The sequence below is a fragment of the Streptomyces sp. NPDC028308 genome (assembly GCF_055565855.1).
Genome location: NZ_JBVHTO010000017.1, coordinates 1 through 57,671, shown reverse-complemented (window position 1 = coordinate 57,671; position 57,671 = coordinate 1). Strand labels below are relative to the sequence as shown.

Below are 57,671 nucleotides of genomic sequence, written 5' to 3'. Positions count from 1 at the left end.
AGTGCCCTGCGGGGCCTGGTACGGGAGAAGGAGATCTCCTTCGACCTGCTGGTCGCAGCGATCGAGTCGGCCCTCCTCATCGCCTACCACCGCACCGACGGAAGCCGCCGCCACGCGCGCGTGGAGCTCGACCGGGAGAGCGGTCACGTGACCGTGTGGGCGAAGGAGGACCCGGCCGATCTGGAGGAGGGGCAGGAGGCACGCGAATTCGACGACACACCGTCGGGATTCGGCCGTATCGCCGCCACCACCGCCAAGCAGGTGATCCTGCAGCGACTGCGGGACGCCGAGGACGACGCGACCCTCGGCGAGTACGCCGGCCGGGAGGGCGACATCGTCACGGGCGTCGTCCAGCAGGGCCGCGACCCGAAGAACGTGATGGTCGACATCGGCAAGATGGAGGCCATCCTGCCGGTGCAGGAGCAGGTGCCCGGCGAGCAGTACCAGCACGGCACCCGCCTGCGCTCGTACGTCGTCCGGGTCGCCAAGGGCGTACGCGGCCCGTCGGTGACCCTGTCCCGTACGCACCCCGCCCTGGTGAAGAAGCTGTTCGCCCTGGAGGTGCCGGAGATCGCCGACGGTTCCGTCGAGATCGCCGCCATCGCCCGTGAGGCCGGTCACCGCACCAAGATCGCGGTGCGCTCCACGCGCTCCGGACTGAACGCCAAGGGCGCCTGCATCGGCCCCATGGGCGGCCGGGTGCGCAATGTCATGGCCGAGCTGAACGGCGAGAAGATCGACATCGTCGACTGGTCGGACGACCCGGCCGACATGGTGGCGAACGCGCTGTCCCCGGCCCGGGTGTCCAAGGTCGAGGTCGTGGACCTCGCCGCCCGCTCCGCGCGGGTGACGGTCCCGGACTACCAGCTCTCGCTGGCGATCGGCAAGGAGGGGCAGAACGCCCGCCTCGCCGCCCGGCTGACCGGCTGGCGCATCGACATCCGCCCGGACACCGAGCAGCAGCCGGACGAGAACCGGGACTGACGCGGGCACGCGCGGCCGGGAGCCGGGAATGGATCCCGGCCGTGTGACGCTTTGATCACGACAGTTTTACGCACGGCAACTGTTCGACACCTGCCCCAAAGGGGTGAGGTCCGTGCGGGGAGGTAGACTTAAGAGTGTCTGGCCGGACGCGAGCCCGTGCATGCCCTGAACGCACCTGTGTGGGGTGCCGGGAGCGAGCGGCCAAGACCGATCTGCTGCGCATCGTGGCGATCGAGGACGCATGCGTCCCTGATCTTCGCGGTACGCTGCCCGGCCGGGGTGCGTACATCCACCCCGCCGTGGTCTGTCTCGACCTGGCGGTCCGCCGCCGGGCGATCCCACGGGCGCTGCGTGCCCAGGGACCGCTCGACACAACGGCGCTGCGCCGAGTGGTCGAGGAGACGGTTGCCGAGCAGGCAACACCGTAAGACGTGTGTCGCACGGAACCCCGTGCGGCCCTGGTACCCCGCGAGTTGGAAGTAGGTCGAGATTGCGATGAGCACTCGATGAGCACGCGATGAGTACGCCCATGAAGTAGCGACGGTCCGGACGCAACCCGGACCTAAAAGGAGCGATGTGGCTAAGGTCCGGGTATACGAACTCGCCAAGGAGTTCGGGGTGGAGAGCAAGGCCGTCATGGCCAAGCTCCAGGAACTCGGTGAATTCGTCCGTTCGGCGTCCTCGACGATCGAGGCGCCCGTTGTACGCAAGCTGACCGATGCTTTCCAGCAGGGCAGCAACGGCGGCGGCAAGTCCGCCCCGCGCAAGTCTTCGCCGGCTCGTCCGGCAGCCCCCTCTCCGGCGCAGGCGGCCCGTCCGGCCGCCCCGCGCCCGCCGGCCCCCAAGCCGGCCGCGGCCGAGAAGCCGGCGGCGCCCGCCGCTCCGGCCGCTCCGGTCACCCCTGCGGCTTCGGGCCCCCGCCCGGGCCCCAAGCCGGCCCCGAAGCCCGCTCCGGCGGCTCCGGCTCCGGCGGCGCCCGAGTTCACGGCGCCTCCGTCGGCGCCCGCCGCTCCGGCGGCCTCGGCTCCCTCCACGCCCGCCGCGGGTGCCCGTCCGGGTGCTCCGCGTCCCGGCGGTCAGGCCCCGCGTCCCGGTGCCCGTCCCGCCGGCGGTCCCGGCCAGGGCGGCCAGGGCCGTGGTGACCGTCCCGAGCGCGGCGACCGCGGTGACCGTCAGGGCGCTGCGCGTCCCGGCGGCCAGGCCCCGCGTCCGGGCGCTCGTCCGGCCGGTCCCCGTCCGGGCAACAACCCCTTCACCTCTGGTGGCTCCACCGGCATGGCGCGCCCGCAGGCGCCCCGTCCGGGCGGCGCGCCGCGTCCCGGTGGCCCCGGTGCCCCGGGCGCCCCGCGTCCGCAGGGCGCCGGCCAGGGTGGTCCCCGTCCGCAGGGCGGTCCCGGCGGCGCTCCGCGTCCCCAGGGCCAGGGCGGTGCCCGTCCGAGCCCGGGCGGCATGCCCCGTCCGCAGGGCGGCGCTCCGCGTCCCGGCGGCGGCCCCGCCGGCAACCGTCCGAACCCCGGCATGATGCCGCAGCGTCCCGCTGCGGGTCCGCGTCCCGGCGGTGGCCCCGGCGGTGGCCGCGGTCCCGGCGGCGGCGGTCGTCCCGGCGGTGCCGGTGGCGGCGGTCGTCCGGGTGGCGGCGGCGGTTTCGCCGGTCGTCCCGGTGGCGGCGGCGGCGGTTTCGCGGGTCGTCCCGGTGGCCCCGGTGGCGGTGGCGGCGGTTTCGCCGGCCGTCCGGGTGGTCCCGGTGGCGGCGGCGGTGGCCGTCCCGGCTTCGGCGGTCGTCCGGGTGGTCCCGGTGGCCGTGGTGGCACGCAGGGTGCGTTCGGCCGTCCCGGCGGGCCCGCCCGTCGTGGCCGCAAGTCGAAGCGGCAGAGGCGCCAGGAGTACGAGGCCATGCAGGCCCCGTCGGTCGGCGGCGTCATGCTGCCTCGCGGCAACGGACAGTCCGTCCGCCTGTCGCGCGGTGCGTCCCTCACCGACTTCGCGGAGAAGATCAACGCCAACCCGGCGTCGCTCGTCGCCGTGATGATGAACCTCGGCGAGATGGTCACTGCCACGCAGTCCGTCTCCGACGAGACGCTGAAGCTCCTCGCGGACGAGATGAACTACGTCCTCGAGATCGTCAGCCCCGAGGAGGAGGACCGCGAGCTGCTCGAGTCCTTCGACATCGAGTTCGGCGAGGACGAGGGCGACGAGGAAGACCTCGTGGTCCGTCCGCCGGTCGTGACCGTCATGGGTCACGTCGACCACGGTAAGACCCGACTGCTGGACACCATCCGCAAGACGAACGTCGTCGCGGGCGAGGCCGGCGGTATCACGCAGCACATCGGTGCGTACCAGGTCGCCACCGAGGTCAACGGTGAAGAGCGCAAGATCACCTTCATCGACACCCCCGGTCACGAGGCGTTCACCGCCATGCGTGCCCGCGGTGCCAAGTCGACCGACATCGCGATCCTCGTGGTGGCGGCCAACGACGGTGTGATGCCCCAGACGATCGAGGCGCTGAACCACGCCAAGGCGGCCGACGTGCCGATCGTGGTCGCGGTCAACAAGATCGACGTCGAGGGTGCCGACCCGACCAAGGTGCGCGGTCAGCTCACCGAGTTCGGCCTGGTGGCCGAGGAGTACGGCGGCGACACGATGTTCGTCGACATCTCCGCCAAGCAGGGCCTCAACATCGAGAGCCTGCTGGAGGCCGTGGTCCTCACCGCGGACGCCTCGCTCGACCTGCGGGCCAACCCGGAGCAGGACGCGCAGGGCATCGCGATCGAGTCCCACCTCGACCGTGGCCGCGGTGCCGTCTCGACGGTCCTGGTCCAGCGCGGCACGCTGCGCATCGGCGACACCATGGTGGTCGGCGACGCGTACGGCCGTGTCCGGGCGATGCTCGACGACAACGGCAACAACGTCGAGGAAGCGGGTCCGTCGACCCCCGTCCTGGTCCTGGGTCTCACCAACGTCCCGGGCGCCGGCGACAACTTCCTCGTCGTCGACGAGGACCGCACGGCACGCCAGATCGCCGAGAAGCGCGCGGCGCGTGAGCGCAACGCCAACTTCGCCCGGCGCGGAGTCCGGTTCTCCCTGGAGAACCTGGACGAGGCGCTCAAGGCCGGCCTGGTGCAGGAACTCAACCTCATCATCAAGGGCGACGCGTCCGGTTCGGTGGAGGCTCTCGAGTCCTCGCTGCTCCAGCTCGACGTCGGCGACGAGGTCGACATCCGTGTCCTGCACCGCGGTGTGGGTGCGGTCACCGAGTCGGACATCAACCTGGCGACCGGCTCCGACGCCATCGTCATCGGCTTCAACGTCCGCGCCGCGGGCCGAGCGGCGCAGATGGCGGAGCGCGAGGGCGTCGACGTCCGGTACTACTCGGTGATCTACCAGGCCATCGAGGAGATCGAGGCGGCCCTGAAGGGCATGCTGAAGCCGGAGTACGAGGAGGTCGAGCTCGGCACGGCGGAGATCCGCGAGGTCTTCAAGTCGTCCAAGCTGGGCAACATCGCCGGTGTCCTGGTCCGCTCGGGCGAGGTCAAGCGCAACACCAAGGCGCGCCTCGTCCGCGACGGCAAGGTCATCGCGGAGAACCTCAACATCTCCGGGCTGCGTCGCTTCAAGGACGACGTCACCGAGATCCGCGAAGGCTTCGAGGGTGGTATCAACCTCGGAAACTTCAACGACATCAAGGTCGACGACGTCATCGCGACGTACGAGATGCGCGAGAAGCCGCGCTCGTAAGGCGGTTGTGTGAGCTGGCCGGCGGTGACAAGTCACCGCCGGCCAGCTTGCCGTTTGCCGGGGCCCCGCCCCGGAAACCCTGTCGAGGACCCCGGCCCTCCGATGTACGGTTCTGATGTCCCGCCACACACGTGGCCGGGCCATCTACCCCGTACCGGCGGGACATCCGGACACACATGTACGTGGGGACACTGTCCTTCGACCTGCTCCTCGGCGACGTCCACTCGCTGAAGGAGAAGCGCTCTCTCGTCCGGCCGATCGTCGCCGAACTCCAGCGGAAGTATCCGGTGAGCGTGGCGGAGACGGGCAACCAGGACCTCCACCGCAGGGCCGAGATCGGCCTGGCGGTGGTCTCCGGAGACACCGAGCACCTCACCGACGTACTGGACCGGTGCGAACGGCTCGTCGCGGCGCGACCGGAGGTGGATCTGCTGTCGGTACGGCGCAGACTCCACAAAGACGAAGACTGACGGAACAAGCAAGGCGAAGAAGGAGACGGACCAGTGGCCGACAACGCGCGGGCGAAGAGGCTGGCGGACCTCATCCGAGAGGTGGTGGCCCAGAAGCTGCAGCGCGGGATCAAGGACCCGCGGCTCGGTTCGCATGTGACCATCACGGACACCCGGGTCACCGGGGACCTCCGGGAGGCGACCGTCTTCTACACGGTGTACGGGGACGACGAGGAGCGGGCGGCCGCGGCCGCCGGCCTGGAGAGCGCCAAGGGCGTGCTCCGGTCCGCCGTGGGCGCGGCGGCCGGCGTGAAGTTCACGCCGACCCTGACCTTCGTGGCGGACGCCCTGCCGGACACCGCCAAGACCATCGAGGACCTCCTCGACAAGGCGCGCGCCTCCGACGCGAAGGTGCGCGAGGTCTCGGCGGGCGCCGCCTTCGCCGGTGACGCCGACCCGTACAAGAAGCCCGATGAGGACGACCGGGACGACGAGGACGACGCCGCCGAATGACGGAGAAGCACAGGACGCCCGACGGGCTTGTCGTCGTCGACAAGCCGTCGGGCTTCACCTCGCACGACGTGGTCGCCAAGATGCGCGGGATCGCCAGGACCCGGCGGGTCGGCCACGCCGGCACCCTCGACCCCATGGCGACCGGCGTGCTCGTCCTCGGCGTCGAGAAGGCGACCAAGCTGCTCGGTCACCTCGCGCTGACCGAGAAGGAGTACCTCGGCACGATCCGGCTCGGGCAGAACACGCTGACGGACGACGCGGAGGGCGACATCACGTCCTCGGCGGACGCCTCGGGTGTGAAGCGGGACGCCATCGACGCCGGGATCGCCAAGCTGAGCGGCGACATCATGCAGGTGCCGTCGAAGGTCAGCGCCATCAAGATCGACGGCGTGCGCTCGTACAAGCGGGCACGGGAGGGCGAGGACTTCGAGATCCCGGCCCGCCCGGTGACCATCTCCTCGTTCGCGGTGTACGACGTCCGGGACGCGGTCGCGGAGGACGGCACGCCCGTCCTCGACCTGATCGTGTCCGTCGTCTGCTCCTCGGGCACCTACATCCGGGCGCTCGCCCGGGACCTCGGCGCGGATCTCGGTGTGGGCGGCCATCTGACCGCCCTGCGCCGCACCCGCGTCGGCCCGTACAAGCTGGACACGGCGCGCACCCTCGACCAGCTCCAGCAGGAGCTGACCGTGATGCCGATCGCCGACGCCGCGGCCGCCGCGTTCCCGCGCTGGGACGTCGACGAACGCCGTGCCCGGCTGCTCCTGAACGGCGTCCGCCTGGACATGCCCGAGGAGTACGCGGGCGCCGGTGCCGTCGCCGTCTACGACGCGACGGGCCGCTTCCTGGCGCTGGTGGAGGCGCACAAGGGCAAGGCGAAGAGCCTGGCCGTGTTCGGCTGAGGCCACTTACGGGTTCATGGGCGGTGCCGTGTCGGATTCGACGGGCGCCGCCCTTTCGCCGTCGTGGGAGCCGTTCCGGCCGTGCGGGCGGGCCGGTCTTCCGTGCCGGATCACGTCGTGAACGTCGGCTCCCGCCGGGGACGGTCACTGCTTCGGCGGTGTCGCCAGCCCCTGCGGGCCTTCTGTGTGCCCCCGGTGTCCGTGGAGCGGCGGTCACGGGGTTGTCACTGATCGCCGCTCCACGGTCCCCCCTCGGTTCCCCCACCCAAGGGTCTATCCATCCCCTTCCGTCCATTCACCCCTTCGGGCGGGCGCTCGGAGTGAACCGAGGGAGCGGAAGGGGGCGCGTTCACCACGCGATCTGTTCCGCTGATCAACCCGTGCCTACCGTCGTGAACAGGCACACTCCGGGAGGTTCGACCATGGCGGGACGTGGCCCTCGGACCGGGGGCCGGCGGACACCGGGCGCCGCCCCCGAGGCGGTCCCGGACACGGCCCTGGTGCAGGTGCGCGACCTCGCGGGACGCCCGCGCGGCACGGGGTTCGCCGCCGACCACCACGGCACCGTCGTCACCAGTCACGAGGCTGTGGACGGCCTGGCCCGCCTGGTCCTGCACGCCCCCGGCGGCCGTACGTGCATCGTCGGCGCAGACGCCGTGACCGCTCTGCCCGGGACGGACCTCGCGCTCGTACGCACCGACGACCTCGGCCTGGACCCGCTCCCCGTCACCGCGCGGGACCGCGTCGAGACCGGCGCGTACGTCCGGATCGCCGCAGGCGGCTGGCGGGAGGCCCGCGTCCTCGGCACCACCCGGGCGACGTACGCGGCGACGGACCGCTTCCACCAGCTCGACGCAGCCCTGGAGCTGGCGATCGGGACGGCGGGCGCGGACGCGCTGCGGCTCGGCGGCGGCGCCGCCGGGGGACCGGTGCTCGACGCGGCGACCGGCGCCGTCGTCGCGGTCCTCGGCACCGCGCTGCGCACCGGACACCCGACGGCCGGCCTGGCCGTGCCCCTGCGTGCCACCGGACTGCCGCCCGTGCTCGCGGACCTGCTGGAGCGCAACGCCGCGACGGTGCCCGCGTACGGCGCCGACCTGAACCTGGCGGGAGTACTGGAACTCACGGCCACGTCCCTGGGGTCCGACGGGCCGGCGGGGGCGTTCGGCGCCGGGTGCGCCTCCTCCCCGCGCGGAGGTTCGGCGCACGCGCACGCAGAGGCGTGGGACGACTGCCCGTCCACGGCAGCGGGGGCCGGGGAGGACGCGGCCGAGCAGGCGCCGACGGGCTTCGGGACCGGGAGTTTCGCCGGGGTGCCCGAGTCGGCCGAGCGGCCCGACGTCATCGAGGAGTTCGCGGCGTTCGCGGCCGGTGAGGCGGCCGTCCTCGCACTCGTCGGGCGCCCGGGCAGCGGCCGTACGACGGAACTCACCGCCCTCGCCGCCCGCCGGACCGGGGGCCCCGAACCGGCGCCCACGTTGTGGCTGCGCGGCGCCGACCTGCTGGCGACGGACACCTCGGTGGCCGACGCGGCGACCCGGGCACTGGAACGGGCGGGACGGATCGTGGCGGCCCCGGAAACCGGGCTGCCGGACCGCGCGCTGTCCTTCGGAGGGAACGACGGGGACCTCGGGGACCTCGATCCCGGTCGGCCGGCTCGGCTCGCGCGGGCCGCCGGACGTCCCCTGCTGCTGATCCTCGACAGCCCCGAGGAGATGCCGCCCGAGCTGGCCCACCGGCTCCCCGAGTGGACGGCCGGGACCGCCGCGTGGCTCCGGGAGAGCGGCGCGCGGCTGGTCGTGGGGTGCCGCGAGGAGTACTGGGAGCAGGCGGGGGAGGAGTTCCCGCGCGAGCTGCTGCACGGCGCGGGTGCGGGCACGGGAGGCGACCGGGAGCCGCTGCGGGAGCGCGCGCCCCGAGCCGACGCCGGGGCGGGCGACGTGCCGCGGGCCGACGGGGACCGGCTGCCGCCCTGCGTGCGGCTCGGCGACCTGGGCGAGGAGGCGGCCCGGCGGGCCCGCGCGCGCCACGGGATCCCCGAGGGCCTCCTCCAGGACGCCGACGCACGCCACCCGCTGACCCTGCGGCTGCTGGCGGAGGTACGCGCCGCCCTGCCCGTCGCGCCGGACACGGTGCCGGAGCGGCCTCTAAGGCGGGACGAGGTCTTCGCCGCGTACCTGGACCTGATGTGCCTGCGCGTCGCGGTCCGGCTCGCCGCGGCCAACGGCCTGCGCGGCACGGACGTACGACGGCTCGTCGCGCGGGTCTCCGGGCAGGTGCACGAGGCCGCGCGTCGCTGCCTCGGCCCCGGACAGGGGGAGCTGGACCGGGCGGCCTTCGAGTCCGTCTTCCCCTGGGGACCGGCCCCCGCGAGCCGGCTCGGCGCCACCACGGGCTGGGCCTCCGCCGTCCTCACCGAGGGCCTCGTCGTGCCCGCGGGCACCGGCTACCGCTTCGCCCACGAGGAACTCGCCGACTGGATCCAGGGCACGCACCTCGACGTGGACGCGGCCCTGCACGCCCTCGTCCACCGGGCCCACGCCGTCCCGGCCGGCCCGGACGGCGACCCGGCCGGGCCCCGCCCCGCCGGGGCCGCCGCCCGCCGCAGGTCCCGTACCGCGCGCGCGGACGCCCGGCGCCACGCGCTCCCCGTGCCGCGCCACCGCATCGGCCCGGTCGTCCAGGCGCTGCTCCTCCTGGACGGACAGCACGCCCGCACGGAGCTCATCGGCCGCCTGGAGGACCTGGTCGACGCCGTGGACGCCCTGCTGCCCGCGGCGCCCGAGCCGCCCGGCGACCCCGTCTGGTGGGCCACCCACCTCCTTCGTGACGTCCTGACGCGCGTGCCCGACGCGAGCCCGTACTCCGGTGTGCTGCGGCAGCTCGCCGAGCGCATCGTGGCCTGGCGGGCCCAAGGGCGGCGCGTGCCGGGGGAGTTCGGGCCGTGGTTCTGGGAGGCGGTACGGCTGCCCGGCGCGGAGCGGTTCGAGTTGCTGAGGTGGCTGGTCGTCGCGGACGAGGCACCGCACCCGGCGGACCCGGGACGGGGGACGCCCGCACAACAGCCGTGGCGGGTCGACGGCGGCACCGCGGACGACCCGGCGGACGGGACCGCCGTGCCCGGGGAGCCCGGCGGTCCCGAGGCCGCCCGCCCTCGGACGCCCCGCTTTCTCGACACCGTGGCCCGCCTTCTCGCCGCCGATCCGACCGCCGTCCTGCCCCACCTCACCCGCTGGTTCGACGACGAGCGTCCGCTGCCCGCCACCCCGGACGCCACCGTGGCGACCGCGGCGCAGGCCCTGCTGTACGCCCATCGCCGGCGCGCCCTCGACGACCTGACCGAGGCGCTGGTGGCCTGCGCGCACCGGCGCGGGGACGAACTGCTCGCCGTCCTAGCCGAGGAGGAGCCGTCCGCCATGTGCCGGGCGGTAGACCGGTGGGCCCACGACGAGCGCCCGGCGAGGCACGTGGCGGCGATGACGTACGGGCTGCGGACCGCGCCGCACGCGCGCACCGAGGCCGACCGCGAGCTGCTGCGGTTCGCGGCGCTGTCCCTGCTCGCCCGCCCCGCCGACGGCGCCGCGCACGGTGCGGCGCTCGCGCTCCTCGTGGGCGACCCGCGGACCCGGGCCCGGCACCTGCCCCAGGCGCTCGAACGGTTCACCGCCGGTGATCCGCAGCTGCCCGCGAGCGCGCTCGTCGCCGCCCTCGACACCCACCCCGAGCCGGTGCTCGACGCCTTCGAGGCGCGTCTGCGGCGGCCCGGACCCGACGCGGGAGAGCTGCTGCGCCCCCTCACCGACGCCGCCACGCCCGCCCTCGCCCACCGCGTCGCCGCGCTCGTGCGCCGGGTCGCCGAGGTGTGCCCCGACGCCGCCGGGCACGTGGCCGACCGCGTCGACCGGCGTCTCGAACACGGCCCCGACGCCCGGGCCGTACTCCTCCCGCTGCTCACCGGGCTCCTCGACGGCGGCCCGCCCGCGCTGCGGGCGCGGCTCGTGTCCGTCCTCGTCGCCCCCGGCAGCCCCCGCTCGCGCCCGCTCCGGCACGAGCTCCTGGAACTGCTGCTCGCCGGCGAGCGGGACCTGACCGTCCTCGACGCCCTGCTGCGGGCCGCCGCGGCGGGAGCGGCGCGCGGCGACGAGGAACACGCCCGCGAGCTGGTCCGCCGCGCCGGGCTGCTGCTCGTCCGCACACCGGACGGCGCCACCCTGTTCGACTGCGGGCTGGTCGACCTGGCCCGTGGCGTGCCGGGGTTCGCGGCCCTGGTCGCGGGCTGGCTCACCGACGCCCCGCAGGACTGGTCGGCGGTCGTGGGACCCAGCGCCCGGCGCATGATCGAGAACCTGGCGGGGGTGCGGGTGCCCGCCTGAACCCGGTCCGTGAGGGTGCGCCCCGTCACAGCCTCCATGCCGATGCGATCCGACGCCCCGCGGCATGGCACCCTTAGACCTGCGTAGAGGCAACCACGGACACGGGTTCGACGAGTTTGCGACAAGGAGCAGTCACAGTGCAGCGCTGGCGTGGCTTGGAGGACATCCCCGAGGACTGGGGGCGCAGCGTCGTCACCATCGGTTCCTACGACGGGGTGCACCGCGGGCACCAGCTGATCATCCGGCATGCCGTGGACCGCGCCCGCGAGCTGGGCGTCCCCTCCGTCGTCGTCACCTTCGACCCGCACCCGAGCGAGGTCGTGCGCCCCGGCAGCCACCCCCCGCTGCTCGCCCCGCACCACCGGCGCGCCGAGCTGATGGCCGAGCTGGGGGTGGACGCCCTGCTGATCCTCCCCTTCACCACCGAGTTCTCGAAGCTGTCGCCCGCCGACTTCGTCGCCAAGGTCCTGGTCGACAAACTGCGCGCGAAGGCCGTCGTGGAAGGCCCGAACTTCCGCTTCGGCCACAAGGCCGCGGGCGACGTCGACTTCCTGCGCGAGCAGGGGCGGACGTACGACTTCGAGGTCGAGGTCGTCGACCTGTACGTGACCGGTGACGCCGGAGGCGGCGAGCCGTTCTCCTCCACCCTGACCCGCCGGCTTATCGCGGACGGCGACATCCAGGGCGCGCGGGAGATCCTCGGCCGTCCGCACCGCGTCGAGGGCGTCGTCGTGCGCGGTGCCCAGCGGGGCCGCGAACTCGGCTTCCCCACGGCCAACGTCGAGACGCTCCCGCACACGGCGATCCCCGCCGACGGCGTCTACGCGGGCTGGCTGCACGCCCAGGGCGAGATCATGCCCGCCGCGATCTCCGTCGGCACGAACCCGCAGTTCGACGGCACCGAGCGGACCGTCGAGGCGTACGCCATCGACCGGATCGGCCTGGACCTGTACGGCCTGCACGTCGCCGTCGACTTCCTCGCCTTCGTCCGCGGCCAGGCCAGGTTCGACTCCATCGACGAACTGCTGGTCGCCATCCGGGACGACGTGAAGCGGTCGCGTGAACTGATCGAGGCGTACGAGGGCGAGTAGCCCGCGCTCTCCCGAGACGCGTGCGGAGGGCCAGTGCCGAGCACCGGCCCTCCGTCGACTCTCCTACGACGTGACGCGCGCCCTGGCCCAGTGGCAGGCGACCTGCGCCTCGCCGCCCCCGCCGAGCACCTCCAGGTCCTCGCCGCGGCACGCGTCCGCCACCCCGGCCCGCGCGGCCTCACCGCTCGCCAGGATCTGGCAGCGCGCGTGGAAACGGCAGCCGGACGGGATGCGGGAGGGGTCCGGCGGCTCCCCGGTCAGCACGACCGGCTCACCCGGGGCTTCCGGCAGCACCGACAACAGGGCCTGCGTGTACGGATGCTGAGGTGCCGTCAGGACCTGCTCGACCGCGCCGGTCTCCACGATCCGGCCGAGGTACATCACGGCGACCCGGTCGGCGATGTTCCAGGCCAGTCCGAGGTCGTGCGTCACCACCAGTGCCGACAGGCCGAGTTCGGACCGCAGCCGCAGGAGCAGCGCGAGGATCTGGCCCCGCACGGACGCGTCCAGGGAGGCCACCGGCTCGTCGGCGACGATGAGTTCGGGTTCCAGGACCAGGGCGCCCGCGATCACGACACGCTGGCGCTGACCGCCGGACAGCTCGTGCGGATAGCGCAGGAAGAAGCGCTCGGGGGGCCGCAGCCCGGCCCGCGACAGTGCCTCCGCGACCGCCGCCCGCTCGTCGCCGCCGTACCGGTGGATGCGCAGTCCCTCCGCCACGGCGTCGTACACCGTGTGCCGGGGGTTGAGGGAGCCGCTCGGGTCCTGGAGGACCAGCTGGACCCGCTTGCGGTAGGTCTTCAGGGCGCGCGAGGAGTAGTCCAGCGGCTTCCCGCCGAAGGTGACCCGGCCGCCGGTGGGCGGGACGAGTCCGAGCAGGGAGCGGGCGAGCGTCGTCTTGCCGCAGCCCGACTCCCCGACCAGGGCCACGATCTCGCCGGGCCGGATGTCCAGGTCGACCCCGTCGACGGCCCGCGCCCGGGCCGCGCCGTGCCGCCCGGGAAAGGAGACGTGCAGCCCTTCGGCGCTCAACAGCGGTGCCGTGGCGGTGAGTTCGACGTCGACCTCGGGAGTGGTGGTCATGCGGTACTCCTCGCGTCGTCGTCAGCGACACCTGTGGAGGCGCCGGGGGCTCCGGGCTCCGGGCGTGTGGGGGTGACAGCTCGGTCGGGCGTTGAGGCGGTGGTCCGGTCGCCGGGGGTGGTGGGGGTGTCTGGCTTCGCGGGGGTGGGTCGGTCGCCGGTCGTGGTGGTGGGCCCGGGGGACGGGGGCGCGGTCTGTGTTCCGGGGGCGGTGGGGGTGTCCGGCTCCGGGGGAGTGGCGGTCCCCTGGTCGACGGGCGTGGGGTCGGGGGCCATGAGCGGGCTCGCCGGGGTGCCCCGGTCGGGGGCGGTCCCGACGTGCACGCAGGCCGCCCGGCGCCGCGGACCCGCCAACCGCAGCGGCTGGTCCTGGCCGGCGCAGCTGTCCAGCGCCTCCGCGCACCGCGGATGGAACGTGCAGCCGGTCGGCAGGTCGGCCGGGTCCGGCGGGTCGCCCGGCAGGCCGCGCGGCGCGAACCGGGACGCCGGGTCGCCGATCCGCGGGAACGCGGCCGACAGCGCCTTGCCGTACGGGTGCAGCGCGTCCTCGTAGACCTGCGCCGCGGGCCCCTCCTCGACCACGCGGCCCGCGTACATCACCGCGAGCCGGTCGCAGGTGTCCGCCAGCACCGCCAGGTCGTGGCTGATCATGACGAGCCCGAGGTCCTGATCGCTCACGAGCTGCTCGATCAGCCGCAGGATCTGCGCCTGGATCATCACGTCGAGAGCGGTGGTCGGTTCGTCGGCGACCACCAGCCGCGGGTCGCAGGCCAGCGCCATGGCGATCATGACGCGCTGGCGCTGGCCGCCGGACAGTTCGTGCGGATACGCGTCCGCGCGGGCGGCGGGCAGCCCCACCTGCTCCAACAGCTCCCCGGTCCTCTTCTTCGCCCCCGCGGGCGTGGCCTTGCGGTGCAGCAGGATCGGCTCGGCGATCTGGTCGCCGATGCGGTGCACCGCGTTGAGCGAGTGCATCGCGCCCTGGAACACGATCGAGGCGCCGGCCCAGCGGACCGCCCGCACCCGGCCCCACTTCATGGTCAGGACGTCCTCGCCGTCGAGCAGGATCTGCCCGCCGACACGGGTCCCGGCGGGCAGCAGCCGCAGCAGCGCGAGCGCGAGTGTGGACTTGCCGCAGCCGGACTCGCCGGCGATGCCGAGCTTCTGCCCCGCGTCGAGGGAGAGGTTCACCCCGCGTACGGCCGCCGCGCCGCCCGCGTAGGTCACCTCCAGGTCGCGCAGTTCAAGGAGACTCAACGGGCCACCCCCAGCCTGGGGTTGAGGACGGACTCCACGGCACGCCCGCACAGGGTGAAGGCGAGTGCCACGACGGCGATCGCCACCCCGGGAGGCACGAGGTACCACCAGTCGCCGGAGCTGACCGCGCCCGCCTCCCGCGCGTCCTGGAGCAGCCCGCCCCACGACACGACCGTCGGGTCCCCGAGGCCGAGGAAGGCGAGGGTGGCCTCCGCGAGGATCGCCGAGGAGATGATCAGGGTCGTCTGGGCCAGCACGAGCGGCATCACGTTGGGCAGCACGTGGCGGGACATGACGTGCCAGTGGCCGCCGCCGAGCGCCTTCGCGCGCTCGATGTACGGCCGCGACTCGACCGCCAGGGTCTGGGCGCGCACCAGCCGTGCCGTCGTCGGCCAGGTGGTCACCCCGATGGCCAGGATGATCGTGCCGAGCGAGCGGGACATGACCGTCGCGAGGGCGATGGCGAGGACCAGGGTCGGCATCACCAGGAACCAGTCGGTGATCCGCATGATCACCGTCGCGTACCAGCCGCGGAAGTGCCCGGCGGTGATGCCGATCAGCGCGCCGATGGCGACGGACAGGACGGCGGCGAGCAGCCCGACGAGCAGCGAGACCCGCGCCCCCCACACCAGCAGGCCCAGCAGGTTGCGCCCGAACTGGTCGGTGCCGAGGGGGAATTCGGCGCTCGGGCTCTCCATCGGCCGGCCCGGCGCGTCCGTGACGTTCTGCACGTCCGCGCCCACGGTCAGCGGGGCGGTCAGGGCGATCAGCGCGAACAGCGCGAGCGCGGCCAGTCCGGCGACGCCGGCCCGGTGGGTGCGGTACTGCCGCCAGAAGCGCGCGGCGGAGTGGCGGCGGCGCTGCCAGGCGAGGGCGCGCGGACCGGCCGTGGACGCGCGGGGGGCTGCCCCGGGCGTCAGCGGCCCGTCCGACTCGGTCGTGGTCATCGGCCCACCCGGGGGTCCAGGAGCGGATAGATCAGGTCGGCCAGCGTGTTCATCACGATCACCGCGGCCGCGAAGACGAAGAACAGCCCCTGCACCAGCGGCAGATCGGGCACGCTCAGGGCCTGGTAGAAGAGGCCGCCGAGACCGGGCCAGGAGAACACCGTCTCGACGAGGATGACGCCCGCGACCGTGCGGCCGAGGTTGACGAAGATCAGCGTCACCGTCGGCAGCAGCGCGTTGGGCACCGCGTGCCGGCGACGCACCAGGTCGTCCCGCAGGCCCTTGGCGCGGGCGGTGGTCAGGTAGTCGCTGCCCATCTCGTCCAGCAGTGCGGAGCGGGTGACGAGCAGCGTCTGCCCGTACTCGACGGCCACCAGGGTGACCACGGGCAGGATCAGATGGTGGGCGACGTCGAGGACGTAGGCGAAGCCCTCCTCGCCGCCGGACTCCATGCCACCGGTCGGGAAGAGACCGGGGACCGGTCCGATGCCCACCGAGAAGACGATGATGAGCAGCAGCCCGAGCCAGAACGACGGGATCGAGTAGAGGGTCAGCGCGAGACCGGTGTTGAGCCGGTCGCCCAGCCCGCCGTTGCGCCACGCGGAGCGCGTGCCGAGGAAGATGCCGAGCACGGTGTAGAGCACGAACGCCGTGCCGGTGAGCAGCAGCGTGTTCGGCAGCGCCTCGGTGATCTTGTCCATGACGGGCGCCCGGAACTGGTACGAGGTGCCCAGGTCGCCCGTCAGCGCCTTGCCGCAGTAGTCCGTGAACTGCTGCCACATCGGCAGGTCGAGCCCGAACTCGCGCCGGTAGGAAGCCAGTTGTTCGGCAGAGACCTGGCGGCCGCCCGTCATGAACTTGACCGGGTCGCCCGGGATCAGCCGGAAGAGGAAGAAGCTGGTGACGAGGACGGCGAGCAGCGAGACCGCGGCCCCGCCCAACTTGCCCGCCAGGTACCGCAGATACGCGGTCCTGGTGCGCGCTCTCGGGCCGCGGGCCGACGGCCCGGCCGCAGCCGGACCGCCGGTCTCCTCGACCAGCGCTGGTGTTGCCTCAGCGGTCATCAGTGGCTCTCACTACTCGCGGTCTTCGGCGGTGGAGCGTCGGCGCAGCGCGAAGAACAGGCCGGCACCCGCGAGGACGACGACGCCCGCGACGATGCCGATGATGACGCCCGTCGAGCTCGAATCGTCGGAGGACTCACCGGAGGAGGCGGCCGGAACCGCAGACCACCAGCTCCAGTAGCCGTCCTGGCCGTAGATGTTGCCCGCGGCCTCCGGCATCGTGGTGATCGACTTGATCTGGTCGGTGCGGTAGGCCTCGACCGCGTTCGGGTACGCCATCACGTTCATGTAGGCGGTGTCGTACAGCCGCGACTCCATCTGCTTGACCAGGTCCGCGCGCTTGGCCGTGTCGTACTCGGCGAGCTGGCGGGTGTACAGGTCGTCGTACTTCTTGTCGCAGATGAAGTTGTCGGTGGCGCCGGTGTCCTTGGGCGTGGCGGGCAGCGCCGCGCAGGTGTGGATGGACAGGACGAAGTCCGGGTCCGGGTTGACGGACCAGCCGTCGAACGCGAGGTCGTAGGTGCCCGCCAGCCACGGATCGGTCACGTTGTCCAGGCAGTTGAGCGTGACGCCGATGCCGAGCTTGCCGAACCACTCCTTGAGGTACTTGCCCACCGCCTTGTCGTTCGGGTCGGTGGCGTGGCACAGCACGCGGTAGTTGATCGGCTTGCCGTTCTTCTCGACGCGCTTGCCGTCGCCGTTCTTCTTGTAGCCGGCCTCGTCCAGGAGCCGGGCCGCCCTGGCCGGGTCGTACGCGAGCTTCTGATCCGCCGACGGCTTCCAGTAGTACGTCGAGAAGCGCGGCGGGATGTATCCCTCGCCCTCCACGGCGTGGCCCTGGAAGACCCTGTCGATGAGGGCCTCGCGATCGATCGCCATGAACAGCGCCTGGCGGACCTTCTGGTCGAGCAGCGACTTGGCGCCGTCGCCGAAGTGCTTGCCGTTCTTCGCCTGGGCGCCCGGGTTGGTGGCCAGGGCGTAGAAGCGGCGGCCGGGGGCGTCGTTGACCTTGACGTCGTCCTGGGTCTTGAGCGCCGACGCCTGGGCCGGCGTCAGGCCGGAGACGAACGACACCTCGCCCTTCTGAAGGGCCGCGACCGCCGCGTCACCGTCCTTGTAGTACTTGAAGACCAGCTCGTCGAACTTGGGCGCGCCCCGCCAGAAGCTCTTGTTGGGCTTCAGCTTCACGTAGCTGTCGGCCTTGTAGTCGGTCAGGACGAACGGGCCGTTGCCGACGATCGGGAAGCTCTTGTCGTTGTTGAACTTCGAGAAGTCGTCGACCTTCTCCCAGACGTGCTTGGGCACGATCGGCACGTCGAGCGCGGCCATCGTGGCCTGCGGCTTCTTCAGCTCGATGACCAGCTCGGTGGGGCTCGGGGCGCTCACCTTGCGGAAGTTGGCGACGAAACTCCCGTTCGCCGTCGCCGCGCCCTCGTCGGTCATCATCTTGTTGAACGTCCACGCCGCGTCCTCGGCGGTGGCCTGTTCGCCGTCCGACCACTTCGAGTTGGAGCGGATCGTGTAGGTCCAGGTGAGCTTGTCCGCGGACGGCGACCACTTGGTGGCGAGGCCCGGGATCGCGTGGTTGTCCTTGGGGTCGTAGTTGGTCAGGTACTCGTACATGAGCCGGTGGATGCTCGTACTGACCAGGCGCGACGCCAGGAACGGGCTCAGCGAGTCGACGCTCTGCGCGACCGCCACGGTGAGGACCTTCTTGCCCTCGTCGGCCTGCGCCGTCCGGGGCGCCGGGTTGAGCGGCGTGGCGAGACCGGCGGTGAGGGTCAGCGCCGCGGCGCCTGCGAGGGCGACGAGCCGGGGCAGACGGATCCGTGGGCGCAACGGCCCTCTGGCGTTGTGGTCTTGTGTGTTCATGGCTCGGTGACCTCGCGTCATCGCTCGCACAGGGATGGCTTCTCGAACTGCTGGATCAAGGTTGATCGGGTGACGCCGGCGGGGTTGATGTGTGTGTCTATCAGCGGCGGTCTCCGCACGTCAACGGCGCGTGAACCCCATGTGGCCTGCGGAAATAACGAGTTGATGCGGATTTCTCGCTCATTGGTCCAGACCCCTGAAGCCGCCCAGGTGGGGGCCTGACGCTCCGTATCGTCCATGCGTGGACCGGGGAAGCGTGAGAAGGGATCCGGCTGACATGCGAAAGGCCCGCACCGTCGTCGACGGTGCGGGCCCGGGCGGTGACCGGTCCCCGGAGAGGACCGGCCGGACTACTGCTGAGGGGGCGCGGACGGGGGCGGGGTCTGCCCCGGGTGCTGCGGGTACTCCGGCTGGGGGGCGCCGTGCTGGGGGTGGTCCGGCTGCGGGACGGGCTGCTGCGGATACCCCGGCTGAGCGGCACCCTGCTGCGGATGGGGCTGCTGCGGCGGGTAGGGGGCGCCGCCGGGCTGCTGGGGGTACGCCGGTCCCGGCTGCGGCGGCTGAGGAACCTGTCCCGGGAACGGCGCGCCCGGATGCGCCTGCCCCGGCATCGGCCGGCCGGGCGCCTGGCCGGGATACGGCTGCCCCGGAATCGGCTGGCCGGGATGGGCCTGCCCCGGCATCGGCTGCCCCGGCATCGGCTGCCCCGGCATCTGCTGCTGCGGCATCGGCTGGCCCGGCAGCGGCGGGGCGGCGACCGGCGGCGGGTTGCCGTCGGACGTCCACAGGCCGAGCGACTGCTGGTGGCGCGCGATGTCCTCGGCGACCAGCGCGGACAGGTTGAAGTACGCCTCCCGCACCTTCGGCCGCATCATGTCCAGGTCGACCTCGGCGCCCGCCGCCAGGTGCTCGTCGAACGGCACGACGATGACGCCCCGGCACCGCGTCTCGAAGTGCCCGACGATGTCCTCCACCTTGATCATCTTGCCGGTCTCGCGCACCCCGGAGATCACCGTGATGGACCGCGAGACCAGGTCCGCGTACCCGTGCGCGGACAGCCAGTCCAGCGTCGTGCTGGCGCTGCTCGCACCGTCGACGGACGGCGTCGAGATGATGATGAGCTGGTCGGCGAGGTCGAGCACGCCGCGCATGGCGCTGTAGAGCAGACCGGTGCCCGAGTCGGTGAGGATGATCGGGTACTGCTTGCCGAGCACGTCGATCGCCCGGCGGTAGTCCTCGTCGTTGAACGTCGTCGACACCGCGGGGTCGACGTCGTTGGCGATGATCTCCAGCCCCGAGGACGCCTGCGACGTGAACCGCCGGATGTCCATGTACGAGTTGAGGTACGGGATCGCCTGCACGAGGTCGCGGATCGTGGCACCGGTCTCCCGGCGCACCCGGCGTCCGAGCGTGCCGGCGTCCGGGTTGGCGTCGATCGCGAGGATCTTGTCCTGCCGCTCACTGGCGAGCGTGGAGCCCAGCGCGGTGGTCGTGGTCGTCTTGCCCACGCCACCCTTGAGGCTGATGACGGCGATCCGGTAGCAGGACAGGACCGGCGTGCGGATCAGCTCCAACTTCCGCTGGCGCTCGGCCTCTTCCTTCTTGCCGCCGATCTTGAACCGCGATCCGCCCGCGGTGGGACGACCGCTCTTCGGCTTCTGCTTCTTGTTGTTGAGCAGCCGGTCCGAGGACAGCTCCACCGCCGCGGTGTAACCGAGCGGCGCGGCACCCGGGTTGACCGGCTGCCGCTGGTCGTGCTGGATCGGCTGCGGCCACGCGTTGCCGGCGCGGGGATCCACGGGGGCGACGGGAGGCTGCGGCGGGTTACCACCCTGCGGGGCGGCCTGCTGCGGGTACCCCTGCGGCGCCGGCTGCTGCGGGATGCCGTAACCGGTCGGCTGGGCGGGGGCGTTGGGCGCGGCAGGCGGAGCGGTGTGCGGGAAGCCGTAGCCGGGCTGGGGTGTCGAGTCCTGGGGTGCAGGGGCCTGGGGTGCCGACGGTTGGGGAGTTGGTGCGTTCTGGGCCGGTGTTCCCGGCTGGGGGAACCCGTAGCCGCCCTGTGCCGGGACCGGTGCGCCGGGCTGCGGGAAGCCGTAGCCGGGCTGGGGCGCCGAGGACTGAGGGGCAGGGTCCTGCGGTGTGGGCGGCTGATGGACAGCGGCGTTCGGGACAGGAGCGTTCGGGGCCGGGGTCGAAGGCTGCGGGAATCCGTAACCGGTCGGCTGCGCCGGGGCTTCGGGTGCCACGGCAGGCGTGCCCGGGGTGCCGGGCTGAGGGAAGCCGTAACCGGCGTGCGGGGCGTGCGGGGCCTGCGGGGTGTCCGCCGCGGGCTGGGCCTGCGGCTGTGCGGGCTGGGGCGGCTGCGGTGCCGGGGCCGCCTGCCAGGCGGCCGGGGCGGGCTGCGCGGCCTGAGGCTGAGCGGCCTGCGGGACCTCGGGCCGGGGCTGCGCGTCCGGGTGGGCGTGAGGCTGGAAGGACGGCTGCTGGGGCGCCTGCTGCGGTACCGGGGCCTGCGGGGGCACGGGTGCCTGCGCGGGGGCGGCGGGCTGCTGGGCCTGCGCGGTCTGCGGCTGGGCGTGCGGGGGTACGGGTGCCTGCGGCTCGGCGGGCTGCGTGGAGGCGGGCCACTGGGCGGCGGGGGCGGGTGCCGCGGGCTGGTAGGCGGGCGGCAGCGGCGGAAGACCGCTCTGCGGCGCCGGGGGAGGAGTCCAGGCCGGCGGTCCCGCGGGGGCGTGGCCGGGCGTGGGCACGCCGGGCGCGGATGCGGACGCGTCCGCATCGGCTCCCGTACCGGCATCCGGCGGTGCCGGGGCGTTCGGATTGCCGTCGGCCTCGGGGGAGTTGGGCGCTTCCGCGTCCGGTCCCGGGGTCTCCTGAACGGCGTCGGCGACCGGAGCCGCCGGACCGGGGGTGCCCTCAGGCCCGTCGGCGTCCACGGCCACGTCGGATTGGGCGGACGCACTGGTCGCACCGGACTCGGCGGGCCCGATGGGCTCGGTCGATCCGGCCTCGGTCGATCCGGCGTCGGTCGGGGCAGCGGAGGCCGAGAGGTCCACGCCGTCGCCGGTACGCACGTCGGACACGGCGACGTCTGGCGTCACGGTGGTGCCGTCGACGTCGGTCACACCCGCACCGTCGGCCGCGGGCTCCGGCCCGGAGTCCTGAGCGGGACCGGAGGAACTGTCCTCTGCGTCAGCGGAGCCCAGGCCGACCTCGGCCCGATCGGCACCGGGGACGGCGTTGTGGGGAGCGGCGTTCTCGGACACCACGGCGGCATCGGAGGCGCCGTCCGAGGCGTGGGCGTCTCCGGACCCGGCGCTCTCCTCACTCCGGAACGGCGGAGTGCCGAGCCCGTCCACGCCGGAACCCCCGGCACGGGAAGCGTCCAGACCGGTGCCGTCGGAACGGGAACTGTCCGCACGGGAACCGTCAACATGGGGAGCCTCTGGACCGGAGCCGTCGGCAGCGGACCCGGCGGCGGCTTGCGTACGGGCACCGTCCTGCGCATCGGCGCCCGCAGCCGTCGTACCGGCCCCCGCAGGGGCAGCAGCGGCGTCCCCGGGGCCCGTACCGGCGCCCGCAGACGTCGTACCGGCGCCCGCAGCCGTCGTGCCGGCGCCCTCGGGGCCCGTACCAGCGCCCGGAGACGTCGGCTCGGCGCTCGTCGGCTCGGCGGTCGCCGCGGCCTCGGCCCGGTCCGCGATCTCGCGGCGCAGCGCGGCGGAGGAGAAGCGCATCGTCGCGCCGCTCTCCAGGTCGCCGTTCCCGCTGTCGGCCTCGGCGACCGGCGGGGCCGGCTGCATCCAACTCGGCTGGCCCTGCTGCGGGAAACCGTCCGCGGGCGGGGGCGGCAGGTCGACGGGCACACCGACCGGCGGAGGAGCCGTCGCCGCCGCACCGACCGGGGGAGCCGGACTGACCGGCGGAGCCTGGTGGAACGGCGGGACCTGGCCGAACGGAGGCGCCGGGGGTGCCGGCGGGGCCGGCTGCGACGGGGCCTGGGGCTCCGGAGCCGGTGACGTCTCCGCCGTACCGCCCGACGCGTTCTGCGTGTACCAGGCAGGCGGCGCGTAGTCGATGGTGAACTCGCCCGTCGTCTCGATGGCGGACTCCGCGTCGGACTGGTCATCGCCGGGCGTGGCCCAGCCCCCGCGGATCCCGTCCCGATCGCTGTTCACAATTCCTCCTGGTGTGGTCGAGCACCCTCGTGCCGTGCCGGGGCGACCGCTCTCGTTGTCCGAAGTCGTCCGAATCCGCCCGGCTGTCCCCCTGGGGTGCCGACGGCCCGCTCGCGGGTCTCGGTGTCGCGCCCTGTCCCAGCCTAATCACCACAAGCGTCCCCAGGGCAGGGCCGTCCACCCCTCCGCGCCCGACCGCTCCGTCACGCGCGGCCCACGGGTGCCGTGCACACGTGGACCGCCCGCAAACAAAACGGGTGATTGTGGTGAACGTATCGAGCGGAAGCGGGGGCGAAACGGTCTCAAACGCCCCAGGGCGGTCGCCTGTTGAGGGATCAGTCCATCCTGCGTGGCGTACCCAACAATCCGGTCTCGGCGTCCGTCGGCTGGGTCATCACGTACTGCCGGTCGCGATCGGCGCACCACAGGGTGACGCCGTCGGCGAGCGTCGGCAGGGAGTCCATGTCCCCCTGCGGCAGCGCCAGCGTGCGGCTTATCTCCGCGGCCTCGTCCGGCGAGACACGCTGGACCCCGACGAGCCGGGCCTGCCGCATCAACCGCGGTGCCACCGGGCTCAGATACGGCAGCAGCGTCAGTACCGCCTGCCACGGTCCCGCGACGACCCGCCCGCGCGGCGGCCGCATGCCGCAGTCCCGCACCACGAGCACCGGGTTGCCGGCCGAGGCGCCCTGCGGCGGCACCCGGCCCACGTCGTACACGGTCATCCCCGACTGCCCGCCGCCGACTGCCTGCACCATCTGCGCCCAGGCCTGCGCGCGGCCGGTCTCCACGGCGACGCGCGTCCCCGTGGCCGCCGCCCGCAGGGCCAGCACCTGGGCGGTCCACAACCCGCCGATCAGGACGACGTCGTACGGAGTGGGCCGGTTGAGGCCCAGCACCGCGGGCTGCCCGCCGGCGTCCACGCCGATGACCACCCCGTCGTCGCCGATGGGCAGGGCGAGCGCGTCCAGTTGCTCCGCGGACAGCGTGTGCCGTCCGTGCCGCGGGCCGAGCAGCCCGAACCCGCTCCGCACCCGCGAGCGCAGCCGGTCCGCGGCCGACGGCCCCGCGGGGCCACCAGACGCGGGACCACCGGAGGCGGGGCCTCCGGCCGGTACGTACGCTGCCGGACCCACGCCTGGCCCGTACGGCCCCGGCGCCTGCGCGCCAGGCCCGCCCGTCGGCGGTGAGGTCATGGCCGTCACCTGGCACCTCCCAGGGGCAGAGTGGCGAGTACGCCGGGCAGTTGCTGCCGGTCGAGGCGGGCCAGGCCGGCCCCCGCCTGCCGCGCGGCATCCTCCAACGCGCGCCGGGCCGCGACCAGTTCGTCGTCGGAACGCCCCGTCACGCGCAGATGCCCGACGAGCGAGACGTCCTGCCGCTCACCGCGCGCCAGCGTGAGGCTGAAGGTGGTGGCCAGCGCGGGAACGGCGGTGAGCAGCGCCACGAGCTGCGCCATCGAGGGACCCCGCCCGCCCAGCCGGGGCCAGCGGCGCACCCAGTACGTCGTGTGCCGGCGGTTGTCGCAGCGCCAGCTGCGGCCGGACTCCTCGGTCCGCCGCTCGGGCACGTCCGTCCGCCCGGCCTCGGCGGTCACCAGGGGGTTGGCGCACGCCGACGTGGCGACGGCCGCGATCAGCTCCTCCTCGTCGAGCACCGTCGTACGGAAACCCGCGCCCGTCAGCCGGCTCGCGAGATGGTCGGCCGCCCGCACGGCGCACTTCTGCGCCCCGACGAGCCCGCCCCCGCGCGCGGCCACCGCCTCCGGACACAGCTCCGGGTCCAGCTTCAGCGCGATCCACGTGATGCGCACGGCGGGGGCCCCGGTCTGCGCCTGCAGCGGCGCGTAGTTGCTCACCGCCACGGACTGCTGGGGAAGATGCAGCGCGGGCGCGGGCTGCGTGTGCAGCACGATCTGCGCCGACTCCAGCCGGATCCCGTCCACTTCGAGGGCGTCCCGCACCAGCCCGAGCGGCAGCGGCTGCCGGCTCCGCTCGGCCCGCAGCGCCGTCGCGTCGGCCTCCACCTGGAGGACCGCGGTGACGAACGTGCCGTCGCCGATCATCCCGACGGAGCGCCGGTCCCGGCCGCCGTACGCGTACGTGCGCAGGCTCGGGTCGCACTCGACGGCGGGGGCGAGACCCGGCTCCGTGCCCGGCCGTATCGCCGTACCGGCCGCCTGGCGCCTGCGGGCGCGCAACGCCCGTGCCGTACCGAGCCATTCGGGCAGGGAGCGGCCGCGACGGCGGACGAAGGCGAGCAGCACCAGCACCACGGCGATCACGCCGGCCGCCATCAGCGCCATGGGGTCGACGACCCAGCCGGTGAGCAGCACGGCGGCGGCGAGCTCCAGCAGGACGACCCGTTGCAACCGGAACGACCCGAACTGCCCGGGCCGTGTCCGCAGATGAGTCGCGTCCGCGTCCTGCGGCCGGCCGGGCGGGGCGGACTGCCGCTGCGCGTGCGGCGGTTCAGGTGCCGCGGAGCCGCGCGTCCGTGACCGGTCGCGCAATCGCGTCCGCGCTCCGGAAGCCATCACTCCATCCCCCCGTAATGCTCACAACTCGCTGGAATCACGCCACCGCATGGGGCCCTTGAAGGTCCGGGTACCCTACCCGCTCCACGAGACCGTTCTTTTACCAGGCATAGTAGGGGGCCGGTCCGACAACGGAGGGCGGGGGACGGTGACCCCCGAGCGCCGACCAGGCGAGACACGGGGAGAAGCGGGCACACATGGCATCTCGGCGGGACCAGCTCAACGCCTACACCTTCGCGAAGCGCCGCATGCTCGCGTCCTTCGTGCAGTCGTCCCCCGACGGTTCCGAGGAGGGGGCGCCGCGTCCGCTGCGGGCGGTCGTCCCGGGTGTCATCGTCGGGGTGATCGTGATGGCCGCGTTCGGGGCGTGGGGCATGTTCAAGCCGACCGCCCCGCAGGGCTGGGACAGCCCCGGCGAGAAGGTCATCGTCGCCAGCAAGTCGACCACCCGTTACGTGGTCCTGACGACCAAGGGCAAGACCCGCCTCCACCCCGTCCTCAACATGGCGTCCGCCAAACTCCTCCTCAAAACGGGTGAGGGCGAGGTCGTCACCGTCGACGAGTCCGTCCTCGACAAGGGCGACATCCCGCGCGGCGTCACGATCGGCATCCCGTACGCCCCCGACCGCCTGCCGTCCGACGAGGAGGCGGGCTCCGCGAAGCGCTGGGCCGTCTGCGAACGCCCCAGCGCCGGGGGCCGGTCCATCCAGAAGGCCGCCTTCGTCCTCGCCTCCCGCGACATGCGCAAGACCGAGGGCGGGAACCGACTGCGCGGCGGCGAACTCATGTACGTCGTCGGCCCGGACAAGACCCGCTACATCGTGGACGCGCACGGCACCGCGTACCAGGTGGACGCGACCGACGAACTGCTCCTGCGCACCCTGGTCGGCTCCGGCCGCGAACCGCAGCGTGTGTCCGCCCCCTGGCTGGCGACCCTGCACCAGGGCGACGCCATCGACTTCCCGAAGGTCCAGGGGCGGATCGGCGCCGGAGCGGGCGTCGAGGGCAGCCTGCCCGACGAGGCGAACAGGATCGGCATGATCCTCAAGGCCCCCAACGGCGACACAGAGCAGCACTACCTCGTCGAGCCCGGCAAGGTGGTCCCCGTCTCGGACTTCACCGCGAAACTCCTCCTGAACAGCCGCGATCTGGTCGCCACCGGTCAGGCAGGCAACGCCCTCGACGTCAGCGCGGGAGCCTTCGTCCCGACCACCGCCGCCTTCGCGGCGGACCGCGACTGGCCGAGCCACGCCCCGACCGCCGTCAACGACGCGGGCACCACGGACGGCAGCCGCAACACCGTCTGCAACGTCCTGCGCGACGTGGACGAGGAGAACAAGGGCGCCACAACGCTGAGCACTTGGGCGGGCACCGGATTCCCGGCCGCCCTGCCCACCGGCAGCGACAGCGCGTACGTCACGCCCGGTTCCGGCCAGCTGTACCGCCAGTTCAAGGGCGAGGAGGTCAAGGCCGGCGGCGTCTTCCTCGTCACCGACACCGGCCTGCGCTACGCCATGCAGTCCAACGACGACAGCGCCACGGACGATTCGGGCATCGGCACCACGGCCAAGGAGCGCAAGCAGCTCCAGCAGGAGGCCAAACTCGCCCAGATCCGCCTGGGTTACGCCGACGTGGACCCGGCGCCGATCCCGGCCGAGTGGTCCCGCTTCCTGTCCACGGGCCCCCGCCTGTCGACGTCGGCCGCACGTCAGCCGCAGGGCTCGTAGGACGGAGGAGACCATGCCGTACGCCCCTTCCGCCGCGGGCACCCGCCGCACGGTCGCCGCAGCGGCCGCGGCGCTGACCCTCACCGGCCTCGCGCTCGCGCCCCCGGCCACCGCCGACTCCTCCACCGACCAGTGCACCTTCCCCAACAAGAAGTACGCGGGCCGCCCTTGGTCCCTCCAGCGCGTCCTCCTCGACGAACTGTGGAGCCAGTCCCGGGGCAAGGGCGTACGGGTGGCGGTGATCGACACCGGAGTCGACGTCGAGAACCCGCAGCTGACGCACGCGGTGGACGCCTCAGATGGCGCCAACTTCCTGCCTCCTAAGGACGACAAGGGCGAGAAGATCGACCGCGGCAACTCCCAGGGCACCACGGACACCGTCGGCCACGGCACGCGCGTCGCGGGCATCATCGCGGCCCGCCCCGCCAAGGGCACCGGCTTCGTGGGACTGGCCCCGGAGGCGACGATCATCCCGGTCAAGCAGAACGACGCGGAGGGCCACGGCACGGCCGACACCCTCGCCAAGGCCATCCGCCACGCGATCAAGGCGGGCGCCGACGTCATCAACATCTCCCAGGACACCTCGAACGCCGTCGAGCCCGCACCCGACCTCAAGCAGGCGGTGGACGCGGCGCTGGCCCGGCAGATCGTGGTCGTCGCCTCCGCGGGCAACGACGGCCTCGGCGGCAACGTCAAGCGGACCTACCCGGCCTCGTACGACGGTGTCCTCGCCGTGGCCTCCTCCGACCGCAACAACGAGCGCGCCGCCTTCTCCCAGTCCGGCGAGTTCGTCGGCGTGGCCGCACCCGGCGTCGACATGATCTCCACCGTCCCCAAGGGCGGCCACTGCCCCGACAACGGCACCAGTTTCTCCGCCCCTTACGTGGCCGGAGTCGCCGCGCTCATCAAGGCGAAGCACGGCGACTGGACCCAGCGCGAGATCGTCGCCCAGATCGAGCAGACCGCGGAGCGCTCCGTCGCGGGCCACGACCGCCTCGTCGGCTGGGGCGTGGTGGACCCGGTCCGCGCCCTGACGGAGGACGACCAGCCGATCGAGTCACCCCGCCCCCACGAGGGCGTCACCAAGGCGGAGGCCCCCACCCCGGCCAGGCTCCAGCTCGGCGAGTCCCCTGACGAACGCAACGCCCGCCTCGGCACGTACGTGGCCGTCGGCGCGGCGGTCCTGGTCGCCGCACTGGGTGGAACGGCCGTCGCCGTACGGGACGCCAGGCGCCGCTCCCGCCGGGTCGCCGGCCGCTAACGGGAGGGCCGCTTCTCCTGACAGTGGAGCGTCTTCACCGTGGCCGGCATGTAGGCCCGCATGAACCTCTCGATGGCGACCCGGCGCTCCGCGTCGAACTCCCCCCGCGTCACCTTGAGCGCGAGCGTGAAGTGATCGGCCCCGCTCCCGTCCTTGCACCGCGTGGTGGCGATGGCCCCGTCATCGGCCCCGACGGCCTTGTCGGCGAGGGGGATACGGGGGAGGGGCCGGGCGTTCTGGAGCCCGGTTACGGAGTTGTCGGGGGAGGCGGCCTTCATGGGGCTCATGGGGCCGCCGTGAGAGGCGAACTTGAGGTGGAGAGCGTCATCGTCTCCGACGAAAACGACACACCATGACGTCTCTCCCGCCTCTCGGAAACCAGCACTGGTCCACTCGGTGACTTTGTTCATGGGCTGCAAGAGAGGCTTGGCGACCGCACGACTGACGCGAGTTCCGCAAAGCGTGTCGGGGACTGCGTGATCAGACTGCGAACCTCCGCATGACGTCAACAGCAGTGTCGTAAGAATGACCCCAACAGGGATGCTCTTGCTGTACCTCGTGATGCCGTTCACGTGCCTGCCTATCCTGAGATCCCCTGGGCGCGGTTGATGCCGGCCTCCGCTGCTTGCTCGGTGTCGTCCTGGCGGTCGTACGGCGTCCGAGTTCCGTGGCCGTGCACCTTCCACCACTCATTGGTCAGCGCTGTCAGCTGATGACTTCTGTTCTCGTACGTGGCGACCTTCTCGTCGGCTGCCTTCTCGTCGTAGCGGCGCTGTTCGTCCGCGAGCCACCTCTCGGTCACGTAGTCAACGCCCGCTTGGACCTCGCCGCTGCCCACCGGCAGATGGCCGATTGCCTGATCGACCATCCACTTGCCGGGCAGCTCCGCCGTCTTGGGCTCCGCTGCCACCTGGGCGCGGGCCTCCTCCATGAAGCCGACCGTGCGTCCCGCGCGGAGAAGGGACTCGTCGGGGTACCGCTGATCGGGCTCGTGGATCGCGGCGACCAGCGCCTGGTTCATCCCGCGGTTCAGGGTCCCGTAGGCGCCCTGATCCCTGGACACCTGCTTCATGACCTCGATCAGCTGCTCCTGCTTCAGCGGCGCCTCCGACATGTCGATGCTGCTGGCAGCCACGTGCACGGTGTCGCCGTGATTGGCGAGGATCCTGGCCACGGGCTCCCGCAGGGAGGGCGGGAAGTCGTCGCCGCTGTCGGCGAGATACCGCACCGTGGACCGGAGGATCGCCTTGTTCTCCTCGGAGTGGGGGACGAACTCCGCGTCCCGGTCGGAGGGATCGATCCCCGTCGTCGCGGCCTGGAGCGCGGCCGCGAACCCGGCGCGGTCGTCCTTGTCCAGGGCGGCGCCGTAGGTCGGAGCCTTGGCGCCTTCCTGCGCCTCCTCGACCACCTTCCAGTCGCGCTCCTCCATGAGGTACTTCATCCGGTCGTCGGACTTCAGATAGGACGCGGCGGTGTCCGGATCGTGGCTCATCACGCCGAGCAGCCCGTCGAGCGGATCGTTCGCGAACCACCCGTCCCGCCTGCCGGAGTAGCCGCCCTTGAGATCCCAGACGTCGGGGTCGCTCTTCTCGGCCCTGATGATGTCGTCACCCAGATCCTTCAGGAACTGAGGCGCGTAACCGTCCCCCTTCTGCATGAGGGTGACGAGTGACTGGTAACCGCGGGCCTTGTCGAGACGGGCGCCCTGGAAGTCCGTCTCGTACCGCTCGACGCCGGCCTTCCGCATGTCGCGCCGCCATTCCTCGTACCACTTGGACTTCGTGTCCTTGGTGGCCGTGGCGAGGGTGCGTGCCAGTCCGGACTCGATCGTCGAGAAGTCGCGGACGCCCTTGCCGCCACGGACGTGGATGAGGTCGTTGAGACGGTTGGTCATCCTGATGGTGCCGCCGGCGCCGAGTCCGTCGAGGAACGTGCGGCTGAACGCCTTGTCGTGGCCGTTGTCGCGGAAGGTGCGCCGCAGCTCCGCGACATCGCGGTCGGACAGTTCCGCACCGCCGTTCAGCCGGAGGGCGATGGCGTCCGCAGCCTCTGCCTCGTACTTCTCGATGTCGCCGCGGGCACGGGAGTTGAAGCCGTCGCAGGTGCCGTCCGTGACGTCGGAGTCGACGGTGACGGCCTTGAGGGCGATCTCGAGTCCCCGGTCGGCGTCGGCGACGGCACGGACCGCGCGGTCGAGGCTGTCCTGCCAGGAGGACGTCGACGTGCAGGCCCGCTGGGCGTGGCCGGCGTCCGGGTGCACCGACGCGCTTTGCCCGGCGTACGAGACGACTCCCCGTTCGGAGACCCGCATACCCGCTTCCACGGCCTCCCGCCGTACGGCCTTGACCTTGCCGCGCAGCTCGACGAACTGCGCGTGCGCGTCCCGCAGTAGCGACGCGAGCGCCTTGGCCTCGGTCTGGGCGGCCTGGAACTCCTTGAGGGTGATGTCGAAACGGGCGTGGGCCGCGTCCGCGCTCATCCCCTCCCAGGAGCGCCCGACGGAGACGCCGTACACGTCTCGTCGGTACTGGGCCTCGCGCTTCTCGAACTCCCCGGCCATGCCGTCCCAGCGCTCGGCGGCGGTGACGAGAGAGGAGAGGTCGGTGGTCATGATCTCGTGGTACGTCGGCATGGTTCCAGGGGTGAGGACGAGGACGGCAACGAGGACGAGGAGAAGTGCGATCAGCACAACGCGACTGCTCAGCAACGGGGTCGAGGTCCCGACTCGGACTAGAGCAGGTCGAGACCTGACGGGCGACGTACCTGCGCACCCACCCCGACGTCCGTCTTCTGGAAGAGGGCCGAGGTGCTGCGCAGCGCGTCCTTCTCCGAACCGAGCCGGTCCATCAACGCCTTGACCTGATCGCCCCACGCCTTGTGCGCGCGCTTGAGGGCGCCGGACGTCACCCATCCGTGCCCGTCCCGCGCCCCGAACTCCTTGACGGCGGCGGTAGTCTCCTCGTCGGCCCAGGCGCCCGACTTCCGCGTGTCGGGCTCCAGATGCTCCTCGATGGCCCGCGCGGCGGCCTTCTTCTCGGCGGGACGTGACGCCAGATCAGGGCCGCCGGCACCGCCGCCGGCGGGGCCATTCCGCTGCGCCGGCAACTGGTCCAGCCGTACGCCGACCTGCCCGGCGGCCCGCCCTCGCGCCTGCTCCCACTCGTCCCACGTCACGGCGGGCCACCTCCCCAAGTGCACTCTCAGTCGTTGTCAGTGACGCAGAGTAGCGTTGTTCGTGGGTGCCGAGCGGGACGCCGGAAGGGGGAGGGGTGCGCGAAGTGCGAGTACGTGCGGTGAGCGGGTTGCCGCGACACGTTGGAGGGACGGGGGTGGCGCGACTTGACCCCCGCTCAGCCGCCGTCAACACGGGAACGGGCGGCGGCACCCGCAGGTTTTGTAGTTGCAAAGATCCACTCAGGTCGGCGGCGAGGCCCGGGGGATGGTGAGAGTCACCACTCGACCACGGAGGAGATGTGTGATTTGGCGCTCTATCTGGATATTTGAGATCGATTGACGGACGGCTACTGTCGACCTCCCGACTGCTTCGTAACTGACTCAGTACGAAGTTCAGTTGGCCGCGATTTACACAGTGACTACAGTGGTCAATGAGTGTGCTGCGGGCGGTTGAGCCGCAACGGCCGCTCGACAGCTGGACAAACGGGGAACGGGGAAGGGGACGCATCGTGCTTCCTGCGGACATGGGCGGGAGTGTGGCCCTCAAGCGAGGCCTGGGGGCGCTCAAGGACTTCCGGAAGCGCGTCGACGCGGTTCTGGACCAGCTCGAAGGCTCGGCCGGCGACCCGGCCAACGTGGGGGCCCAGAGGATTTCGCGTGCCTCGTTCAGCGGCGCCGGCAAGTTCGACGAGGCCGCGGGTCTCTACGCCCAGTACCACCGTGTCCACGAACGACTCACGGCGCTGTCCAAGACGCTCAACCTGCAGATCGAGGCGCTGGGTATCGCCGTGCATGGCGCGGACGTCGGCTTCGACACGCTGGAAGAGGACGTCCGGCGACGCTTCTGGGAGATCCAGACGCAGGTGAGTCGTGAACACGCCGAAGCGCAGCGCGAGAAGACTTCAGCCGAGCGTGAGAGGACCGGGGAGCAGGGCAAGCCCGAGCACCAGCGGTCCGACGACAAGACGTCGAAGGTCGGGTACTGATGGGTGACGACCGGAAGCCCCAGAACGAGCACAAGGCCGACCTGGAGAACGTGACGCGGCAGGTGGGTGCCGTCGATGCGACCACAGCCGTGTCGGAGATGCTCAACAACACGTTTCTCGGCGGTGGCATCCGCTTCTTCGGCAAGACGGATTTCGAGGGTCACCGTCTCAACGACATGATCGACCTGGTCGAGGGCGCCAACCCGGCCGATCTCGAAGCGGCGGGCAAGGCGTTGTGGGATGCCCGCGACGCCATCAAGGACGCAGCCGACGAGCTCAGCGGGCACATCGAGCGAGTCGAGTGGGAAGGCGAGTCGGCCGAGGCGTTCCACACCTGGGGCAAGAAGCTGGTCGCTCACACCCAGGACCTCGCGACCTTCGCCGACGCGGCGGGAACCCAGATCACGGCAGCCGGCACGGGCCTGGCATCGGTCCGCAAGTCCATGCCGCCGCGGGACCACCGTTCCGACCCCAAGACGGTCGACGACATCCCCACGCCGAAGCGCGTCGAAGGGAACGACGAGTACACCGCGGCCGTGCAGGCGGAGAAGCACAGGCAAGAGGCCATCAACCAGATGAACCGACTGGCGTCGTTCTACGCGGTGTCGGAGGAGACTCTGGCCGCCCAGGAACCGCCTACGTTCGAGCCGATGCCGGCGGTGGGAGTCCCGCAGCCTGCTCCTGCCTACTGGGCGCCCGAGTTGTCGTCAGGGGAGCAGGGGAGCACACAGTTCGCCTCGGTGAGTGACACAGACAGGCCGTCCCACCACGAATCCGCCGGATTCGCCGGTGACTCAGGTACGCACACCACGCCTGGGTTCAAAGACGTGGATGTGCCGGTCACGCCTCCCGACCGCGACGTCGGAACCGAGATCGACAGTGTCGGCACTCTGCCGGAAACGAGGCCGGCCACCAGTGCGTCACCGTCCGCCACGGGACAGGCCGGAGTGCCAGGAGGGACACCGCCCGCGCTGGCCGGTGGTGGCCCGGTGGCTCCGGCCTTCGGCGGCGGCACGGCACGTGGGGTCGGTGCGGTCGGACGGGCCGCAGGGGTGGGCGGCACATCCGGTGCCAGAACTCCGGCGTCCGCACAGGGACGTGCCGGCGCCGGCGGTGCCAGGACTCCGGCACCGGCGCAGGGGCGTGCCGGGGCGGCCCCAGGAGGACGCGGCCCTGCAGGCCCCGTCGGGCGTGCCGCCGCTTCAGGGCAGGCGGGCGCTCGTGGGCCCGCAGGTGCGAAAGGTACGCCCATGGGGCGCGGCGTCTCCGGAGGGCTGCCGAGGTCCACAGGTACGACGGGTGGACGCGCAGGTACAGCGGGCCCTACAGGTGCCGGACGCAGCGGCGTGGTCGGCGGTAAGCCCGCGGCGGGTTCGACGCCTTCCGCGAAGGGCTCGAAGATGCCGCGGGGCACGGTCATCGGGGGCGAGGGAGCCGCGACCGCCCGCACCGCAGGCGGCAAGATCGGGCAGCGTGGAGTGATCGGGGCACCGCAACCGTCGGGAGGGGCGGCAAGCAGGACCTCGCCCCGGGCCGTCGGCAACCCTGACGGCGTGGTCGGCGCGCCGAGGAGCAATGGGTCGCAAGCCGGTAAGGCGGCCAGGCGCTCCTCCGGCGAAGGAGGTGCCGCGCAGGGCAGCGGGGGCAATCGCGGACCGCAGAGAGCAGACGACAGAGGCACGTCGCGGCGCAAGCGGTCGCGCGACGACGAGACGCGTTCGCCCGACAGCGCGCGGCGCGATGTTCCGCCCACCGCCGGCTGACCGAATACGAGCGAGGACGTACAGAGGCATGTTGTCAGGGATCAGCCGACGTGATGTGGGCTCCGCACCTGCGAGGAGACGCGTGTCCAGACGGGTGTCGGTCGTGTGTGCTGCGCTGGGGGCACTGGGCATCGTGTGCTCGGGCTTGGCACCCAGCGCCATGGCGGACGACGTCCGGAAGCAGCAGTGGTATCTCGATGCCATGGACGCCGAGGGCCTGTGGAAGTCCGCGACGGGCAAGGGCGTCAAGGTCGCGGTACTGGACACCGGGGTGAATCCGACGACGCCGTCGTTGCAAGGCCAGGTACTCGGCAACGCGGTCCCGAAGAGCGTCTCTTACAACGCGACCAAGGACTACAAAGGTCACGGGACGACAATGGCGGAGCTGATCGCGGGGACGGGCGCGGGGGGCGGATTGAAGGGTCTCGCCCCCGACGCGAAGATCGTCCCCTACCGGGTGCTCGTCGCCGACTCGGCAGACGCTAAGACCAAGAAGGAAACGCCCAGGGTGGCGGACGCCATCAAAGCTGCCGCTGACAGCGACGCGCAGATCATCAGCATGTCCTTCGGCTCGGACATCATCGCCCCCGAGGTGGAATCGGCGGTGAAGTACGCGGAGTCCAAAGGCAAGTTGATGTTTGCCTCTGTGGGGAACGACGCCGAGAAGAAGAACTTCATCGGTTATCCGGCTGCCTACCCCTACGTCGTCGGTGTCGCGGCTACGGACGAGGCCGGCACAGTCGCCAAGTTCTCGGAACACGGCGAGTACGTCGACCTCGCCGCACCAGGACTCGACCTCCCGTACTACTGCGACGCGACACTGCGCGCGTACTGCGACGGCGGCAGTGGCACCAGCGCCGCAACAGCCATCGCGTCCGCCTCCGCCGCCTTGGTCTGGTCCGCCCACCCTGACTGGACGTCCCACCAGGTGCTGAGGACCCTCATCGACACCGCGAGCCGGAGCTGGCCGAAGGACAAGCCTAGCAACTACCTGGGTTACGGGCTCATCCGTCCCCGTAAGGTCCTCGCCGACAAGGACATTGATCCCGGTCCGGCCAACACCGACCCTCTCAGCTACGAGAACGGTACGAGCGGCTCGGGCGCCACCCCCTCCACCTCCGTCCCAGCCTCGTCACAGCCCCCGAAAAGCACTTCAGGCGGGGAGACTTCAGCGGCAGGATCAAGCTCGGAGCCGTCCGACGGCAACACGCTGTGGGTGGTCCTGGGAGCCGTCGCCGCGGCGGCGGTGATCGGAGGAGGCGGCTTCGCCGTGCTGCGTGCGCGCCGCAACGGCTGAGCAAGCCCTCCCCTCCGGTCCAACTCCGGCCCGACTTTCCAGGCCGGGTCGCGCACCCACCGCCCGGTGGCGCGCGAACCCGGCACGTTCGCACGGCAATCCAGGAAGGAAGCCCATTCATGGCAGACGGCCAGCGGCTATCAGATGCCCAAGTAGTCAAGCTCGAGCAGGACATCGCGACGAAGTTCGAGTCGATCAAGGGGCAGGTCCACCGCCTCCAGGGCACCATCGACAGCCTCGAGAGCGGTCAGTGGAAGGGCATCGGTGCCGGTGCCTTCAACACCAAGCAGTACGAGATCAACACGTCCCTGGTGCGGATCGGCAACATCCTCACCAAGTTCCTCGAGGCCATGAGCGCCACCCGGAAGATCAAGGACGGCACCGAGGACGACGTCCGTCAGGCCGTCAACAGCATCAACGTGTACGACGGAGCCCCGAAGTCGAGCCTCAGCGGGTTCTGAGCGAGTGCCGTCCTCGGACACCCGGGGCCGGATCCGTCGATGCACAACATGAAGGAGTGGAGTGAGTATGGCCGGCAACAGCCACGATGAACTCGTAGTCAAGTACGGGGCCCTCGACGCCGCCGCGACCGAGATCGGCAACCAGGCGAAGCAGCTCGAGCAGGACCTGGAAGAGATCAAGAAGATGGTCGCCAGCGTTGCCTCCGGCTGGGAGGGCGAGGCCCACAACATGTACAAGCAGCAGCAGGCCCTCTGGGACAAGGAAGCCAGGGACATCCACCAGGCCCTGGTCTCCATCGCGCAGGTCGTCGGCCGCGCCGGCGGTGACTACATGGGCGGCGACAAGAAGGCCGCCAGCTACTACGCGTAGCGCTGATGAGCACAGGTCACCGGGGTGGGCGCGCGCGGGAGGCGCCCACCCCGAACTGTGCCCTGATCACAGGGTTTTCCTGAGCAGCGGCACCGCGCTGTGCGCCCTGCCGGTGTTCCAGGCGCGATCCCACACTCGGCGTGGGCGCGCCAGGAGCCGTTCCGCGGCGTCAATCGCCGTCAGCCGGCGTCCACGGCGGCGGAAGCCACCTCGCCGTCCTGGACCTGGCGTGCGCGCTCGGCGAACGTGGAGGCGAACTCGGCCACCAGGTCGTCGCTCATGTCGACCCCGGCCGCGGACTCCCCGGTGGTCAACATGAGCGCGCTGCCCACACGTACTTGAACGAGCGTGCTTTTCGTCCGCTCGTCGAAGGAAGAGCCCGGCCCGACCACGGCGTCGCGCTGGTCGCCGATGTCGCCGACATTCACGACCCGCGACTTCGGGACGCGCGCCTTCCACGCCTTCCATACCCGGCCGTACGCGGATTCGGCCGTGTCCGCGTCCTCATAGGACATGATCATGAAGGTGAACCGGGGCTTGTGAGTGCCCTGGAACAGCGAGACGCCCGCGAAGCGCACGTCTTCGCACGAGGCACGGGTGTAGCACCGTACGAGACCCTGTGACCTGGCCTTCTTCAGGGATTCCGCGGTGGGCTCCGCCGCGATGTCCCAGCCGGGGACGGCCTTCTCGTCCGGCAGTACGTCGCGCGTCGTCCTGGCGTCGAGCGGAGTCCCCTCGTCCGTGTCCGCACCACAAGCGGCGAGGAGTGGGAGGAGGGCGAAGGCGGCGACGATCCGGTGGCGGCGGTGGGACAGTCCCAGCATGATCCGAAGCTTTCCTGAGTGTGAGAAGAGGAGTGGGGAGCCCGTCGAGTCTTCGCTTCAGGCGCAGGCGCCCGACTTCTCGACCGACGTCGTGTAGTCCGCGATCAGGCTCTTCATCGCGGCTTTGTCGCTCCGGCCGGACGCGTAGAGCTGCAGTGTGGCGAAGAGCGCCTGACCGGGGTGCTCCGACGTCTCACACCCCTCGGTCCTGCCCACGGCGCCGGTGCCGGAGTACAGGTACTTCCCGGACCCGGTGACCGTGCCGGGGTTCACCTTCGCGTGAGCCGCGGCCACATCGGACACTTCCTCGTCCTTGTCCCACCAGATCTGTCCGGCCACCAGGGCGACCTTGTCGTCCACGGTGACGCTGCACCGCATGGTCCCTCCGTTGGGTGTCTGCGTCCGGGCGGACACCTTCTTCCCGGGCGGCAGCAACGAATCCAGCAGTTCGGGCTGGACAGGGGCTCCGCAGAGAGACTCCGGGAGCGCGTACTCGCGCTTCTCCTCCTGCGAGCAGCCCGAGAGGGCCGTTCCCAACACGACGGCGGCGGTCAGGGCGACCGTGCGCAATCCCGGAACATGTCGAAGACGCAGATGCCGCAAAGCCGTATGCCTCTCTGTGCGGAAGGAGCGCGACGCAAGACCTGGGGGTGAGGCGGGGGCGGTCACGTCAGATGTCCGTCTTGAGGTCGGATGCCATGGCGCTGACGTTCGTGCCGGACTCCTTGAAGCCGCGCTGCGCACCGTCCCGAGCCCATTCTCCGACGTCGGGCAGATCGGTTCGCCTGTGGCCCTTGGCCGCTTCCTCGGCAGCCATCTCCGTGTACTTGCTGTTGCTGTCCAGGCCGGTTTCCCAGTACTCGCCCATCACCGGCCCGGCGTCGTCCTTGGCCTTGCCCTCGGCGTCCTTGAAGATCTCTTCGAGGACCATGCTCGTGGCCGTTCCAGCGGCGCCGCCGGCCGCCGCACCTCCGACGGGACTGGTGATGAAGGACGCGCCGACTCCGGTGACGGTACCGACCGCACCCGAGATGAAGTTCTTCCGCTGGGCGATGGAGTGTTCGTAGGCCTTGTCCTTCTCCTCAGCCTCACCGGCGACGGCCTCCGCCCGGCCCTGTGCCAGCGTTCCCGACACCTCACCCGATCCCTTCGCGATCTGCTCGACCACGAACTGCGGGTCTTGGGCGTAGCGTTCGCCCGCCGGGAGGTCGGGATTCAGGTGATACTCCATCAGCCTGGACATGTAGTCCTTCTGGCCCACCTCGACCGCGGCGTACCCCTCGGGGTTCTGGCCGACGGTGAAGAGGAAACGCGTCACGTCCCGGTGGTCGAGCTCGGCTTCGGTACCCGCGACCGGGAAGAGGCGGTCGGTGTCCCCGTCACCGTCGTCGGTCATGGCCCGGTTGATGTCCGGAAGGTACTCCGACGCGATCTGTCCGAGGCTGTCACTCATGTATCCGTGGTCGGTGACCCGCTCGTTGTTGTCCGAGACGGACGCGACGAGGCTCTCCATCAGCTTCGCCTGCTCCGCGTTGTGCGGCGGAGTGTCCGAAGTAGGCAGCTCACCCGCCGGATGCCCCGTCGTCGCCGCCTCCAGGGCGAGCGCCAGATTGTTGCGGCCCGCGATGCTGTCCTCGCCCTTGTCGTCCTGGTCCATGGGCCAGTCGCGCTCTTCGAAGAGGTAGTCGAAGTTGGACAGCGAGCGCTTGACGTCCTTGCCGTCCTTCTTCTCGGTGAAGTCGTGGTCCTCGTCCTTGGTGACGAAGTCGCCGTTGAAGAACTCCGTTGCGGCGTCCGGGCTGTTCGACAGCGCCTTGAGATAGCCGGTCATCGGGTCCCAGCCGGAGTCCGTGCCGGTGCGGTTGACGAGCGGGTCCATGCCCATGCGCTGCCAGGCGCCGTGCCGGCCGTTGCCCGTGAACTTCTTCTCCGCGTCGATCAGCTTGTCGCCGTAGTCGACCAGGAACCTGTCGTCGTAGTCGCCCCACCGCATCAGGTTGGACATGACCTGGGCGCCGAGGGGGAAGCCGCCGTTGCGGCCGACGGGCTTGTCGACCAGGTCGACCATCCCGCTCTTCCACTCCGTCATGCCGGCCGTGTCGCTCTGGGTGGCGTTGGCCAGCGTGAGGCTCAGGTTCTTCTGGAGATCGTCGTACTGGTCCACCCGCTTGCTGCCCACCGCGTAGGCGCTGTGCGGGTCGTTGAGCCCGGTCCAGAAGTCGAGCGTGCCCCTCGGCCCGAGCTTGCGGGCGAACTCCTCCGCGAACAGGTCGTCGTTGGCGTACTTCTTCAACCCGGCGTTCAGGCGGTCGAAGTCCTCGACGGTGAGGTCCTCCGTCTTCTTCCGCGCCAGTGCGGCGAGTTCGTCGGCCTCCTTGACCGCGTCCGCCGCCGCGTCCCGGTTCGCGTAACTCGCGTCGGAGAAGCCGAGCCTGCTCTGGTCGACCAGTGCCTGGAGCACCTTGCCGGCCGAGTCGTCACTCGCCGTCGCGTCGTCGAGGATCTTCTGGACCTCGTCGCGCAGGGCGATGACGTCCTGCGCGTCGTGTTCGGGGACCGTCGTCCCCTTCGCCGCGCGGTCGGGGTGGATGTTCATCGTGACGGTGAAGCCGCCGCCCGCGGTGGTGATCACGGTGAGGTTCTTCTTCTCGCCGCGTGAAATGGCCTCGTTGAGCTTGGTCTTGTAGCCCTCGAGTTCGGTGAGAGTGTCCCGGAGGATGTTCCTGATGGACGTCGCCTGGGTGTGGGCGTCCGCGAACTCACCGGCGGTCTTGCCGACGAACTCCTTGGAGACGGTGGCGTTCTGACCGGTCCAGGCGGCCTTGTTGGCGGCGCCTCTGAGTCCCTTGTCGGCGGACTCCTTGAGTTCGTCGAGATCGCCGATCATGGTGGTCCAGTCGGTGACCGCTTCTTCGAGCAGCTTGAAGTCGGCGAAGCGGAGCGCGTCGAGGTCCATCAGTCGCCCTTCTTGTCCTTCTTGTCGTCCTTCTCGGCGTACGCGGGGTTCTTCTCGCCCGGAGCGCCCACGCGTTCGTCGAAGCCCGCGTCCAGGACGTCGATGCTGCTCATCTGCCGCCGGATGTAGTGGTCGTCGCCGGTGTGGAGCTTCTTGGTGACGCTCATGTGGTTGGAGATGTGGGCGCACGCGTCGCGCAGGGAGGACAACTGCTCGTCCCAGCGGGAGGAGACGTGCTGAAGTCCGCCGCCGAGGGCGAAGCCCTGCCGGGTGAGGTCACCGGCCGCCTTGTCACTGCTCGGCACGGCCCTGCGGCCCTTGTTCCACAGGTCGTTGTAGAGCGTGAACGCGTGCTCGCCGATCTTCGCCAGGTCACCCTGGTTCACGGTGAGGTCCCCGTACTGGGCGGGGTCCACGACCCGGCCTCCGCCTCCGCCCGGCTCCAGCTGATTGAGCTGCATGTGGTCGTCCGACCGCCGCTCGGCAGCCTGCGACTTCAACTGCTCCCACTCGTCCCACGCCATGCGCGAACCCCTCCCCGTCCTCCCCGCGAACCGCACCTCTGCGTCCGCCCCGCGAAGTCACCGACACTTCTTCAAGGCCGTTGGTTCCGGCCACCGTGTCTCGTCAGTACGACACCTCCGGCACAAGTCCCGTCTGCACCAGCGGCTTTCCGCGCTTCCTGGAGACGAAGACGCCCCGGCCCACCGGCATCGGCCGGGGCCTGACCCCGCCGAGGATGTCGCCCTCGCCCGGGTCACCGGCCATCACCACACCCTGCGCGCCCAGTTCCTTCATGCGCTGCATGAACGGCTCGTACGCCGCGCGCCCCGCACCCGCGGTCGACCGCGCGATGATGAAGCGCACGCCGACGTCCCGGGCGAACGGCAGGAGTTCCGTCAGTCCGCCCAGCGGGTTCCCGCTCGACGTGGAGACCAGGTCGTAGTCGTCCACGATCACGTACACCGTCGGCCCCTGCCACCAGCTCCGGTCCCGCAGCTGCTGCGCGGTCACGTCGGCCGTGGGCGTCCGGCGCTGCATGAGGTCCGCGAGCGCCGTCATGTGGTGGTCCATGGCGTTGGACATCGGGATGTACTCCGCCAGGTGCGTGGACGGCGTGACGTCCAGCAGGGAGCGCCGGTTGTCGACGACGAACAGCTTGCACTCGTCGCCCGAGTAGCGCTCGGTCAGCTGCTTGATGAGCAGCCGCAGCAGATTCGACTTGCCGGTCTCGCTCTCGCCGAAGACGAGGAAGAACGGGTCCTGCTCGAAGTCGACGAAGACGGGTTCGAGGTTGTCCTCGTCGAGCGCGAAGGCCACCCCGCGCCGCGGGAACCGGTCACCGGGCGGCAGCTGCCCGGCCGGGAACTCCCGCGGCAGCAGCCGGACTTCGGGCGCACCCGGCGCCTGCCAGTGCCGGGCGACCTCCGTCGTCAGCGCCGCCGTGGCGTCGGCGAGGTCCGTGTCCGAGGTGAGCCCGTCGATCCGCGGGACGGCGGCCATGAAGTGCAGCTTCTGCGGCGACTGGCCACGCCCCGGCACGCCGGTGGGGACGTTCGCCGCCACCTTGCGGTCCAGCTCGGAGTCCATCGTGTCGCCGAGCCGCAGCTCCAGACGGTTCATCAGGTGGTCCTTGAGGTTGGACCGCACCTCCATCGACCGCGACGCGCTCAGCACCACGTGGATGCCGTAGCCGAGGCCCCGCGCCGCCATGTCGAGGACGACCTGCTCCAGACCCTCGTAGTCCGCGCGGAAGTTGCCCCAGCCGTCGATGACGAGGAAGACGTCGCCCCACGGCTGCTCGGTCACGGAGATCTCCCCGCGGGCCCGCTTGGTGCGGAACTCCGCGATGGACGAGATGCCGGACGAGCGGAAGTACTCCTCGCGCCGGGTCATGACGCCGTACACCTCGGCGACCGTGCGGCGCACCCGCTCGGGGTCGAGCCGGGACGCGACACCGCCGACGTGCGGCAGCCCGGCGATCGCCGACAGGCCGCCACCGCCGAAGTCGAGCCCGTAGAACTGCACTTCGTACGGCGTGTGGGTCAGGGCGAACGCGGCGATCAGCGTCCGCAGCAGCGTCGACTTGCCGGACTGCGGACCGCCGACGATCTGCATGTGGCCGGCCGCGCCCGAGAAGTCGACCCACAGCGGGTCGCGGCGCTGCTCGTACGGCTTGTCGACGAGGCCGACGGGGACCACGAGGCGCCCCGCCCCCTCGTACCCGGGCTGGGTCAGCCCCCGGCCCTGGACCGCCGTCAGACCCGGCAGCAGCCCGTCCAGCGACGGCGGGCTGTCCAGCGGCGGCAGCCACACCTGGTGCGCCGCCGGCCCCTGCGCCTCCAGCCGGCGCACGATCACGTCCAGGACGGTGTCGGCGAGCGCGTCGTCCGTGTCGGAGGACGCCTCCGGCCGTTGCTGGGGCACGGTCACGTACTGCACCGGCACCTCGGCCGCCGTGAAGACCACGGGACGCCGGTCCACCGGCAGCGGCCCGCCCAGCGCGGCGGCGGCCTGCGCGGAACCCGAGCGGTACACCCCGGAGACGTACGCCGCCTTGAAGCGCACCATCTCGTCCGTGCCGTACTTCAGGAAACCCGAACCGGGCACGTTCGGCAGTTCGTAGGCGTCCGGCACGCCCAGCGCCGCACGCGACTCGGCGGCGGAGAACGTCCGCAGACCGACGCGGTACGACAGGTACGTCTCCAGTCCGCGCAGCCGGCCCTCCTCCAGGCGCTGCGACGCCAGCAGCAGGTGCACGCCGAGCGAACGGCCGATGCGGCCGATCTGCACGAACATCTCGATGAAGTCCGGCTTGGCGCTTAGCAGTTCACTGAACTCGTCGATCACCAGGACGAGCGACGGGATCGGCTGGAGCGGGGCGCCGGCCGCGCGCGCCTTCTCGTAGTCGTGGATGTTCGCGTAGTTGCCCGCGTCGCGCAGCATCTCCTGGCGGCGGTTGAGCTCGCCGCGGATGGAGTCGCCCATGCGGTCGACCAGGGTCAGGTCGTCCGCGAGGTTGGTGATGACGGCCGCCACGTGCGGCATCTGCGCCATGCCCGCGAAGGTGGCGCCGCCCTTGAAGTCCGCGAGGACGAAGTTGAGGGTCTCCGAGGAGTGCGTGACCGCGAGGCCGAGCACCAGGGTGCGCAGCAGCTCCGACTTGCCGGAACCGGTGGCGCCCACGCACAGGCCGTGCGGGCCCATGCCTTCCTGGGCCGCCTCCTTGAGGTCCAGCATCACGGGCCGGCCGTCCTCGCCGACACCGATCGGCACCCGCAGCCGCTCGGCCAGCGAACGCGGCCGCCAGGTGCGCTTGGTGTCCACCGACGCGGCGTCCCCGAGGCTCAGCAGATCGGTGAACTCCAGGTTGGCGAGCAGCGGTTCGTCGTCGTCGCCGCCCGACGCCATGCGCAGCGGCGCCAGTTGCCGGGCGAGCGCCTCGGCGGACTCGTAGGAGAGGGCGTCCGGGATCCCCTCGTAGACGACCCCGTGCCCGGACTCCAGGTGCAGTTCGTTCGGCTGGACCACGATGGAGAGGTCGCCCGGCGCGCCCGTGAGCTCCCCGGGCACGACCTCGATGACCGTCACCCCCTGCAGGCCTTCGGGGGAGGCGAGGACGGAACCGGGAAGCAGCGACAGGCCGTCGAGTACGACGACGATGTGCGGTTCGTCGGCCAGCGGGGCGGCGTTCGGGTGGAAGCGCGGGCGGCCGGTGAGACGGCCGGCCAGCAGGTCCTCCAGCTCACGGGAGTCGCTGCCGATCAGCCGGCGGGTGCCCGCGCCGTCCACCGCGCCGGGCACCTGGACGTGCGGCAGCCACTTGGCCCACTCCCAGTGCGGCAGGGACTCGCGCCCGGCCGCGACCACGATGACCAGGTCCTCGGGGGAGTGCAGCGAGGCCAGCGAACCGGTCAGGGCGCGCGCGGAGGCCCGTACGGACTGCGGCTCACCGCTGACGGTCACGTGGTAGAAGGCGCGCAGCGACACGGCCATCGGCAGGTCGTCCAGCGTGCTGTGGGTGGCCACGAACCGCCGCATGGCGCCCGCGGTCAGCGGCTCCAGCTGGTCGACGGGACCGGTCTCGGGGGTGAGCAGCGGGGTGGCGAGCGACTGCGGGCCGAGCCCGATGCGCACCTGCGCGAAGTCCTCGTCGCCCGGGCGGCGTTCCCACAGCCGGCTGCCCTCGGCGACCAGCGCCCACAGCTGCTCGGGGGAGGGGTGCAGGTAGTACTGCGCGTCGCGCTGCGCCTTCGCGGTGCCGAGGGCCGCGCGCCGGGTCTGCGACAGATAACTCAGGTAATCGCGCCGCAGATCGGCGAGCTGGCCCTGGGAACCGCGCCGGAAGCGGACCACCATCGCGATGGACATGGCCACCGTCGAGGCGATCATCACCATGCCCATGATCTTCATGAACGGCTGCCCGTTCGTGAAGAAGAAGACCACCGAGCCGCCCATGCCGAGGGTCGGCAGCAGCTGCATCAGGACGCTCTCATGATGACCGCGCGGCAACTCGGGCGGAGGCTGCAGGACAACCTCGTCCGTGGGCACCTCGGACGGCAGCGCCCGCGGCGGGCGCTTCACGACGATTTGGCTCACTGCTCACCAATTCCCTTGCCGGCCCCAGGGTCTTCCGCCCGCCGCCCCGTGTCAGGCGGGCGGAGGCCGCCGCGTGATCCTACTGACTTCACAGCGGACCGGTGGGCGGTAGGGTGCCGGATGTTCGCGTGAGCACACGCGAACGAGGCCGGGGAATCAGGGCATTTCGCGCCATGTGAAGGTGCGCGGAGCCCGCCGCTCGGCCTGACGGGCGCCGGTTCCGCGTCGCGCCGAGCGATCTGCGCGGTGCACCAGGAAACCGGAGCAACAGGCGCAGGACCTTCACGGCGCAGTTCCACAACCATCACTGAGGGGGAGCAGCAGGTGAGCATGACGGCCTCCGCGACGACCACCGGAGCCGGCGGCCCCGGAACCGGGGCCCCTTCCGGGGCGGGCACCGGACTCGGTTTCTGCCGGGTCACCATCGTCGCGCCGGACAGCCGGATCGACGTGGCGCTGCCCGACGACATCCCCGTCGCCGACATCTACCCGGAGATCCTGCGGCTCTCCCGCCAGAGCCCCGCCGAGGGCGCCCCGGTCGGCTACCACCTCGTACGCCGCGACGGCACGGTCCTCGACAGCTCCCGCTCCTTCGCCGCCCAGCGCATTCTCGACGGCGAACTCCTCACGCTGCGCCCCTTCTCCGAGTCGTTGCCGCCCGCCGTCTTCGACGACGTGTCCGAGGCGGTCGCCTCCGCGGTCACCCGGGAGCGCACCCTGTGGAACGGCGACCTGACCCGCGCCGCGGGCCTCGTCGGCGGCGGTGTCCTTCCCGCCCTGCTCGCCTTCGTCGCCTGGACCGCCGACCCGCTGCACGACATGCACAGCCTGCCGGGCATCCTCGCGGCCGTCACCGGCGTACTGCTGGTCGTCGTCGCCGCCGTGCGCGCCCGGGTCTACGACGACCGGGCCTCGGCGATCGCGCTCGGACTCGGCGCCCTGCCGAACACCGCGGTGGCCGGCTCCGGACTGCTGGCCCTCGCCGAGGGCCAGGGCGTGGGCAAGCTCCAGTTCCTGCTGGGCTGCGCGGCCGTCCTGGTGGCCTCGGTGGTCCTGACCCTGTGCTCCCCGCGGGGCGACGGCCCGTTCGTGGCCTTCGTGTGCGCCTCCGCCATCGGCGTGCTCGCCGTGTTCGTCTCGCTCCTCGCGCACTGGACGCCCACCGAGACCGCCGCGCTGTGCGCCCCCGTGGCCGTGGGCGCCCTGGCCTTCCTGCCCGGCCTGTCCATGCGCTTCGCCCGCCTGCCCATCGGCTTCGACCCGCCGGACAGCGACCGGCGCGGCGCGTACGGCGCCGACCCCGTGCAGCCCGAGCCGGTGGACGCCGAGCGCATCCAGGCCCAGGCCCGGCGCGGCCACGAACTCCTCGTCGGCCTGGTCGGCGGCTGCGCGCTGGTCGCCGTCGCGGCCTGCGCGGTGCTCGGCTTCTCCGACGACCTCTGGGGCCAGCTGCTCGCCTGCGCGACCGGTGTCGCCCTGCTGATGCGCGCCCACCTCTTCCGCTACACCGCGCAGGTGGCGCCCATCCTGGCCGCCGGTCTCGCCGCCCTCGTCCTGCTCGGCCTCGGCCTGGCGCTGAACCCGCCGCACGCCCTGATGCGCGACGCCCTGGCGGGCGACCGCTCGGCGCTGGACCTGCGCACGGTCTGGCTCGTCGCGGTGATCGCGGCGGCCGCAGCGCTGGTCACCGCGCTCGGCCTGATCCTGCCGCGCGGCGGGGTCACCCCGTTCTGGGGCCGCTTCCTGGAGATTGCCGAGGGCTTCGTCCTGCTGACGTTGGTCCCGCTCGCTCTGGCGGTCTTCGACGTGTACGCGGCAGCCCGAGCCATGACCAGCTGAGGGCGGGCCCGCCGCCTCGCACACCCCTCCGGCCGGTCGGATCACGGCACGGAGGGGGCCGGCGGACGGTCGAGAAGTCCACGGCAGGCTTCACGGCTGCGCGGCGGGGCGGAAACCCTGGACGCGGGCCGCACCTCCGCCGTCCAAGCCCTGGACGCGGGCCGCACCGCCGTCGTTCAAGCCCCCGGCGCGGCACCGCCCGCCGGGAGCGTGGTCACGACGCGGAATCCGCGTCCACCCCACCGCCCGGCGCCGACTCGAGATCGAACTCCCCGTCCCGCGCTCCGAGCACGAAGGCGGTCCACTCCGCCTCCGTGTAGCGAAGGACCGTGTCCGGGTCCAGCGAGGACCGCATGGCCACGGCGCCGGCCGGCAGATACGCGATCTCGACCCGCTCCTCGTGCTCCTCCGTACCCGGCGCGCTGTGCCACTCGACGCCCGAGATGTCGAGGGCGTAGAGCTCGTCCTTCTCGCGCTCCTTGCGGGCCCTGACATCCTTGTCCTGTGCCTCGGCCATGGCGAAGCGACCCCTTCCCGGTGTACCGACGATCCGAGCGCTCACCCTAGTGGCCGGGCCCTCCCCGGTAGGGGTGCTTCCGGGACCCGGGCGAGCGGGTCCTCCCAGGCTGGTACGCTGTGTGACGGCCGTTTGTGTACGCACCCCCGGAGCCCCGCGTTCTGGAGGTCGCGCCCAGCGGATCCCCGCCTACCGAGTCACGGAAGCTCCCCTGAGATGTGGACCAGGGGCACTCGGTGGCCATCAGAAGACTACGAGGAGTACGCGTGCCGCTCGACGCCGCTACGAAGAAGCAGCTCATCACCGAGTTCGGTCAGAAGGAGGGCGACACCGGCTCCCCCGAGGTCCAGGTCGCCATGCTGTCCCGCCGGATCTCGGACCTGACCGAGCACCTGAAGACGCACAAGCACGATCACCACTCCCGCCGTGGTCTGCTGATCCTGGTCGGCCAGCGTCGCCGCCTGCTGCAGTACCTGGCCAAGAAGGACATCCAGCGCTTCCGTGCGCTGGTCGACCGCCTGGGCATCCGCCGCGGTGCGGCGGGCGCCAAGTAAGACGCCGTGAAGGGAGCGGTTCCCACCTCAGGATGGGACCGCTCCCTTTGCTGTACGTGCGGAGTGTCGCCGCCCCTTTGTAATGTGGTAGCACGACACACCACGTACGACACAGCGTGACTGCGCCTACCCGCACCGGGTAGAGCGAGATCACACACTGAACGAGGAGAAGCGCGCCTCGCCGCCGCCGGTCCTCGGTAGTGGCCCCCGGGGGAAGCAAGCCCGGGTGCTTCGATCGAAGACCGGCCCGCACCAGAAGGAGCGCTTCTCCGCCACCGTCCCCCTGTCACACGGGCAGGAAGGACGAAAGACGAAAAGTATCGGAGAAAACGCTAGTGGAGAACGAGACCCACTACGCCGAGGCCGTTATCGACAACGGTTCCTTCGGCACCCGCACCATCCGTTTCGAGACGGGCCGCCTGGCCAAGCAGGCCGCCGGCTCCGCCGTGGCGTACCTGGACGACGACACCATGGTGCTGTCGGCCACCACCGCCTCCAAGAACCCCAAGGACCAGCTCGACTTCTTCCCCCTCACGGTGGACGTCGAGGAGCGGATGTACGCCGCCGGCAAGATCCCCGGCAGCTTCTTCCGCCGTGAGGGCCGTCCCTCCGAGGACGCCATCCTCACCTGCCGTCTCATCGACCGCCCGCTGCGCCCGTCCTTCAAGAAGGGCCTGCGCAACGAGATCCAGGTCGTCGCGACGATCATGGCGCTCAACCCCGACCACCTGTACGACGTCGTCGCGATCAACGCCGCGTCCGCGTCCACGCAGCTGGCCGGCCTGCCCTTCTCCGGCCCGATCGGCGGCGTCCGCGTCGCGCTGATCAACGGCCAGTGGGTCGCGTTCCCGACGCACACCGAGCTCGAGGACGCCGTCTTCGACATGGTCGTCGCCGGTCGCACCCTCGAGGACGGCGACGTCGCGATCATGATGGTCGAGGCCGAGGCCACCGAGAAGACCATCCAGCTGGTCGCGGGCGGCGCCGAGGCGCCGACCGAGGAGGTCGTCGCCGCCGGTCTGGACGCCGCGAAGCCCTTCATCCGGGTGCTCTGCAAGGCCCAGGCCGACCTCGCCGCCAAGGCCGCGAAGCCGACCGGCGAGTTCCCCGTCTTCCTCGACTACCAGGACGACGTCCTGGAGGCGCTCACCGCCGCCGTCAAGGACGAGCTCTCGCAGGCCCTCACCATCGCGGGCAAGCAGGAGCGCGAGGCCGAGCTGGACCGCGTCAAGGGTCTGGCCGCCGAGAAGCTGCTCCCGCAGTTCGAGGGCCGCGAGAAGGAGATCTCCGCCGCGTACCGCTCGCTGACCAAGTCCCTGGTCCGTGAGCGCGTCATCAAGGAGAAGAAGCGCATCGACGGCCGCGGTGTCACCGACATCCGCACCCTGGCCGCCGAGGTCGAGGCCATCCCGCGCGTGCACGGTTCCGCACTGTTCGAGCGTGGCGAGACCCAGATCCTGGGCGTCACCACCCTGAACATGCTCCGCATGGAGCAGCAGCTGGACACCCTCTCCCCGGTGACCCGCAAGCGCTACATGCACAACTACAACTTCCCGCCGTACTCCGTCGGTGAGACCGGCCGCGTCGGTTCGCCGAAGCGCCGCGAGATCGGCCATGGCGCCCTCGCCGAGCGCGCCATCGTGCCGGTGCTGCCGACGCGCGAGGAGTTCCCCTACGCGATCCGTCAGGTGTCCGAGGCCCTCGGCTCCAACGGCTCGACGTCGATGGGCTCGGTCTGCGCCTCGACCATGTCGCTGCTGAACGCCGGTGTGCCGCTGAAGGCCCCCGTCGCCGGTATCGCCATGGGCCTGATCTCCCAGGAGATCAACGGCGAGACGCACTACGTCGCCCTCACCGACATCCTCGGTGCGGAGGACGCCTTCGGCGACATGGACTTCAAGGTCGCCGGTACCAAGGAGTTCGTGACCGCCCTCCAGCTCGACACGAAGCTGGACGGCATCCCCGCCTCCGTCCTGGCCGCGGCCCTCAAGCAGGCCCGCGACGCCCGCCTCCACATCCTCGACGTGATGATGGAAGCGATCGACACGCCGGACGAGATGTCCCCGAACGCCCCGCGGATCATCACGGTCAAGATCCCCGTGGACAAGATCGGTGAGGTCATCGGCCCCAAGGGCAAGATGATCAACCAGATCCAGGAGGACACCGGCGCCGACATCACGATCGAGGACGACGGCACCATCTACATCGGTGCCGCCCAGGGCTCGCAGGCCGAGGCCGCCCGCGCCACGATCAACGGCATCGCCAACCCGACCATGCCGGAGGTCGGCGAGCGCTACCTGGGCACGGTCGTGAAGACGACCACCTTCGGTGCGTTCGTGTCGCTGCTCCCGGGCAAGGACGGTCTGCTGCACATCTCGCAGATCCGCAAGCTCGCCGGCGGCAAGCGCGTGGAGAACGTCGAGGACGTCGTCGGCGTGGGCCAGAAGGTCCAGGTCGAGATCGCCGAGATCGACTCCCGCGGAAAGCTCTCCCTCATCCCCGTGATCGAGGGCGAAGAGGGCGACGACCAGAAGGACGACACCGACAAGTGACGTCGAGCAGCTCCACGGCGACGGCCCGCACCTCCTCGGAGGCGCGGGCCGTCGCCCGTACCCAAACCCTCATCGAGGGCCGCAACGGCATCGGCACGGTCCGTAAGACCACCCTCCCCGGTGGCCTGCGCATCGTCACCGAGACCCTGCCCTCCGTCCGCTCCGCCACCTTCGGCATCTGGGCACACGTCGGCTCCCGTGACGAGACGCCCGCACTGAACGGCGCCACGCATTACCTGGAGCACCTCCTCTTCAAGGGCACGCGGCGCCGCTCCGCCCTGGACATCTCCTCCGCCATCGACGCGGTCGGCGGCGAGATGAACGCGTTCACGGCGAAGGAGTACACGTGCTACTACGCACGCGTGCTCGACACCGACCTGCCGCTCGCCATCGACGTCGTGTGCGACATGCTCACCGGCTCGCTGATCGAGCAGGCCGACGTGGACGCCGAGCGCGGCGTGATCCTCGAAGAGATCGCCATGACCGAGGACGACCCGGGCGACTGCGTGCACGACCTGTTCGCGCACACGATGCTCGGCGACACCCCCCTCGGCCGCCCGGTCCTCGGCACGGTCGACACGGTCAACGCCCTGTCGGCCGACCGCATCCGCCGCTTCTACCGCAAGCACTACGACCCGACGCACCTCGTCGTGGCGTGCGCGGGCAACGTCGACCACAACAAGGTCGTACGGCAGGTCCGCGCGGCCTTCGAGAAGGCGGGCGCCCTCAAGGGTCCCGAGGCGGCTCCGGTCGCCCCCCGCGACGGCCGGCGCACCATCCGCACCGCGGGCCGCGTCGAGCTGCTCGGCCGCAAGACCGAGCAGGCGCACGTCGTCCTCGGCATGCCGGGCCTGGCGCGCACCGACGACCGGCGCTGGGCGCTCGGCGTCCTGAACACCGCCCTGGGCGGCGGGATGTCCTCCCGCCTGTTCCAGGAGGTCCGCGAGAAGCGCGGTCTGGCGTACAGCGTGTACTCGTACACCTCGGGCTTCGCCGACTGCGGTCTGTTCGGCGTGTACGCGGGCTGCCGCCCGTCCCAGGTGCACGACGTGCTCAAGATCTGCCGGGACGAGCTCGACCACGTGGCCGAGCACGGTCTCTCGGACGACGAGATCGGCCGCGCCGTCGGGCAGCTCCAGGGTTCGACGGTCCTCGGCCTGGAGGACACCGGCGCGCTGATGAACCGTATCGGCAAGAGCGAGCTGTGCTGGGGCGACCAGATGTCCGTCGACGACATGCTGGCCCGGATAGCGGCGGTCACCCCGGACGAGGTCCGCTCGGTCGCCCACGAGATCCTGGGCCGGCGGCCCTCGTTGTCGGTGATCGGGCCGCTCCGGGACAAGCAGGCGTCCCGTCTGCACGATGCGGTCGCTTAACCCCCGTCTCAGTTAAGGAACCAAGCAATGAGCAAGCTGCGCGTGGCGGTCCTCGGTGCGAAGGGCCGGATCGGGGCCGAGGCGGTACGAGCCGTCGAGGCCGCCGAGGACCTGGAACTGGTGGCCGCGCTGGGCCGGGGCGACTCACTGGAGGCGCTGACCGCGTCCCGCGCCGAGGTCGCGGTCGAACTGACCACACCGGACTCGGTGATGGACAACCTCGACTTCTGCGTCCGCAACGGCATCCACGCCGTGGTCGGCACGACCGGCTGGAACGACGAGCGGCTCGCGCGGCTCGACGCCTGGCTGTCCGGCTCCCCGGAGACGGGCGTGCTCATCGCGCCCAACTTCTCCATCGGCGCCGTGCTGACCATGAAGTTCGCCGAGGTGGCCGCGCCGTACTTCGAGTCGGTCGAGGTCGTCGAGCTGCACCACCCGAACAAGGTGGACGCCCCCAGCGGCACCGCCACGCGCACGGCCCAGCTCATCGCCGCCGCCCGGGAGCGCGCCGGCAGCGCCGCCCAGCCGGACGCCACGACGACCGCCCTGGACGGCGCCCGCGGCGCGAACGTCGACGGGGTCCCGGTGCACGCGGTCCGCCTGCGCGGCCTGCTCGCCCACCAGGAGGTCCTGCTGGGCGGCGAGGGCGAGACCCTGACCATCCGGCACGACTCGCTGCACCACAGCAGCTTCATGCCGGGCATCCTGCTCGGGGTGCGCCGCGTCGTGACCACCCCGGGCCTCACCTTCGGCCTGGAACACTTCCTGGACCTCGGCTGAGCCGGGGGCGGGGACCGACAGCAGACAGCAGATAGCAGAGACATGCGCGCGAAGATCACATACGCCATCACGGCGGCCGTCCTGGTCGCCTACTTCGTGCTGGTCGGCTGGCGCGGAGTCCTGCTCGTCCGGACCGGCACGCTCCTCACCGTCACCTTCGGCGTCTCCGTGCTGATCCTGCCGGTCATCGGCGTCTGGTTCCTCTGGAAGAACACCCAGTTCGTGCGCAAGGCCAACCGGCTCGCCGCCGAGCTCGACGCCGAGGGCGGCCTGCCCGTCGACGAGCTGAAGCGCACGCCGGGCGGCCGCATCGACCGCGACTCGGCCGACGAGGTCTTCGCCCGGCGCAAGGCCGAGACCGAGGACTCCCCGGACGACTGGCGCAGCTGGTTCCGGCTGGCGGTCGCCTATCACGACGCCCGCGACACCCCGCGCGCCCGCAAGGCGATGCAGCGCGCGATCGCCCTGCACGAGGGCCGCTCCGTCCAGGTCTGACGGACGGCACCGGCGCACACCGGAGGGCAGGGCACCAGGAGTACGGCGAAGGGGCCGGCCCGCACCAGGCGGACCGGCCCCTTTTCCGGGCCTTGACGGGCCGCTCAGGCCCTGCGGTACTCGTCGGCCCACACCTCGACGGCGTCCGCCGCCCGGTCGAAGGCCTCCATGCGCGCCAGGAAGTCGGCACCGTGCGTGGTGAGCAGCGGCACCAGGTCCTCCGGCGAGCGGCCCTTGCGTACGAGGACCAGCGCCTGCCCCTGCACCGTGCGCGGCAGCCCGAGCCAGCGCACCGGCTGCTGGACCGTGCGCACCGCGCCGACCTGCTCCCAGGGAGTCGTGCTTGTACGCAGGAAGCTCACCCGGCGCAGTCCGTTCGCGCTGACCCACACGCCCATCCGCAGGAGCCGCAGCGCGCACAGTATGACGACGAGAGCGCCGGCCAGGCAGACGGCGGCGCCGGCCGTCGTCCCGGTGAGCGCGATGATCACGGCGGCGAAGAGCACGTAGGAGGCCAGCAGCAGGACGAGCGCGGCCGCGCCCACCCGCCAGGGACCGGGCCGGTACGGACGCCGCCACTGGTCGCGGTCGTCGAACGGCAGTGCGAGATCGTCCGCTGCCTCGTCAAAAGCGCGGTCCGCCGTCAGGAAGGGCAGGGGCACGACTGATCCTCACTCAATCCACGCATGGGGTATGCCCGGTGAGGTTATCGAGCCGGATCCCCGCTCACCACCCTTGGGGGGCCATGGGGGTGCCTGTGGGCCGTCCGGGCGGGCGGGCGCGGGTCAGCGCCCGTCGGAGGCCTGGGAGTGCTGCGTGGCCGGGACCGACCGGTCGAGCGAGAGGGAGGGCATCCCGATGAGCAGTGAGCCCACGAGACCCGCGACCACGGTCAGGCCTATGAGCCAGCGGCCGGCCAGCTCGCCGGCGGAGGGGCGCCGGCGCGGCGGGGGAGCGACATTGCTGCGGAACCTGTCGGCCTCGGCGATGAAGGCGAAGGGAACGGGCTCGCGCCGACGGAACATGGGCGGTTCTTCTCCTCTGGTGACTCGAAGGTATCTCTGTCATCGATACAGACGTACGAACGGGCCGAGAGGTGCCCGATTCCGCCGATTTCCCCGCGGAGGGGGACAGGAGTTCCCCGTGCCGCCGCGCCGTAGAGTGGCGGCGTTGAGAGCTGTGATGGAAGGACCCCTCGAATCGTGACCGACACCCCCGCCGACGATCCCAAGATCGAACTCCGCAGCGACGTCACCGTCGAGCTGGTGAAGCACAGTGCCGCCGACTCCGACGTGCTGTTCGCCGCCCGCGTCTCGACGGTCGGAGAGCAGTCCCTGGACGAGCTGAACAAGGACCCGGAGCGCTCGAAGGGACTGATCAACTACCTCATGCGGGACCGGCACGGCAGCCCCTTCGAACACAACTCGATGACGTTCTTCGTCAGCGCCCCGATCTTCGTCTTCCGCGAGTTCATGCGTCACCGCGTGGGCTGGTCGTACAACGAGGAATCAGGCCGCTACCGGGAGCTCCAGCCGGTCTTCTACGTCCCGGACGAGTCCCGCAGGCTGGTCCAGGAGGGCCGCCCTGGGAAGTACGTCTTCGTGGAGGGCACGCCCGAGCAGCGGGAGCTGGTGGCGGACTCCATGGACGAGTCGTACGCCGAGTCCTACCGGACCTACCGGAAGATGCTCGCGGCCGGCGTGGCCCGCGAGGTGGCCCGCGCCGTACTCCCGGTGGGCCTCTACTCGTCGATGTACGCCACGTGCAACGCGCGCTCGCTGATGCACTTCCTCGGCCTGCGCACCCAGCACGAGCTCGCCAAGGTCCCGTCCTTCCCGCAGCGCGAGATCGAGATGGTCGGCGAGAAGATGGAGGCGGAGTGGGCCAAGCTCATGCCGCTCACGTACGCCGCCTTCAACGCGAACGGCCGCGTCGCGCCGTAACGCGCTCCCGCGCGCCATCCGGCACAGATGTACGCATCAGCCGGTCGAAGTGTCCGTATTGCGGCATTTCTAGAAGTTCATCTAGCCTGATCAAACGGACCCGGCACTGCTTGAACCCCCGAGCAGGCAGTGCCGGGCTCCGCATTTGTCCCCACTTGTCGCCTGCCCCGAGGGCAGACCCCGCGTTGAGCAGCGAGTAGCGTGTCACCCATGGCTCCGACCTCCACTCCGCAGACCCCCTTCGGGAGGGTCCTCACCGCCATGGTCACGCCCTTCACGGCGGACGGCGCACTCGACCTCGACGGCGCGCAGCGGCTCGCCGCCCACCTGGTGGACGCAGGCAACGACGGCCTGGTCATCAACGGCACCACCGGCGAGTCACCGACCACGAGCAACGCGGAGAAAGCCCAGCTCGTACGGGCTGTGGTCGAGGCGATCGGCGACCGGGCGCACGTGGTCGCGGGCGTCGGCACCAACGACACGCGCCACAGCATCGAGCTCGCCCGCGACGCCGAGAAGGCTGGCGCGCACGGCCTGCTCACCGTCACGCCGTACTACAACAAGCCCCCTCAGGAGGGCCTGTACCGGAACTTCACGGCGATCGCCGACGCGACCGAGCTGCCCGTGATGCTCTACGACATCCCCGGCCGCAGCGGCGTCCCGATCAACACCGAGACGATCGTCCGCCTCGCCGAGCACCCGCGGATCGTCGCCAACAAGGACGCCAAGGGCGACCTCGGCCGCGCCAGCTGGGCCATCGCCCGCTCCGGCCTCGCCTGGTACTCCGGCGACGACATGCTCAACCTCCCGCTGCTCTCCGTAGGCGCCGTCGGCTTCGTCTCCGTCGTCGGCCACGTCGTCAGCCCGGAACTGCGCGAGCTGCTGGACGCCTACCTCCAGGGCGACGTCCACAAGGCGACCGAGATCCACCAGAAGCTGCTCCCCGTCTTCACCGGCATGTTCCGCACCCAGGGCGTCATGACGACCAAGGCCGCGCTGGCCCTCCAGGGCCTGCCGTCCGGACCGCTGCGCGCCCCGATGGTCGAGCTGTCCCCCGAGGAGACCAACCAGCTCAAGATCGATCTTGCCGCCGGCGGGGTACAGCTCTGACAAAGACTTCACAACTGAATACGCACGACCCGCAGGCGTCCGCCTGCACCCACACAGACAACTGCTACTGCACGAACGTCACGCGCGCCACGTGCCTTGCCAGGTACGTGGCGCGCGTGGTGAGGAGAGTCTTTTGAGTCATCCGCATCCTGAACTCGCGCCGCCGCCGAAGCTTCCCCAGGGCGGCCTCCGGGTCACCCCGCTCGGCGGTCTCGGCGAAATCGGCCGGAACATGACCGTCTTCGAGTACGGCGGCCGCCTGCTGATCGTCGACTGCGGAGTGCTCTTCCCCGAGGAGGAGCAGCCCGGAATCGATCTGATCCTGCCGGACTTCACGTCCATCAGGGACCGCCTCGACGACATCGAGGGCATCGTCCTCACGCACGGCCACGAGGACCACATCGGCGGCGTGCCCTTCCTGCTCCGCGAGAAGCCGGACATCCCGCTGATCGGCTCCAAGCTCACCCTCGCGCTCATCGAGGCGAAGCTCCAGGAGCACCGCATCCGCCCGTACACCCTCGAGGTGGCGGAGGGACACCGCGAGCGCATCGGCCCGTTCGACTGCGAGTTCGTCGCGGTCAACCACTCCATCCCGGACGCCCTCGCGGTGGCCATCCGCACCCCCGCGGGCATGGTCGTGCACACCGGCGACTTCAAGATGGACCAGCTCCCGCTGGACGGCCGCCTCACCGACCTGCACGCCTTCGCGCGTCTGAGCGAGGAGGGCATCGACCTCCTCCTCTCGGACTCGACGAACGCCGAGGTCCCGGGCTTCGTGCCGCCCGAGCGCGACATCTCGAACGTGCTGCGCACCGTCTTCGCCGGCGCCCGCAAGCGGATCATCGTGGCGAGCTTCGCCAGCCACGTGCACCGCATCCAGCAGATCCTGGACGCGGCCCACGAGTACGGACGCCGGGTCGCCTTCGTCGGCCGCTCGATGGTCCGCAACATGGGCATCGCCCGGGATCTGGGCTATCTGAAGGTCCCGCCGGGCCTGGTCGTCGACGTGAAGACCCTCGACGACCTGCCGGAGCACGAGGTCGTGCTCGTCTGCACCGGCTCACAGGGCGAACCGATGGCCGCGCTGTCCCGCATGGCCAACCGCGATCACCAGATCCGCATCGTCCAGGGCGACACGGTGATCCTGGCGTCGTCGCTCATCCCGGGCAACGAGAACGCGGTCTACCGCGTCATCAACGGCCTGACCCGCTGGGGCGCCAACGTCGTCCACAAGGGCAACGCCAAGGTGCACGTCTCGGGCCACGCCTCCGCGGGCGAGTTGCTGTACTTCTACAACATCTGCAAGCCGCGGAACCTGATGCCGGTCCACGGCGAATGGCGCCACCTGCGCGCCAACGCCGAGCTCGGCGCCCTCACCGGCGTCCCGCACGACCGCATCGTCATCGCGGAGGACGGCGTCGTCGTCGACCTCATCGGCGGCAAGGCCAAGATCGCCGGCAAGGTCCAGGCGGGATACGTGTACGTCGACGGCCTGTCGGTCGGAGACGTGGGCGAGCCCGCGCTGAAGGACCGCCGCATCCTCGGCGACGAGGGCATCATCTCGGTCTTCATGGTGGTCGACTCCAGTACCGGCAAGATCACCGCGGGCCCGCACATCCAGGCCCGCGGCTCCGGTATCGACGACAGCGCCTTCTCGGACGTCGTCCCCAAGATCACGGAAGTCCTGGAGCGCTCGGCCCAGGACGGGGTCGTCGAGCCCCACCAGCTGCAGCAGCTCATCCGACGCACGCTGGGCAAGTGGGTCTCGGACAACTACCGCCGGCGCCCGATGATCCTCCCGGTCGTCGTCGAGGTCTGACCCCGGCCACGCCCCAACCTGGAGCGGGCGGCCCCGATTTGCATCGGGGCCGCCCGCTCCAGTACGTTTACGGCTCCGCCCGAGGGGGAACCCGACGTGACTATGCGTCGGACCACCTCGACCGGGTGGAAATTCCGACTCAGAGTCTCTGATAAAGTCGGAGTCGCCGGAAAGGGAAACGCGAAAGCGTAAACCTGGAAAGCACCGAGGAAATCGGAACCGGAAACGGTCTGATAGAGTCGGAAACGCAAGACCGAAGGGAAGCGCCCGGAGGAAAGCCCGAGA

Annotated in this window: 43 protein-coding genes (1 of these 43 running past the window's edge); 24 read left to right on the top strand and 19 right to left on the bottom strand. The window is 71.2% G+C overall.

All coding sequences use genetic code 11. The features are described 5' to 3' along the window. The 8 genes from nusA to ACZ4VA_RS34530 all read left to right on the top strand — a co-directional run. Nucleotides 1-984: the 3' portion of a transcription termination factor NusA gene (gene nusA / locus ACZ4VA_RS34565; RefSeq protein ID WP_355790965.1), read on the top strand. The gene continues 15 nt to the left of window position 1, outside the view; only the last 984 of its 999 coding nucleotides appear in the window; the start codon falls outside the window, past its left edge; the stop codon is at nucleotides 982-984. A 134-nt stretch (nucleotides 985-1,118) separates the two neighbouring features. Further along, the gene (locus tag ACZ4VA_RS34560) at nucleotides 1,119-1,412 is read left to right on the top strand and encodes a YlxR family protein (protein ID WP_355790962.1); all 294 of its coding nucleotides are present in this window, start codon (nucleotides 1,119-1,121) and stop codon (nucleotides 1,410-1,412) included. Nucleotides 1,413-1,560: 148 nt separating this feature from the next. Further along, on the top strand, nucleotides 1,561-4,719 hold the full coding sequence (gene infB / locus ACZ4VA_RS34555) for a translation initiation factor IF-2 (protein WP_356243257.1): 3,159 nt from the start codon (nucleotides 1,561-1,563) through the stop codon (nucleotides 4,717-4,719). A 176-nt stretch (nucleotides 4,720-4,895) separates the two neighbouring features. Further along, nucleotides 4,896-5,189 (top strand): DUF503 domain-containing protein, encoded by a 294-nt coding sequence (locus ACZ4VA_RS34550; RefSeq protein ID WP_355793302.1) that lies wholly within the window; start codon nucleotides 4,896-4,898, stop codon nucleotides 5,187-5,189. Between the two features lie 33 nt (nucleotides 5,190-5,222). Further along, a complete protein-coding gene (gene rbfA / locus ACZ4VA_RS34545) occupies nucleotides 5,223-5,681 on the top strand; it encodes a 30S ribosome-binding factor RbfA (RefSeq protein WP_355793304.1) in 459 nt (152 codons plus the stop codon). Beyond that, nucleotides 5,678-6,583: a tRNA pseudouridine(55) synthase TruB gene (gene truB / locus ACZ4VA_RS34540; protein WP_355793306.1), complete on the top strand. Its 906-nt coding sequence runs from the start codon at nucleotides 5,678-5,680 to the stop codon at nucleotides 6,581-6,583. Before rbfA ends, truB begins: the two co-directional genes overlap by 4 nt. 422 nt (nucleotides 6,584-7,005) lie before the next feature. Continuing rightward, nucleotides 7,006-10,956: a trypsin-like peptidase domain-containing protein gene (locus ACZ4VA_RS34535; protein WP_468083926.1), complete on the top strand. Its 3,951-nt coding sequence runs from the start codon at nucleotides 7,006-7,008 to the stop codon at nucleotides 10,954-10,956. A 137-nt stretch (nucleotides 10,957-11,093) separates the two neighbouring features. After that, on the top strand, nucleotides 11,094-12,047 hold the full coding sequence (locus ACZ4VA_RS34530; RefSeq protein WP_356243249.1) for a bifunctional riboflavin kinase/FAD synthetase: 954 nt from the start codon (nucleotides 11,094-11,096) through the stop codon (nucleotides 12,045-12,047). Nucleotides 12,048-12,110: 63 nt separating this feature from the next. Here the strand turns inward: ACZ4VA_RS34530 and ACZ4VA_RS34525 are convergent, their stop codons facing one another. From ACZ4VA_RS34525 to eccE, 8 genes are all read right to left on the bottom strand, one after another. Next, entirely contained in the window at nucleotides 12,111-13,130 is a 1,020-nt protein-coding gene (locus ACZ4VA_RS34525) for an ABC transporter ATP-binding protein (protein ID WP_468083924.1), read from the bottom strand. Continuing rightward, complete coding sequence (locus ACZ4VA_RS34520) at nucleotides 13,127-14,386, bottom strand: ABC transporter ATP-binding protein (RefSeq protein WP_355790907.1); 1,260 nt, start codon at nucleotides 14,384-14,386, stop codon at nucleotides 13,127-13,129. Before ACZ4VA_RS34520 ends, ACZ4VA_RS34525 begins: the two co-directional genes overlap by 4 nt. Beyond that, on the bottom strand, nucleotides 14,383-15,333 hold the full coding sequence (locus ACZ4VA_RS34515) for an ABC transporter permease (protein WP_356243240.1): 951 nt from the start codon (nucleotides 15,331-15,333) through the stop codon (nucleotides 14,383-14,385). The genes ACZ4VA_RS34520 and ACZ4VA_RS34515 overlap by 4 nt, the downstream gene beginning before the upstream one ends. Beyond that, the gene (locus ACZ4VA_RS34510; RefSeq protein ID WP_355795398.1) at nucleotides 15,330-16,397 is read right to left on the bottom strand and encodes an ABC transporter permease; all 1,068 of its coding nucleotides are present in this window, start codon (nucleotides 16,395-16,397) and stop codon (nucleotides 15,330-15,332) included. Before ACZ4VA_RS34510 ends, ACZ4VA_RS34515 begins: the two co-directional genes overlap by 4 nt. 12 nt (nucleotides 16,398-16,409) lie before the next feature. Further along, nucleotides 16,410-18,269 carry an ABC transporter substrate-binding protein gene (locus tag ACZ4VA_RS34505; RefSeq protein WP_452923572.1) on the bottom strand — a complete coding sequence of 620 codons (1,860 nt, stop codon included), beginning with the start codon at nucleotides 18,267-18,269 and terminating at the stop codon, nucleotides 16,410-16,412. A gap of 350 nt (nucleotides 18,270-18,619) precedes the next feature. Beyond that, nucleotides 18,620-22,447 carry an SCO5717 family growth-regulating ATPase gene (locus ACZ4VA_RS34500; protein WP_468083921.1) on the bottom strand — a complete coding sequence of 1,276 codons (3,828 nt, stop codon included), beginning with the start codon at nucleotides 22,445-22,447 and terminating at the stop codon, nucleotides 18,620-18,622. A gap of 335 nt (nucleotides 22,448-22,782) precedes the next feature. Then, nucleotides 22,783-23,643, bottom strand: a complete 861-nt coding sequence (locus tag ACZ4VA_RS34495) for a hypothetical protein (RefSeq protein WP_356170887.1) — start codon at nucleotides 23,641-23,643, stop codon at nucleotides 22,783-22,785. Between the two features lie 5 nt (nucleotides 23,644-23,648). Beyond that, complete coding sequence (eccE, locus tag ACZ4VA_RS34490) at nucleotides 23,649-24,983, bottom strand: type VII secretion protein EccE (protein WP_389392517.1); 1,335 nt, start codon at nucleotides 24,981-24,983, stop codon at nucleotides 23,649-23,651. Nucleotides 24,984-25,180: 197 nt separating this feature from the next. Here eccE and eccB point away from each other — a divergent pair, with 197 nt between their 5' ends. After that, entirely contained in the window at nucleotides 25,181-26,710 is a 1,530-nt protein-coding gene (gene eccB / locus ACZ4VA_RS34485) for a type VII secretion protein EccB (RefSeq protein ID WP_355779928.1), read from the top strand. 13 nt (nucleotides 26,711-26,723) lie between these two features. Continuing rightward, nucleotides 26,724-27,971, top strand: coding sequence for a type VII secretion-associated serine protease mycosin (gene mycP / locus ACZ4VA_RS34480; protein ID WP_452923568.1), 1,248 nt, complete (start codon nucleotides 26,724-26,726; stop codon nucleotides 27,969-27,971). Here the strand turns inward: mycP and ACZ4VA_RS34475 are convergent. The 3 genes from ACZ4VA_RS34475 to ACZ4VA_RS34465 form a co-directional block, all read right to left on the bottom strand. Further along, a complete protein-coding gene (locus ACZ4VA_RS34475; protein WP_468083918.1) occupies nucleotides 27,968-28,258 on the bottom strand; it encodes a hypothetical protein in 291 nt (96 codons plus the stop codon). The genes mycP and ACZ4VA_RS34475 overlap by 4 nt on opposite strands. A gap of 293 nt (nucleotides 28,259-28,551) precedes the next feature. Beyond that, entirely contained in the window at nucleotides 28,552-30,660 is a 2,109-nt protein-coding gene (locus ACZ4VA_RS34470; protein ID WP_468083916.1) for a hypothetical protein, read from the bottom strand. A 41-nt stretch (nucleotides 30,661-30,701) separates the two neighbouring features. After that, nucleotides 30,702-31,145 (bottom strand): hypothetical protein, encoded by a 444-nt coding sequence (locus tag ACZ4VA_RS34465; protein ID WP_355779919.1) that lies wholly within the window; start codon nucleotides 31,143-31,145, stop codon nucleotides 30,702-30,704. A gap of 509 nt (nucleotides 31,146-31,654) precedes the next feature. On the opposite strand from ACZ4VA_RS34465, the gene ACZ4VA_RS34460 reads away from it, so the two are divergent. The 5 genes from ACZ4VA_RS34460 to ACZ4VA_RS34440 all read left to right on the top strand — a co-directional run bounded on the left by ACZ4VA_RS34460 (nucleotide 31,655) and on the right by ACZ4VA_RS34440 (nucleotide 36,022). After that, nucleotides 31,655-32,131, top strand: a complete 477-nt coding sequence (locus ACZ4VA_RS34460; protein ID WP_468083914.1) for a hypothetical protein — start codon at nucleotides 31,655-31,657, stop codon at nucleotides 32,129-32,131. Beyond that, nucleotides 32,131-33,894 carry a WXG100 family type VII secretion target gene (locus ACZ4VA_RS34455; RefSeq protein WP_452923559.1) on the top strand — a complete coding sequence of 588 codons (1,764 nt, stop codon included), beginning with the start codon at nucleotides 32,131-32,133 and terminating at the stop codon, nucleotides 33,892-33,894. The genes ACZ4VA_RS34460 and ACZ4VA_RS34455 overlap by 1 nt, the downstream gene beginning before the upstream one ends. Nucleotides 33,895-34,054: 160 nt before the next feature. Further along, entirely contained in the window at nucleotides 34,055-35,191 is a 1,137-nt protein-coding gene (locus ACZ4VA_RS34450; RefSeq protein ID WP_452923591.1) for a S8 family serine peptidase, read from the top strand. Between the two features lie 119 nt (nucleotides 35,192-35,310). Further along, nucleotides 35,311-35,652 carry a WXG100 family type VII secretion target gene (locus tag ACZ4VA_RS34445; RefSeq protein ID WP_355779908.1) on the top strand — a complete coding sequence of 114 codons (342 nt, stop codon included), beginning with the start codon at nucleotides 35,311-35,313 and terminating at the stop codon, nucleotides 35,650-35,652. A gap of 67 nt (nucleotides 35,653-35,719) precedes the next feature. Next, complete coding sequence (locus ACZ4VA_RS34440) at nucleotides 35,720-36,022, top strand: WXG100 family type VII secretion target (protein ID WP_355779906.1); 303 nt, start codon at nucleotides 35,720-35,722, stop codon at nucleotides 36,020-36,022. 179 nt (nucleotides 36,023-36,201) lie between these two features. Here the strand turns inward: ACZ4VA_RS34440 and ACZ4VA_RS34435 are convergent, their stop codons facing one another. The 5 genes from ACZ4VA_RS34435 to eccCa all read right to left on the bottom strand — a co-directional run bounded on the left by ACZ4VA_RS34435 (nucleotide 36,202) and on the right by eccCa (nucleotide 44,401). Further along, nucleotides 36,202-36,846, bottom strand: a complete 645-nt coding sequence (locus ACZ4VA_RS34435; RefSeq protein WP_468083911.1) for a hypothetical protein — start codon at nucleotides 36,844-36,846, stop codon at nucleotides 36,202-36,204. A 57-nt stretch (nucleotides 36,847-36,903) separates the two neighbouring features. Continuing rightward, a complete protein-coding gene (locus tag ACZ4VA_RS34430; RefSeq protein ID WP_468083909.1) occupies nucleotides 36,904-37,416 on the bottom strand; it encodes a hypothetical protein in 513 nt (170 codons plus the stop codon). 100 nt (nucleotides 37,417-37,516) lie between these two features. Further along, nucleotides 37,517-39,802, bottom strand: coding sequence for a hypothetical protein (locus tag ACZ4VA_RS34425; protein WP_468083907.1), 2,286 nt, complete (start codon nucleotides 39,800-39,802; stop codon nucleotides 37,517-37,519). Next, complete coding sequence (locus ACZ4VA_RS34420; protein ID WP_355792067.1) at nucleotides 39,802-40,326, bottom strand: hypothetical protein; 525 nt, start codon at nucleotides 40,324-40,326, stop codon at nucleotides 39,802-39,804. Before ACZ4VA_RS34420 ends, ACZ4VA_RS34425 begins: the two co-directional genes overlap by 1 nt. A gap of 103 nt (nucleotides 40,327-40,429) precedes the next feature. Beyond that, nucleotides 40,430-44,401: a type VII secretion protein EccCa gene (gene eccCa / locus ACZ4VA_RS34415; protein ID WP_468083905.1), complete on the bottom strand. Its 3,972-nt coding sequence runs from the start codon at nucleotides 44,399-44,401 to the stop codon at nucleotides 40,430-40,432. Nucleotides 44,402-44,731: 330 nt separating this feature from the next. On the opposite strand from eccCa, the gene eccD reads away from it, so the two are divergent. Further along, nucleotides 44,732-46,240 carry a type VII secretion integral membrane protein EccD gene (eccD, locus tag ACZ4VA_RS34410; RefSeq protein WP_388906813.1) on the top strand — a complete coding sequence of 503 codons (1,509 nt, stop codon included), beginning with the start codon at nucleotides 44,732-44,734 and terminating at the stop codon, nucleotides 46,238-46,240. 214 nt (nucleotides 46,241-46,454) lie between these two features. Here the strand turns inward: eccD and ACZ4VA_RS34405 are convergent, their stop codons facing one another. Further along, complete coding sequence (locus ACZ4VA_RS34405; RefSeq protein WP_355783448.1) at nucleotides 46,455-46,757, bottom strand: DUF397 domain-containing protein; 303 nt, start codon at nucleotides 46,755-46,757, stop codon at nucleotides 46,455-46,457. Between the two features lie 266 nt (nucleotides 46,758-47,023). Here ACZ4VA_RS34405 and rpsO point away from each other — a divergent pair, with 266 nt between their 5' ends. The 5 genes from rpsO to ACZ4VA_RS34380 all read left to right on the top strand — a co-directional run bounded on the left by rpsO (nucleotide 47,024) and on the right by ACZ4VA_RS34380 (nucleotide 52,514). Then, the gene (gene rpsO, locus ACZ4VA_RS34400) at nucleotides 47,024-47,311 is read left to right on the top strand and encodes a 30S ribosomal protein S15 (RefSeq protein ID WP_020128575.1); all 288 of its coding nucleotides are present in this window, start codon (nucleotides 47,024-47,026) and stop codon (nucleotides 47,309-47,311) included. A gap of 335 nt (nucleotides 47,312-47,646) precedes the next feature. Then, a complete protein-coding gene (locus ACZ4VA_RS34395; protein WP_355783445.1) occupies nucleotides 47,647-49,863 on the top strand; it encodes a polyribonucleotide nucleotidyltransferase in 2,217 nt (738 codons plus the stop codon). Next, complete coding sequence (locus ACZ4VA_RS34390) at nucleotides 49,860-51,239, top strand: M16 family metallopeptidase (RefSeq protein WP_356170855.1); 1,380 nt, start codon at nucleotides 49,860-49,862, stop codon at nucleotides 51,237-51,239. The genes ACZ4VA_RS34395 and ACZ4VA_RS34390 overlap by 4 nt, the downstream gene beginning before the upstream one ends. 27 nt (nucleotides 51,240-51,266) lie before the next feature. Then, entirely contained in the window at nucleotides 51,267-52,019 is a 753-nt protein-coding gene (gene dapB / locus ACZ4VA_RS34385; RefSeq protein WP_356170852.1) for a 4-hydroxy-tetrahydrodipicolinate reductase, read from the top strand. A 42-nt stretch (nucleotides 52,020-52,061) separates the two neighbouring features. Beyond that, complete coding sequence (locus tag ACZ4VA_RS34380) at nucleotides 52,062-52,514, top strand: tetratricopeptide repeat protein (protein WP_389392504.1); 453 nt, start codon at nucleotides 52,062-52,064, stop codon at nucleotides 52,512-52,514. Between the two features lie 104 nt (nucleotides 52,515-52,618). Here the strand turns inward: ACZ4VA_RS34380 and ACZ4VA_RS34375 are convergent, their stop codons facing one another. Both ACZ4VA_RS34375 and ACZ4VA_RS34370 read right to left on the bottom strand, forming a co-directional pair. After that, a complete protein-coding gene (locus ACZ4VA_RS34375) occupies nucleotides 52,619-53,176 on the bottom strand; it encodes a hypothetical protein (RefSeq protein ID WP_356170846.1) in 558 nt (185 codons plus the stop codon). 123 nt (nucleotides 53,177-53,299) lie between these two features. After that, entirely contained in the window at nucleotides 53,300-53,539 is a 240-nt protein-coding gene (locus ACZ4VA_RS34370) for a hypothetical protein (protein WP_355786019.1), read from the bottom strand. A 177-nt stretch (nucleotides 53,540-53,716) separates the two neighbouring features. Between ACZ4VA_RS34370 and thyX the strand changes: the two genes are divergently transcribed. The 3 genes from thyX to ACZ4VA_RS34355 all read left to right on the top strand — a co-directional run bounded on the left by thyX (nucleotide 53,717) and on the right by ACZ4VA_RS34355 (nucleotide 57,386). Further along, nucleotides 53,717-54,457, top strand: coding sequence for an FAD-dependent thymidylate synthase (gene thyX / locus ACZ4VA_RS34365; protein ID WP_355786017.1), 741 nt, complete (start codon nucleotides 53,717-53,719; stop codon nucleotides 54,455-54,457). A 210-nt stretch (nucleotides 54,458-54,667) separates the two neighbouring features. Beyond that, on the top strand, nucleotides 54,668-55,567 hold the full coding sequence (gene dapA / locus ACZ4VA_RS34360; protein ID WP_355786014.1) for a 4-hydroxy-tetrahydrodipicolinate synthase: 900 nt from the start codon (nucleotides 54,668-54,670) through the stop codon (nucleotides 55,565-55,567). Nucleotides 55,568-55,700: 133 nt separating this feature from the next. Next, nucleotides 55,701-57,386 carry a ribonuclease J gene (locus ACZ4VA_RS34355; protein ID WP_402379202.1) on the top strand — a complete coding sequence of 562 codons (1,686 nt, stop codon included), beginning with the start codon at nucleotides 55,701-55,703 and terminating at the stop codon, nucleotides 57,384-57,386. Nucleotides 57,387-57,671 lie beyond the last annotated feature (285 nt).

What these genes read in the sequence shown, in the direction of transcription:
- ACZ4VA_RS34435 (WP_468083911.1), bottom strand. Translation starts at nt 36,846, where the DNA reads ATGCTGGGACTGTCCCACCGCCGCCACCGGATCGTCGCCGCCTTCGCC.
- ACZ4VA_RS34505 (WP_452923572.1), bottom strand. Translation starts at nt 18,269, where the DNA reads ATGAACACACAAGACCACAACGCCAGAGGGCCGTTGCGCCCACGGATC.
- ACZ4VA_RS34510 (WP_355795398.1), bottom strand. Translation starts at nt 16,397, where the DNA reads ATGACCGCTGAGGCAACACCAGCGCTGGTCGAGGAGACCGGCGGTCCG.
- ACZ4VA_RS34425 (WP_468083907.1), bottom strand. Translation starts at nt 39,802, where the DNA reads ATGGACCTCGACGCGCTCCGCTTCGCCGACTTCAAGCTGCTCGAAGAA.
- ACZ4VA_RS34450 (WP_452923591.1), top strand. Translation starts at nt 34,055, where the DNA reads ATGGCGGACGACGTCCGGAAGCAGCAGTGGTATCTCGATGCCATGGAC.
- ACZ4VA_RS34455 (WP_452923559.1), top strand. Translation starts at nt 32,131, where the DNA reads ATGGGTGACGACCGGAAGCCCCAGAACGAGCACAAGGCCGACCTGGAG.
- ACZ4VA_RS34420 (WP_355792067.1), bottom strand. Translation starts at nt 40,326, where the DNA reads ATGGCGTGGGACGAGTGGGAGCAGTTGAAGTCGCAGGCTGCCGAGCGG.
- truB (WP_355793306.1), top strand. Translation starts at nt 5,678, where the DNA reads ATGACGGAGAAGCACAGGACGCCCGACGGGCTTGTCGTCGTCGACAAG.
- ACZ4VA_RS34370 (WP_355786019.1), bottom strand. Translation starts at nt 53,539, where the DNA reads ATGTTCCGTCGGCGCGAGCCCGTTCCCTTCGCCTTCATCGCCGAGGCC.
- eccB (WP_355779928.1), top strand. Translation starts at nt 25,181, where the DNA reads ATGGCATCTCGGCGGGACCAGCTCAACGCCTACACCTTCGCGAAGCGC.
- ACZ4VA_RS34525 (WP_468083924.1), bottom strand. Translation starts at nt 13,130, where the DNA reads ATGACCACCACTCCCGAGGTCGACGTCGAACTCACCGCCACGGCACCG.
- eccD (WP_388906813.1), top strand. Translation starts at nt 44,732, where the DNA reads ATGACGGCCTCCGCGACGACCACCGGAGCCGGCGGCCCCGGAACCGGG.
- ACZ4VA_RS34380 (WP_389392504.1), top strand. Translation starts at nt 52,062, where the DNA reads ATGCGCGCGAAGATCACATACGCCATCACGGCGGCCGTCCTGGTCGCC.
- ACZ4VA_RS34405 (WP_355783448.1), bottom strand. Translation starts at nt 46,757, where the DNA reads ATGGCCGAGGCACAGGACAAGGATGTCAGGGCCCGCAAGGAGCGCGAG.
- dapB (WP_356170852.1), top strand. Translation starts at nt 51,267, where the DNA reads ATGAGCAAGCTGCGCGTGGCGGTCCTCGGTGCGAAGGGCCGGATCGGG.
- ACZ4VA_RS34445 (WP_355779908.1), top strand. Translation starts at nt 35,311, where the DNA reads ATGGCAGACGGCCAGCGGCTATCAGATGCCCAAGTAGTCAAGCTCGAG.
- eccE (WP_389392517.1), bottom strand. Translation starts at nt 24,983, where the DNA reads ATGGCTTCCGGAGCGCGGACGCGATTGCGCGACCGGTCACGGACGCGC.
- ACZ4VA_RS34495 (WP_356170887.1), bottom strand. Translation starts at nt 23,643, where the DNA reads ATGACCTCACCGCCGACGGGCGGGCCTGGCGCGCAGGCGCCGGGGCCG.
- ACZ4VA_RS34550 (WP_355793302.1), top strand. Translation starts at nt 4,896, where the DNA reads ATGTACGTGGGGACACTGTCCTTCGACCTGCTCCTCGGCGACGTCCAC.
- mycP (WP_452923568.1), top strand. Translation starts at nt 26,724, where the DNA reads ATGCCGTACGCCCCTTCCGCCGCGGGCACCCGCCGCACGGTCGCCGCA.
- dapA (WP_355786014.1), top strand. Translation starts at nt 54,668, where the DNA reads ATGGCTCCGACCTCCACTCCGCAGACCCCCTTCGGGAGGGTCCTCACC.
- ACZ4VA_RS34515 (WP_356243240.1), bottom strand. Translation starts at nt 15,333, where the DNA reads ATGACCACGACCGAGTCGGACGGGCCGCTGACGCCCGGGGCAGCCCCC.
- ACZ4VA_RS34535 (WP_468083926.1), top strand. Translation starts at nt 7,006, where the DNA reads ATGGCGGGACGTGGCCCTCGGACCGGGGGCCGGCGGACACCGGGCGCC.
- ACZ4VA_RS34475 (WP_468083918.1), bottom strand. Translation starts at nt 28,258, where the DNA reads ATGAGCCCCATGAAGGCCGCCTCCCCCGACAACTCCGTAACCGGGCTC.
- ACZ4VA_RS34440 (WP_355779906.1), top strand. Translation starts at nt 35,720, where the DNA reads ATGGCCGGCAACAGCCACGATGAACTCGTAGTCAAGTACGGGGCCCTC.